45 protein-coding genes (2 of these 45 cut by a window edge) are annotated in these 57,671 nt (G+C 68.1%); 23 read left to right on the top strand and 22 right to left on the bottom strand.

All coding sequences use genetic code 11. The annotated features are described in order from the left end of the window. The 3 genes from cas3 to MF610_RS04510 form a co-directional block, all read left to right on the top strand. A protein-coding gene (cas3, locus tag MF610_RS04520; protein WP_242193121.1) for a CRISPR-associated helicase Cas3' crosses the window boundary here: on the top strand, positions 1-73 show its 3' end. It extends 2,435 nt beyond the left edge of the window; only the last 73 of its 2,508 coding nucleotides appear in the window; the start codon falls outside the window, past its left edge; the stop codon is at positions 71-73. Between the two features lie 293 nt (positions 74-366). Continuing rightward, complete coding sequence (locus tag MF610_RS04515) at positions 367-1,863, top strand: MFS transporter (protein WP_242193118.1); 1,497 nt, start codon at positions 367-369, stop codon at positions 1,861-1,863. Continuing rightward, positions 1,860-2,873: a serine hydrolase domain-containing protein gene (locus MF610_RS04510; protein WP_242193116.1), complete on the top strand. Its 1,014-nt coding sequence runs from the start codon at positions 1,860-1,862 to the stop codon at positions 2,871-2,873. Before MF610_RS04515 ends, MF610_RS04510 begins: the two co-directional genes overlap by 4 nt. Positions 2,874-3,176: 303 nt before the next feature. On the opposite strand, the gene MF610_RS04505 is transcribed toward MF610_RS04510, so the two are convergent. The 6 genes from MF610_RS04505 to MF610_RS04480 form a co-directional block, all read right to left on the bottom strand. Then, positions 3,177-4,061: a LysR family transcriptional regulator gene (locus MF610_RS04505; RefSeq protein WP_242193114.1), complete on the bottom strand. Its 885-nt coding sequence runs from the start codon at positions 4,059-4,061 to the stop codon at positions 3,177-3,179. Continuing rightward, positions 4,058-5,299 carry a dicarboxylate/amino acid:cation symporter gene (locus tag MF610_RS04500; RefSeq protein ID WP_242193112.1) on the bottom strand — a complete coding sequence of 414 codons (1,242 nt, stop codon included), beginning with the start codon at positions 5,297-5,299 and terminating at the stop codon, positions 4,058-4,060. Before MF610_RS04500 ends, MF610_RS04505 begins: the two co-directional genes overlap by 4 nt. Beyond that, on the bottom strand, positions 5,299-6,291 hold the full coding sequence (dgcA, locus tag MF610_RS04495; RefSeq protein ID WP_242193110.1) for an N-acetyl-D-Glu racemase DgcA: 993 nt from the start codon (positions 6,289-6,291) through the stop codon (positions 5,299-5,301). Before dgcA ends, MF610_RS04500 begins: the two co-directional genes overlap by 1 nt. Further along, positions 6,249-7,286, bottom strand: a complete 1,038-nt coding sequence (dgcN, locus tag MF610_RS04490; protein ID WP_242193108.1) for an N-acetyltransferase DgcN — start codon at positions 7,284-7,286, stop codon at positions 6,249-6,251. Before dgcN ends, dgcA begins: the two co-directional genes overlap by 43 nt. Positions 7,287-7,436: 150 nt before the next feature. Next, positions 7,437-9,029 (bottom strand): N-acyl-D-amino-acid deacylase family protein, encoded by a 1,593-nt coding sequence (locus MF610_RS04485; RefSeq protein WP_242193105.1) that lies wholly within the window; start codon positions 9,027-9,029, stop codon positions 7,437-7,439. Then, positions 9,026-11,353 (bottom strand): penicillin acylase family protein, encoded by a 2,328-nt coding sequence (locus MF610_RS04480; RefSeq protein WP_242193104.1) that lies wholly within the window; start codon positions 11,351-11,353, stop codon positions 9,026-9,028. The genes MF610_RS04485 and MF610_RS04480 overlap by 4 nt, the downstream gene beginning before the upstream one ends. A 294-nt stretch (positions 11,354-11,647) precedes the next feature. Here MF610_RS04480 and MF610_RS04475 point away from each other — a divergent pair, with 294 nt between their 5' ends. The 4 genes from MF610_RS04475 to MF610_RS04460 all read left to right on the top strand — a co-directional run bounded on the left by MF610_RS04475 (position 11,648) and on the right by MF610_RS04460 (position 20,381). After that, entirely contained in the window at positions 11,648-14,572 is a 2,925-nt protein-coding gene (locus MF610_RS04475) for a TonB-dependent receptor plug domain-containing protein (protein ID WP_242193102.1), read from the top strand. Positions 14,573-14,751: 179 nt separating this feature from the next. Continuing rightward, the gene (gene dld / locus MF610_RS04470; RefSeq protein WP_242193098.1) at positions 14,752-16,446 is read left to right on the top strand and encodes a D-lactate dehydrogenase; all 1,695 of its coding nucleotides are present in this window, start codon (positions 14,752-14,754) and stop codon (positions 16,444-16,446) included. Further along, positions 16,443-17,312 carry a glucosamine kinase nucleotide-binding domain-containing protein gene (locus MF610_RS04465; protein WP_242193097.1) on the top strand — a complete coding sequence of 290 codons (870 nt, stop codon included), beginning with the start codon at positions 16,443-16,445 and terminating at the stop codon, positions 17,310-17,312. The genes dld and MF610_RS04465 overlap by 4 nt, the downstream gene beginning before the upstream one ends. A gap of 45 nt (positions 17,313-17,357) precedes the next feature. After that, entirely contained in the window at positions 17,358-20,381 is a 3,024-nt protein-coding gene (locus tag MF610_RS04460) for a ligand-binding sensor domain-containing diguanylate cyclase (protein ID WP_242193096.1), read from the top strand. Here MF610_RS04460 and MF610_RS04455 read toward each other — a convergent pair. Then, positions 20,367-21,842 (bottom strand): flavin-containing monooxygenase, encoded by a 1,476-nt coding sequence (locus MF610_RS04455; RefSeq protein WP_242193088.1) that lies wholly within the window; start codon positions 21,840-21,842, stop codon positions 20,367-20,369. The two genes, MF610_RS04460 and MF610_RS04455, sit on opposite strands and share 15 nt — an antisense overlap. 44 nt (positions 21,843-21,886) lie before the next feature. After that, entirely contained in the window at positions 21,887-22,570 is a 684-nt protein-coding gene (locus MF610_RS04450) for a DUF4197 domain-containing protein (RefSeq protein ID WP_242193085.1), read from the bottom strand. Between the two features lie 157 nt (positions 22,571-22,727). Between MF610_RS04450 and MF610_RS04445 the strand changes: the two genes are divergently transcribed. The 6 genes from MF610_RS04445 (at position 22,728) to MF610_RS04420 (ending at position 27,648) form a co-directional block, all read left to right on the top strand. Beyond that, complete coding sequence (locus tag MF610_RS04445; protein WP_242193083.1) at positions 22,728-23,675, top strand: DnaJ C-terminal domain-containing protein; 948 nt, start codon at positions 22,728-22,730, stop codon at positions 23,673-23,675. Between the two features lie 31 nt (positions 23,676-23,706). Continuing rightward, positions 23,707-24,648: a YihY/virulence factor BrkB family protein gene (locus MF610_RS04440; protein WP_242193081.1), complete on the top strand. Its 942-nt coding sequence runs from the start codon at positions 23,707-23,709 to the stop codon at positions 24,646-24,648. Then, the gene (gene fabI / locus MF610_RS04435) at positions 24,645-25,448 is read left to right on the top strand and encodes an enoyl-ACP reductase FabI (RefSeq protein ID WP_339328510.1); all 804 of its coding nucleotides are present in this window, start codon (positions 24,645-24,647) and stop codon (positions 25,446-25,448) included. The genes MF610_RS04440 and fabI overlap by 4 nt, the downstream gene beginning before the upstream one ends. A 4-nt stretch (positions 25,449-25,452) precedes the next feature. Continuing rightward, positions 25,453-25,968 carry a GNAT family N-acetyltransferase gene (locus tag MF610_RS04430; protein WP_242193080.1) on the top strand — a complete coding sequence of 172 codons (516 nt, stop codon included), beginning with the start codon at positions 25,453-25,455 and terminating at the stop codon, positions 25,966-25,968. Continuing rightward, the gene (gene aroC / locus MF610_RS04425; protein ID WP_242193079.1) at positions 25,965-27,032 is read left to right on the top strand and encodes a chorismate synthase; all 1,068 of its coding nucleotides are present in this window, start codon (positions 25,965-25,967) and stop codon (positions 27,030-27,032) included. The genes MF610_RS04430 and aroC overlap by 4 nt, the downstream gene beginning before the upstream one ends. 319 nt (positions 27,033-27,351) lie before the next feature. Continuing rightward, positions 27,352-27,648, top strand: coding sequence for a hypothetical protein (locus MF610_RS04420; protein WP_242193077.1), 297 nt, complete (start codon positions 27,352-27,354; stop codon positions 27,646-27,648). 312 nt (positions 27,649-27,960) lie between these two features. Here MF610_RS04420 and MF610_RS04415 read toward each other — a convergent pair whose 3' ends face one another. Both MF610_RS04415 and MF610_RS04410 read right to left on the bottom strand, forming a co-directional pair. Beyond that, positions 27,961-29,250: an adenylosuccinate synthase gene (locus MF610_RS04415; protein ID WP_242193071.1), complete on the bottom strand. Its 1,290-nt coding sequence runs from the start codon at positions 29,248-29,250 to the stop codon at positions 27,961-27,963. Positions 29,251-29,288: 38 nt separating this feature from the next. Further along, complete coding sequence (locus MF610_RS04410) at positions 29,289-29,726, bottom strand: hemerythrin domain-containing protein (protein ID WP_242193069.1); 438 nt, start codon at positions 29,724-29,726, stop codon at positions 29,289-29,291. Positions 29,727-29,849: 123 nt separating this feature from the next. Between MF610_RS04410 and MF610_RS04405 the strand changes: the two genes are divergently transcribed. Together MF610_RS04405 and treF are read left to right on the top strand one after the other, a co-directional pair. Then, positions 29,850-30,851, top strand: coding sequence for a fumarylacetoacetate hydrolase family protein (locus MF610_RS04405; RefSeq protein ID WP_242193067.1), 1,002 nt, complete (start codon positions 29,850-29,852; stop codon positions 30,849-30,851). A 2-nt stretch (positions 30,852-30,853) separates the two neighbouring features. Next, positions 30,854-32,416, top strand: coding sequence for an alpha,alpha-trehalase TreF (gene treF, locus MF610_RS04400; protein ID WP_339328509.1), 1,563 nt, complete (start codon positions 30,854-30,856; stop codon positions 32,414-32,416). Between the two features lie 332 nt (positions 32,417-32,748). On the opposite strand, the gene MF610_RS04395 is transcribed toward treF, so the two are convergent. Together MF610_RS04395 and MF610_RS04390 are read right to left on the bottom strand one after the other, a co-directional pair. Continuing rightward, entirely contained in the window at positions 32,749-34,020 is a 1,272-nt protein-coding gene (locus MF610_RS04395) for an Hsp70 family protein (RefSeq protein ID WP_242193065.1), read from the bottom strand. A gap of 559 nt (positions 34,021-34,579) precedes the next feature. Continuing rightward, complete coding sequence (locus tag MF610_RS04390) at positions 34,580-35,239, bottom strand: hypothetical protein (RefSeq protein ID WP_242193064.1); 660 nt, start codon at positions 35,237-35,239, stop codon at positions 34,580-34,582. Between the two features lie 110 nt (positions 35,240-35,349). On the opposite strand from MF610_RS04390, the gene MF610_RS04385 reads away from it, so the two are divergent. Both MF610_RS04385 and MF610_RS04380 read left to right on the top strand, forming a co-directional pair. Next, positions 35,350-36,015 (top strand): response regulator transcription factor, encoded by a 666-nt coding sequence (locus tag MF610_RS04385; protein ID WP_242193062.1) that lies wholly within the window; start codon positions 35,350-35,352, stop codon positions 36,013-36,015. Beyond that, complete coding sequence (locus MF610_RS04380) at positions 36,012-37,337, top strand: sensor histidine kinase (RefSeq protein WP_242193060.1); 1,326 nt, start codon at positions 36,012-36,014, stop codon at positions 37,335-37,337. The genes MF610_RS04385 and MF610_RS04380 overlap by 4 nt, the downstream gene beginning before the upstream one ends. On the opposite strand, the gene MF610_RS04375 is transcribed toward MF610_RS04380, so the two are convergent. Further along, entirely contained in the window at positions 37,321-39,261 is a 1,941-nt protein-coding gene (locus MF610_RS04375; protein ID WP_242193059.1) for an energy transducer TonB, read from the bottom strand. The two genes, MF610_RS04380 and MF610_RS04375, sit on opposite strands and share 17 nt — an antisense overlap. A gap of 64 nt (positions 39,262-39,325) precedes the next feature. On the opposite strand from MF610_RS04375, the gene MF610_RS04370 reads away from it, so the two are divergent. Next, positions 39,326-39,757, top strand: coding sequence for a TlpA family protein disulfide reductase (locus tag MF610_RS04370; RefSeq protein ID WP_242193058.1), 432 nt, complete (start codon positions 39,326-39,328; stop codon positions 39,755-39,757). Positions 39,758-39,962: 205 nt separating this feature from the next. On the opposite strand, the gene MF610_RS04365 is transcribed toward MF610_RS04370, so the two are convergent. Both MF610_RS04365 and MF610_RS04360 read right to left on the bottom strand, forming a co-directional pair. After that, complete coding sequence (locus MF610_RS04365) at positions 39,963-40,439, bottom strand: DUF6702 family protein (RefSeq protein ID WP_242193057.1); 477 nt, start codon at positions 40,437-40,439, stop codon at positions 39,963-39,965. Beyond that, positions 40,436-42,826 (bottom strand): M1 family metallopeptidase, encoded by a 2,391-nt coding sequence (locus MF610_RS04360; RefSeq protein WP_242193056.1) that lies wholly within the window; start codon positions 42,824-42,826, stop codon positions 40,436-40,438. Before MF610_RS04360 ends, MF610_RS04365 begins: the two co-directional genes overlap by 4 nt. 148 nt (positions 42,827-42,974) lie before the next feature. Between MF610_RS04360 and gloA the strand changes: the two genes are divergently transcribed. Then, positions 42,975-43,487: a lactoylglutathione lyase gene (gene gloA, locus MF610_RS04355; RefSeq protein WP_242193055.1), complete on the top strand. Its 513-nt coding sequence runs from the start codon at positions 42,975-42,977 to the stop codon at positions 43,485-43,487. A 183-nt stretch (positions 43,488-43,670) separates the two neighbouring features. Here the strand turns inward: gloA and MF610_RS04350 are convergent, their stop codons facing one another. After that, positions 43,671-44,801 carry a Gfo/Idh/MocA family protein gene (locus tag MF610_RS04350; RefSeq protein ID WP_242193054.1) on the bottom strand — a complete coding sequence of 377 codons (1,131 nt, stop codon included), beginning with the start codon at positions 44,799-44,801 and terminating at the stop codon, positions 43,671-43,673. A 103-nt stretch (positions 44,802-44,904) separates the two neighbouring features. Between MF610_RS04350 and MF610_RS04345 the strand changes: the two genes are divergently transcribed. Beyond that, positions 44,905-46,731 (top strand): glycoside hydrolase family 15 protein, encoded by a 1,827-nt coding sequence (locus MF610_RS04345; protein WP_242193053.1) that lies wholly within the window; start codon positions 44,905-44,907, stop codon positions 46,729-46,731. Positions 46,732-46,872: 141 nt separating this feature from the next. On the opposite strand, the gene MF610_RS04340 is transcribed toward MF610_RS04345, so the two are convergent. From MF610_RS04340 to MF610_RS04315, 6 genes are all read right to left on the bottom strand, one after another. After that, the gene (locus MF610_RS04340; protein WP_242193052.1) at positions 46,873-47,508 is read right to left on the bottom strand and encodes a carbonic anhydrase; all 636 of its coding nucleotides are present in this window, start codon (positions 47,506-47,508) and stop codon (positions 46,873-46,875) included. Continuing rightward, positions 47,505-49,094 carry a SulP family inorganic anion transporter gene (locus MF610_RS04335; protein WP_242193051.1) on the bottom strand — a complete coding sequence of 530 codons (1,590 nt, stop codon included), beginning with the start codon at positions 49,092-49,094 and terminating at the stop codon, positions 47,505-47,507. Before MF610_RS04335 ends, MF610_RS04340 begins: the two co-directional genes overlap by 4 nt. A 127-nt stretch (positions 49,095-49,221) precedes the next feature. After that, entirely contained in the window at positions 49,222-49,917 is a 696-nt protein-coding gene (locus MF610_RS04330; RefSeq protein WP_242193042.1) for a carbonic anhydrase, read from the bottom strand. 97 nt (positions 49,918-50,014) lie between these two features. Next, complete coding sequence (locus tag MF610_RS04325) at positions 50,015-51,358, bottom strand: ATP-binding protein (protein ID WP_242193041.1); 1,344 nt, start codon at positions 51,356-51,358, stop codon at positions 50,015-50,017. A 4-nt stretch (positions 51,359-51,362) separates the two neighbouring features. Next, positions 51,363-52,073: a response regulator gene (locus tag MF610_RS04320; protein WP_242193039.1), complete on the bottom strand. Its 711-nt coding sequence runs from the start codon at positions 52,071-52,073 to the stop codon at positions 51,363-51,365. Positions 52,074-52,274: 201 nt separating this feature from the next. Then, complete coding sequence (locus tag MF610_RS04315; protein ID WP_242193037.1) at positions 52,275-54,062, bottom strand: M14 family metallopeptidase; 1,788 nt, start codon at positions 54,060-54,062, stop codon at positions 52,275-52,277. Positions 54,063-54,288: 226 nt separating this feature from the next. Between MF610_RS04315 and MF610_RS04310 the strand changes: the two genes are divergently transcribed. The 3 genes in view from MF610_RS04310 to MF610_RS04300 are tightly spaced (each overlapping or abutting the next) and all read left to right on the top strand, a layout consistent with a single transcriptional unit that may run on beyond the window. After that, on the top strand, positions 54,289-55,953 hold the full coding sequence (locus tag MF610_RS04310) for an MFS transporter (RefSeq protein ID WP_242193032.1): 1,665 nt from the start codon (positions 54,289-54,291) through the stop codon (positions 55,951-55,953). Then, entirely contained in the window at positions 55,950-57,098 is a 1,149-nt protein-coding gene (locus MF610_RS04305) for an HlyD family secretion protein (protein ID WP_242193030.1), read from the top strand. The genes MF610_RS04310 and MF610_RS04305 overlap by 4 nt, the downstream gene beginning before the upstream one ends. Beyond that, positions 57,095-57,671 carry the 5' end (the start) of an efflux transporter outer membrane subunit gene (locus tag MF610_RS04300; protein WP_242193022.1) on the top strand. 788 nt of this gene lie beyond the right edge of the window, so 577 of the gene's 1,365 nt are visible here — the first part of the coding sequence; it begins with the start codon at positions 57,095-57,097; its stop codon lies off the right edge, out of view. The genes MF610_RS04305 and MF610_RS04300 overlap by 4 nt, the downstream gene beginning before the upstream one ends.

Below are 57,671 nucleotides of genomic sequence, written 5' to 3'. Positions count from 1 at the left end.
GGTCGATGCGCAGCGGTTCCGGTTGGGCGACCGGGAGTTTCGGTATGACCAGTGGGGGTTGCAGGTCGTTTAGGATTGATCCGCCGATCCGAAAAAGCCGCCCAGCGGAGGCTGGGGCCTCTATCGGCTCTTGTCGCGTGCTATCAGAGGGAGGTCCCAGCCTGCGCTGGGATGACGGGTGGGGCTAGGTCTGATCGGCCTTGGAGACACCCCGCGGCCCGTACCCCCGCTTGCGCGGGGGTACGGCTTTGGTGGCGACGCTAACTCCTCTCAAAACAACGATGCGCGCCATAACCGGCGGCCATGGCCCGGTTGACTTCCGCCCCCCGATCGCCGGAGGTTCGCGCTTTGCTTGTGGGAGCCGTCATGACCGCATCCGCCGCCGCCGCGGTCCCGTCCGTCGCCGCGCCCCATCCCGGGCGCAACGCGATGCTGGTGTACGGCCTGCTCGGCTTTGCCGCCGGGCTGCCCTTCTACATGTTTTCGACCGTGCTGGTGCTGCGGTTGCAGGCGCATGGGGTGGCGTTGACGGTGCTGGGGTTTTTCGCGTGGGTGCAGCTGCTGCCGACGCTGAAGTTCGTGTGGGCGCCGTTGCTCGACCGGTACGACGTGCCGGGGTTCAGCCGCTTCTGGGGCAAGCGGCGCGGGTGGATCATGCTGGCGCAGCTGGGCATCGTCACCGCGATGGTGGCGATGGCGGCAACGTCGGACGACGCGTCGCTGCCGCTGACCGCGTTGTTCGCGGTGCTGCTCGCCTTCTGGACCACCACGCTGGAGGTCGCCGCCGATGCGTGGCGGATCGAGCTGTTCCCGACGCAGGATCAGCAGGGGCCGATCGTCGCCGCGAACCTGTGGGGCTATCGCACCGCGATGGTCGCGGCGGGGAGCGGGGCACTGTTGCTGGCCGATACCGGAGGATGGGCGATCGCCTATCTGCTGATCGCGGTCGCCGCGTTCCTGCCGTTCCCGATCCTCGTCGCGATGAAGCCGGAAGGCGGTGCCGGTGGCGGGCGGATGGTGGCGCTGGCGACCGGGGTCGCCGGCGGGGTGGTGATCTTGGGGCTGGCCTGCGCGGTGACGGCGGGGGTCGGCTATGCGCTGTTGTCGGTCGCGGCAGGGATCGGGATCGATGCGAAGAGCAACGTGACGCCATGGGTATTGGGGCTGTGCATGGTCCCGTTCCTCGGCATGGCGGCGGCGCTGCCGTGGATCCGCAAGGCACCGCCGACCGCGCCGATCCGCACCTCGACCGCGATCGGGCCCTATGTCGATTTCTTCTGGCGCTATGGCTATGGCGCCATCCTGTTGATGGTGTTCGTGTCGCTGTACCGGATGGGCGACGTGCTGGCGCTGAACCTGTCCAAGCCGATGATCAAGGAACTGGGCTATTCGCTCAGCCAGATCGGGCGGGCGGATGGCGTGGTGGCGCTGGCGGCCAGCATGGTCGGCGTGGGGCTGGGCGGATGGATGGTCACGCGGCGGCCGATGGCATGGGCGCTGGCGGTCGGCGCGGTGGTCGCGGGGATCGGCAATTTCGGCTTCGTCTGGCTGGCGCATCAAGGGGTAAGCGAGGCGATGCTGTACGTCGCCACCGGGCTGGACCAGTTCGGCAACGGGTTCGCGGGCGCGGTGTTCGTCGTCTACCTCTCGCTATTGGTGAACCCGCGCTATCCGGGGGCGCAATATGCGTTCCTGACCGGCTTTGCGTTTCTCTTGCCGCGAATGCTGGCGGGGGCGGGGGGATCGATGGTCGGGGTAATCGGCTATGACGGGTTCTTCCTGCTGTCGGGCGCGGTGAGCCTTGCCGCCATTCCGCTGCTGCCGGCGCTGTCGAAGGTCCGGGCGCGGGAGGATGATGCGTGATCGACCGGGCGTTCAGCGAAGCCGCGCGTTATGTCGCGGCGGGGCGGATACCGGGGGCGACGTTGGGCATCGTCACCGCCGATGGCGCGCGGCAGGTGCGGGTCGCCGGGCTGGCGCAGCGGGTGCCGGTCGAGGTGCCGCTGACGCGCGCGCACTGGTTCGACCTCGCGTCGGTCAGCAAGGTGATCGCGACCACGCGGTTCGTGCTGCAACTGGCGGACGAGGGGCGGATCGACCTCGACCGGCCGCTGACCGATGCGATCCCCGATCTGCGGCAATATGACGTGGCAAACGCGGCGGAGCGGCGGCTGACGTTTCGCGACTGTCTGGTCCACCGTACCTTCCTGCCCGCGGTCGAGCCGATCTATACCTATGGCGACGATCCGGCGCGGTTGCGGGCGTTCGTGCTGCAGCGGGAGTGGAAGCAGGGGCCGGCGGTCTATTCGGACATCAACTTCCTCCTGCTGGGGATCGCGGTCGAGCGGATCGTCGGTGCCGGGCTGGACGCGTTGCCACTGGGGCCGGGGCTGAGCTGGGGGCCGCCGCCGGGTCCGGCGGTCGCGACCGAGCATTGTCAGTGGCGCGGGCGCGTGCTGGTCGGTGAGGTGCATGACGAGAATTGCTTCGCGATGGGCGGGCGGACCGGCCATGCCGGGTTGTTCGGGACGGTCGACGGGGTGCTGGATTTCGCGGCTGGCCTGCTGGACGGCAGCGGGGCGTCGGCGGCGATGCTGGCGGCGATCCGGACGCCGGTCGAGGGGCATCGGACGGCGGGGTGGGAAATCCGCTTTCCCGGATGGTCGGGGGGGCAGGCCTGCTCAGCTGCGACGATCGGGCATACCGGCTTTACCGGGACCGGGCTGTGGGTGGATTTCGAGCGGGGGGTGGCGTGGACGCTGCTGACCAACCGGGTGCATCCGACGCGGCATTTCGATAGCGGGATTTTCGAGCTGCGGCCGGCGACCGGGGACGCGGTGGTGGCGGGGTTTGATGCTGGATCAATGGGTTAGCGGATAGGGCGTAGGCCAAAGTTCACTAAGTTCACACTCACCGCGTTCTTGTGTGGCGTCTGGTGCCGGCCGCGTGGCGGCGGTGGGAAAGAGCCTGCGCAGAGTAGCGGGGTGGCGGTTTGTAGGAAAGTGCGCGTCGCCCCGGCGCAGGCTGGGGCCTCCTGCGGCGAGGCGCGCGGTTTATTACCGGGAGACCCCAGCCTTCGCTGGGGTGACGTTTGTGGTGGTGCGCGCAGGTGCAGAAGAAGCGGGACCCCGGCCTTCGCCGGGGTACGGGCTTGTTGGGGGAGGGCGATCCGGCCCTCAGGCCGCTTCGATGACCTCGCGCAGTACGCCCAAAAATTCGCTCGCCAAGGCGCTGGGCGGGCGGTCGAGCAGGTGCATCGCGTGGACGTCGAAGGTCAGCGACGGCTTTAACGCCCGCATGGCGAGGCCTTCGGCGAGCGAGGCTTCGGCGGTGAAATTGTCGACGACGCTCAACCCTACGCCGGCGCGGACCAGCGCGGCGGCGATGTAGAAGGTGCGGGCCGACGCCACCTCCTGCAATTCGATGCCGAGCCGTTCCAGTTCCTGCACGAACAGCTGGCCGATGGGGCCGCTGGCGGCCAGCGTGATAAAGGGGTGGCCGACCAGTTGCGGCAGCTCGATGCGCTGCGCCGCGCCGGGCAGGTCGGCGTCGCGGTAGAGGACGACCAGTTCGCCTTCGCCGAGCCATATTTTGCCCAAGGGCGCGCCGCGCGGGACTTCGGCGGCGATCGCGATGTCGGTCTCGCGCTCGTACAGCTTGCGCAGCAGGTCGTCGTGATGGACGGTCTGCAGGTCGAAGCGGACGTCGGGACGCTTGGCCATGAAGCGCGCGACCGCCGTCGGCAGGGCACCGAGTGCGAGGCTGGGGAGGGCCGAGATGCGCAGCGTCGCACCACCGCCGCTCCGCAGGTTGCGGCCGGCTTCGCGGAGCGCGCGGACGCGCTCCTGAATGTCGGCGACGTCGCCGAACAGCGCGTGGGCGTCTTCGGTGGGGACGAGGCGGCTGTTGGTGCGCTGGAACAGCTCGAACCCCAGCAGCGTCTCGGCATGGCGCAGCGTCTTGGAGACGGAGGGCTGCGAGATGTTGAGCGCGCGCGCCGCCGCGCTGACCGATCCGTTGACGTAGACGGCATGGAAGATTTCGATGTGGCGCAGGTTCATGTCGTCGTGTGACCGCGATAGCGCGCCTCGTCCAGCCCGTCTTCGGCCCGCGCCACCAAGGTCGCCACGGTCAGGTTGGCGCTGGCCGAGGGGACGGTGCGGGTCATGTCGAGCAGGCGGTCGAACGGCAGGACGAGGCCGACGACCAGCGCGGTCTGCTCCGCGCCGACCCCGACCGCACCCAGCATGGCGGCGAGCATGAACAGCGAGGCGGACGGCACCGGCGCGGTGCCGAATGCGGCGAGCGCACCGGTCAGCAGCATGACACCCAGCATCCACGCGTCGGGGACGATGCCCAGCGCCTGCAGTGCGAACTGGCCGAGCAGGCCGACATACATCGCCGTCCCGTCCTTGCCGATGCTGGCGCCCAGCGGCAGCACGGTCGAGGCGATCGGGCGGGCGATGCCGAGATTGTCTTGGGCGACGCGCAGCGCGACGGGCAGCGTGGCGGAGGACGATGCGGTCGAGAAGGCGACGATCAGCGCGTCGACGATCCCGCGAAAGAAGCGCACTACGGGCAACCGCGCGACGAAGCGCAGCAGCGCGGCGTGGACCACCAGCATCTGCGTGCATGAGGCGAGGATGACGCACAGCGCCAGCCAACCGACATTGACGAACACCGCCAGTCCGTTGCCGGCGACGGCGTTGGCGATGAGGGCGAGGACGCCGAACGGGGTCACTTCCATCACGATGCGGACAAGGTGGAGCAGGACGGCGGCAAGGCCCTGTAGCAGCGCCACGACCGGCTTGCCCGCTTCGCCCGACACGACGCTGGCGATGCCGAGCAGGACCGCGACGAAGATGATCGCGAGCATGTCGCCCTTCGCCAGCGCGTCGATGATGTTGACCGGCACGATGCCGAGCAGCTGGTCGGCGGGGGTGACGGCCGGCCCCAGCACATGCGGCGCGACGCCGGCCAGCACGATGCCGTCGCCCGGCTGTAGCAACAGTCCGAAGCCCATGCCGATCGACACCGCGACCAGGGTGGTGAAGGCGAACAGCGCCACCGTCCGCCCGCCGATCCCGCCGAGGCGCCGCGGATCGCCGAGCGACGCGATGCCGGCGGCGATGGTGATGAGGACCACCGGTACGACCAGCATCTTGATGAGGCGGACGAACAGGTCGCCGATGATCTTGATCGCCGCCGCGCCCTGTGGCCACAACAGCCCGATCGCGATGCCGAGCAGGAGCGCGCCGACGACGCGCTTCCAGAGCGGTATCGCGAACCACGCGCGCATCAGGCGGGCGACCCCCAGAAGCCGGGCGCGGGGGGCGACAACATGCCGTCGCGGTCGATCACGCCGTCGGGGCGATCTTCGCTGAGCCACAGCGGGCCATCGAGGTCGACGAACGCCGCCTGCGCCCCCAACAGCATCGCCGGTGCGATCCCCAGCGACGAACAGACCATGCACCCGACCATCAACCCGAATCCCCTTTGCCGTGCCCGGCCCGCGAGGATCAGTGCTTCGGTCAGGCCGCCGGTCTTGTCGAGCTTGATGTTCACCACGTCGTAGCGCCCGGCGAGGCGGTGGAGGTCGGCGGCGGTGTGGAGTGCTTCGTCGGCGGCGATGGGGACCGGGCTGTCGAAGCTGGCCAGCGCGCCGTCTGCGCCCGCGGGCAGCGGTTGTTCGAGCAGGTCGACGCGCCATTCGGTCAGGTGGGGCTTCAGTGCCCGCAGCGTGTCGATCGTCCAGCTTTCATTGGGGTCGACGATCAGCCGGGGTGCGGGGGCGGCGGCGCGGACGGCGGCGATCTGCGCGGCGGGGTCGTGGTTGTCGACCTTGATCTTCAGCAGCGGGACCTGGGCGACCTTCGCCGCCGCACGCGCCATGGCGTCGGGGGTGTCGAGGCCGATGGTGATGGCGGAGGGCAGGGGTGCGGGCTTGGCGATCCCGGCCAGCGCAGCGACGCTGGTGCCGGCGAGGCGGGCTTCGAGGTCCCACAATGCGCAATCGACCGCGTTGCGGGCGGCACCGGCGGGCAACAGCGCGGCAAGGTCGGCGCGGGTCGCGCCGGCGGCGATCTGCGGTGCGATCGCGCGGATCGCGGCGAGCGTGGTGTCGACGCCCTCGCCATAGCGGGCATAGGGCACCGCCTCGCCGCGTCCGATCGCGTCACCTTGGCCGATCGTCACCGTGACGACGTCGGCCGCCGTCTTGACCCCGCGCGAGATGCGGAAGGGGGTGCTCAGGCCGAAACGGTCATGGCGGGCGTCGAGATGTCGAAGCATGTCTGCATCCAGTCGATGATCGGGTCGGCGCCGAAGCGATAGGGGTCGGTGCAGGGCAGGCCGAGCGCCGCGCCGGTTTCGGCACACAGCGCGCGTGCCGCATCCTCGTCGAGCCTGGCGGTGTTGAGTGCGATGCCGACCGCCTGCACGTCGGGGCTGGTCAGCCGCGCGACCGACAGGTTGGCGGCGAGGCAGGTGGCGAGATCGGGCAGGGCGTAATGCGGCAGGCCGCGCATATGGCCGCGCGACGGATCGTGACACAGCACCAGCGCGCGGGGCTGGGCACCGTGGAGCAGCCCGGTCGACACCCCCGCGAAGGACGGGTGGAACAGCGAACCCTGTCCCTCGATCAAATCCCAGCCATCGTCGTCGCGCGCCGGGGTGATGGTTTCGATCGCGCCCGAGATGAAGTCGGCGACCACCGCGTCGACCGGCACGCCCGAGCCGGCGATCAGGATGCCGGTCTGTCCGGTGGCGCGGAAATCAGCCTTGATCCCGCGCGCGACCATCGCCGCATGCAGGGCGAGCGTGGTATACATCTTGCCGACCGAGCAATCGGTGCCGACGGTCAGCAACCGGTTGCCGGCGCGGGGCTTGCCATTGCCGACGGGCAGGTCGGCGGGGGGATCGCGCACGTCGAACAGCTGGACACCGGCGTCGGCCGCCGCCTTCGCGATGCGGGGTTCGTCGCGCAGCCGCTGGTGCAGGCCGGAGGCGACGTGCATGCCGGCGGCGATCGCGGCCAGCGCATCCTCCACCAGCGCATCGCCCATCTTGCCGCCGGCATTGGCGATGCCGAGGACGAGCGTGTTGGCACCGGCCGCGCGCCCTTCGGCTGCGTTCATGCGAGGCAGGCCGAGCGTCAGCGGGCAGTCGTCGTGGCGCCATTCGCCGACGCAGTCGTCGGGGCGGAAGGCGGCGAGCCCGCGCGAGGTCTTGATGCCGACCGCGTCGTCGGAATGGCCGAGATAGAGGAGGAAGGGACCGGGGATCATCGCGCACCCTGCTGGCTGTCGGGACACCGGGATAGGGCGCGTCGCGCGCCCACGCCCAATCATGCTGTCGTCGCGACCTATAACGCCGGGCTATGGGGACGTTTTACCTGTCCCACGTCAGCCCGGATCAAGTTCGGGGTGACGTGAGGTTCAGGCCGTGGGCGGACACTGTTTCGGCGTCGGTCGCAGCAGCACCCGGCCCGCCGCCGCGCCGGTCGTCGCGCTGTCCTTGAGTGCCAGTTTGCCATTCACGAAGAGGGCCTTCACCCCGACGCTCGGCACGCGCGGGTTCACATAGTCGGCGCGCGGGGCGTAGCCTACGGGGTCGAACACCACGACGTCGGCATAGTATCCGGGCTTCAGATATCCGCGCCGATCCATCCGGTACATGTCGGCGGTGAGACCGGTCGAACGGCGGATGAAGTCCTTGAGCGCGATCACTTTCCGCTCGCGGACATAGGTCTGGTACTTGCGCGGGAAGGTCGCGTACTGGCGCGGGTGGCCGTTCGATCCGTCGGAGCTGGTGACGACCCAAGGCTGCTGCATGATCCGGTCGACATCCGCGTCGATCATGTTGAAGCTGGCGACCGAGACGCCCGCCGGTTCCTTGCCCGTCGCATCGGCCACGCGCAGGATCCTGATCGCGGCGTCAATGGGGTCGATGCCCCAAGTCGTCGCCATCTGGCCCAGCGTCTTGCCGGTCCATGGCATGCCCGCACTGGTCAACAGGATCGATTCCTTGCCACCGCGGCGGCGCAGGTTTTCGGCCATTTCGACCTTGATGTTCGTCAGCGTCGCCGGGTCGTCGAACCGGGCGATCAGTTTGGGATAGCCGCCGTCGTTCGCCCAGCGGGGGACGAGCGACGCATCGACGCTGGAGCCCGAGGCGAGCCAGGGATATTGGTCGGCGGTGACGTTCTGCCCGGCTTTGCGCGCCGCTTCGATTGCGGCGATCAGTTCGGGCGCCTTGCCCTGCACGTCGACGCCCAAGGCTTTCAGATGCGCTATGTGGACCGGCATCTTCGCTTGCCGTCCGATCTCGATCACTTCCTTCGTCGAGTTGATCAGGCCGATGCTGTAGTTGGATTCATCGCGTTGATGCGTGTCGTACATGCCGCCGCGAATGGCGGCTTCGCGGGCGATGGCGACGACTTCATCGGTCTTGGCGAAGCTCTGCGGGGCGTAGAACAGGCCGGTCGAAAAACCATAGGCGCCCTCGCACATCGCCTTGGCCACCAGCGCCTTTTCCTCGGTCAGCTCGGCGGGCGTCGGGGCGCGGTCGTCCTGTCCCAGCACCCGCCCGCGCACCGCGCCGAAGCCGACGAAGGGTGCGACGTTGGTGCCGATGCCGGCGGTGGTCAGCTTGCGCGCATCGTCGGCGACGTCGGGCGTGCCGTAGCCGTCGACGCCGATGACGATGGTCGACACGCCCTGCGCCAGCCATGGCAGGTTCAACCGCTCCCTGGCATCGTCCGAGCGGATATAGCTGTCGGGATGGGTATGCGCGTCGATGAAGCCGGGCGCCACGATCTGCCCACGCGCGTCGATGACCTGTGCGGCCTTCGTTCCGCGGGTCGGCCCGACATAGACGATGCGGTCGCCCGCGATCTCGACGTCGCCGGTCATCGGACCGGTATCGGCACCGGTGTAGACCGTGCCGCCGCGGATCACGACATCGACCTTTGGCGCAGGGGCGGCGCCAGCCAGCGCGGCGAACAGGGCGATCAGCGGCAGGCGGGTCATCGGCGAGTTCCTTGCAACGTGATGCGGCGGGCGACCTTAGCGTCGATCGCCGTCCGGCTGAACAGCAGCGGCAGGGTCCGTCCGTCGATCCACGGCGCGAACTGGTCCCGGTAATGCGGCGAGCGGGAGTCGTTCGACTGGCCGGGCAGGTTCAGGAACACCGAATTATCCCATGCGCCGACATCGATCACCTGCAGGTAGCTCGCCCCGCCGCCGACGCGCCAGCCGGGGCCGTCGCCCAGCCAACGGGCCATGACGGTGTAGGAGTCGCCGCCCGATGCCCCGCCCTCGATTGGCGGAAAGGCGGCGGCAATGGCGGGGATGCGCGACAGCGGATGGGCGATGCGCACCTGATGCAGCCTGCCCCAGCGCCATTTGGCGGGGTCTGCGCCCAGCAGCGACTGTGCGCTGGCCCATGCCGCCGCCAATGCGTCGCGCAGCATCGCGTCGCGTGCCGCGACCGGCAGGCGGGCGTCGGGACGGGCAAGCAGCCCCAGCAGCACCGATGGATCGATCTCGGTCACCAGCGCCTTCGCCCGCGTCGGCACGATCGCGGCGAGCATGCGTTTGCTCAGGTCGCGCCACAGGATTTCGAACAGTGCGGCCGGGCCGCTGTCGGCGGTCAGCCGCCCGTCCCAACGGCGCAGCATGTCGCCGGCGGGCGAGGGGGTGGCGGGGAGCAGCGCCACCAGTTGTCGTGCGGGGGTGGAGAGCGTGTCGAACTGCAACGCCACGCTGTCGGCGACGCTGTGCTTCGGCTGGACGGCGAGGACGTCGGCGATCCGTTCGTAGCGATAGGGCGCGCGGAACGAGAAGGCGGGGATGCGGTCGCGCGGCCAGTCGGCGGGCAGGTTGTTCTGGTTGGCCGAGGCGAACCAGCCTTTCTTCGGGTTGTATTCGTTGGGCAGCGAGGCGAAGTCGCGCATCCCCGTCCAGTCGTAGCGTCCGTCGCCCGGCACCGGCAGCAACCCGTCGCCGCGTTTGCGCACCGGTGCGAAGCCGATCACCTGCCACCCGGTATTGCCGTCGATATCGGCATAGTGGAAATTGGTGGGCGAGGGGTGGAGGCGGAACGCTTTCCTGAGCGAAGCCCAGTCGCGCGCGAGGTTGATCGCGATCATCGCGAACGCCCCGCCGCCGCCCGGCTGCATCGCGATCGACCCCAGCACCGTCGCGCGGCGCTTGGCGGGATCGTAGGACACGACCGGCCCCTGCACCGCGTAGCGCAGCGTCGCGACATAGGGGGCGCTGTCCTTCACGGGAATCGCGATGTCGACCTTGGTGAAGCGTTTCCACCCGCCATTGTGGCGGTAACGTTCGGGATCGGCGGGATCGAGATCGAGGACGAACAGGTCCTGCTGGTCGATATGGAAGTTGGTCCGCCCGAACGCGAAGCGGTCGGTATGGCCCTGCATGATGCCCGGCAGTCCCGGCGCGCCGCCGCCGATCACGTCGAGGCCGGGGGCGGTCAGATGCGCGACATGGCGCGGCCCGAACCCGCCGATGCCGAGATGCGGGTCGTTGGCCAGGATCGGGCGGCCGGTCGCGGTGCGGTTCGCCGCGACGGTCCAGGCGTTGCTGCCGGCATTGGCGCGCTCCATCGGCCCCTCCGCCGGATCGCGCGTCGGGGTGTCGGGACCGAAAGGCAGGCCGCCCTGTCGCAGTACGCCCAAATCGGCGGGCGACACCGCCGCCGGGTCGAGGCCATCGGGCACGGTCATCGTCCAGTTGGGCCGGAGCGGCGCGACGATCGCGTCCAGCTCCAGCATGCCGATCGCCGCCAGCTGCGCGCGGCGGATTTCGTCATCGGCATTGCCGATCGCGCCGCCGCGGGCGAGGACAAATTCCTCAAGTCGCCATTTCATCGGCTGTACGCCGAGGATCGCATATTCCTGCGGCAAGAGCGTCGGGTCGGCGATCACCTCGTCGATGCGTGCGTTGATTCCGGCGATATAGGCCTTGGCGCAGGCGAGCACGTCGGCGGGTATCTTGCGCAGTTCGGCGTTCAGGTCGCCGCGATAGTGGAACAGGCGTGCCGCCGCGTCGTGCTTGGCGAAGTCGACGCCGAACGCCTCCGCCAGCCGTCCCAGTTCGCGACGATGGCCGAGGTCGATCTGGAACAGCCGGTCGCGGGCAACGACATAGCCCTGCCCGTAGAACGCGTCGGGGATCGAGGCGGCGCGGACATGCGGGACGCCGTACACATCGTCGACGATGTCGATCGGGGCGGACAGGCCCTCGGGTGCCGGCGTGGCGCTCGCGACCATCGGCGCCAGCGCGAACGCGGCGGCCGATCCCTGCAAAAACGCGCGGCGGTTCATCATGGGCGACATTCCTCGGGCTCCGGACCGGTGCAGGCTAGGCCCGGCCGTCCGATCACCGGGTATGACAACCACGCCCCGGACCATAGGGCGCGTTTATGGCGCCCGCCCGGTATAGTCTGCGGCTATGGCCCGGCGAAGCGATAGAAGCGCGGCCCGCTTGACGCGCATCCCCGCCACCGCGCAGCTTTGCCGTTCCGACACGAAACGGCGACGGGGCAGACCCGCGACCGGAACGGCGGTGCCGCAGGACCTAACGTCGAACATCCGCCCAACTGCGGGCAAGGGGAGCTTTCCATGACGACATCCATGCCTTTCCGGCGGTATCTCCCGGCCCTGGCCCGCGCCACCAGCCTTGCCGCGCTGTGCATCGCCACGCCCGTGTTCGCGCAGGACACTGCCCCGGCAGCACCGGTGAGCGAGCAGCCCACCGACGCGGCGACGCAGGCCGAAGGCGAAATCCTCGTCACCGGTTCACGCGTCGTGCGCGACGGGTTCCAGTCGCCGACGCCGCTGACCGTGCTGACCGCGCAGGATATCCAGAACAGTTCGCCGACCAACAACCTCGCCGATTTCGTCAACCAGATTCCGGCGGTCGCGGGCAGCCTGCGCCCGGCCAACTCGCGCCTTGCGATCAGTTCGGGCCTTGCCGGAATCAACGCGCTGAACCTGCGCGCGCTGGGCGAGATTCGCACACTGGTGCTGCTCGACGGGCGCCGTTCGGTCGGGTCGAGCGTCACCGGCCTCGTCGACATCAACACCTTTCCGCAGGCACTGGTGAAGAGCGTCGAGATCGTCACCGGCGGCGCATCGGCAGCCTATGGGTCGGACGCTGTCGCGGGCGTGGTCAACTTCGCGCTCGACAAGACCTATGAGGGGCTGAAGGTCACCGCCGACAGCGGCATCACCGAATATGGCGACGGCTTCAACTATTCGTTCAGCGTCGCGGGCGGCACCAGCTTTGCCGATGGGCGCGGCCATGTACTGCTGAGTGGCGAGGTCGCGCATCGCGACGGCATCTTCCAGGTCGATCGCGAATGGAACGCGCGCGGGCGGGTCGTCGTGACCAACCCGGCCTATACCAATACCAACGGGGTGCCGCAGTTCCTGACGCTCGACCGGATCGGGGTCGCCAATGCGACGCCGGGCGGCATCATCCTCAATTCGGCGGGCGGCACCGCCAATCGGCTGCGCGGGCTGTATTTCGGGCCCGGCGGGTCGGTGAACCAGTTCAACTATGGCAGCTTCAATTCGCCGGCACTGGGCGGCAGCACCGCACCGACGCGGACGCAGGGCGGCGACTGGCAGCTGAACGACCAAGGCCGCAATATCGGGCTCGACGCCGATGACGATCGGCATGGCGTGTTCGGGCGGGTCAGCTATCAGCTGGCCGACTGGATCACGGTGTTCGGCGAGGCGTCGTACAACTGGCAGAAGACGCTGTTCAACGCGGGCCCGCAGCTGTCGACCACCACGACGCTGCGCAGCGACAACGCCTATCTCATCAACACGCTGGGCGCGGCACGGCTGGCCGGGATCACGTCGGTCACGCTCGGCACCACCGCGGTCGATCTGCCGTACCGCAAGAACAACAGCTCACGCGACGTGCAGCGCTATGCGATCGGCGCGGAGGGCGATTTCCAGCTGTTCGGCAACAAAGCGGTGTGGAGCGCGTACGGCCAATATGGCGAGACGAACGCGCGCGAGCAGTTGCGCGACATCATGAACGTGACGCGCATGGCCAATGCGACCGATGCGGTGTTCGCGCCCGCGGGCAATGCGCTGGGCGTGGCGGCGGGGACGATCGTGTGCCGGTCGACACTGACCGCGCCGACCAATGGCTGCGTGCCGATGAATCGCCTTGGTATCGGCGTCACGAGCCAGGGGTCGATCGACTATGCGCTGGGCGATCCCTATCGCGACCAGACGCTGAAGCAGACGGTCGCCGGCATCAACCTGTCGGTCGTCCCCTTCGCCACCTGGGCCGGCGACGTCAGCGTCGCGGTGGGCGGCGAATATCGCAAGGAAGAGGTGTCGGGCAACGTTCCGACCGAGTTCCAGACGGGATGGTCGGTCGGCAACTTCCTGCCGACCTTCGGCAGCTATAACGTCAAGGAAGCCTATCTCGAAACCGTTGTACCGCTGGGGTCGGGCGTCGAGTTCAACGGCGCGGTCCGTGCGACCGATTACTCGACCTCGGGCTATGTCACGACGTGGAAGATCGGCACGACGTGGCAGCCGATCGACGACATCCGCTTCCGCGTCACCCGCTCGCGCGATATCCGCGCGCCGAACCTGAGCGAACTGTTTCAGGCCGGCACGTCGCGCACCAACACGCTGACCGATCCGTTCACCGGGCGTAACGGCGTGACGTTCCGTGAAACGACCACCGGCAATATCAACCTCGATCCCGAGGTCGCCGATTCGACCAGTGTCGGCGTGGTGCTGCAACCGCGCTTCCTGCCCGGCTTCTCCTTCTCGGCCGACGGTTTTCTGATCCAGCTGAAAGATGCGATCGGCCAGTATTTCGCGCAGGACATCATCAATCGCTGCGCCGAAGGGCGACAGGAATTCTGCGCGGCCTATGGACCCGATCCCACGGGTGATCGCGAGCTGTTCTTCCGCGCGAGCCCGTTCAACTTCGCGCGGCAGACGGTGCGCGGCATCGATTTCGACACTACCTATCGCGTCGCGCTGGACGAGGTGTTCGGCAACGCGCCGGGCAATGTGACGCTGAAGGCGTTGGCGACGCGCTATATCGACAACATCACCGATGCCGGTGTGCCGAACGTGGTGCCGATCGATATCGTCGGACAACTGGGCGGAGCCAGCCTGCCCAAATGGATCTACCGCTTCAACGCGACCTACGATACCGACAGTTTCGCGATTACCGGCACCGCGCGCGGGGTCGGTGGCGGGACCTATTCGAACAACTATATCGTCTGTGCGAACGACTGTCCGACCGGGCGTCCGGCCAGCACCGTGCTGCAATTCCCGACGATCGACAGCAACCGTATCGACGGCGCGACCTATTTCGACCTCAACCTGACCAGCAAGATCGACATGGGCGGCGGGGCGAAGGGCGAGCTGTTCTTCAACGTCACCAATGTGTTCAACGGCGAACCGATCCTGCTGCCCGAAACCGGACTGGCGGCGAACAGCACCTATTCGGACTTGCTGGGTCGGTCGTTCCGCATCGGTATCCGGATGCAGACGCGCTGATCGGTCGTTCGGTTCGTTACAAGCTAGAGCATTTCGCGTTCCGGTGAGATCGCCCTCACCCTTCCGGCGCTTCGCGCCTCCCTCCCTCTCCCACTGGGAGAGGGAAGGGGCCCGCCCGGCGCAGCCGGGTGGGAAGGGTGAGGGTGCCGGGGGAGGGGCGAAGTGGTAGGCATGATCGTATGACGGACGAACCGGCAACCGAGCAACTGATCGGCCAACTCCGCACGGCGGTCGGAGCGCGCCATGTCCTGACCGGCGCGCGGCGTACCGCGCGCTTTCGACGTGGCTATCGCACCGGCGAAGGCGCGGCGTTGGTGGTGGTGCGGCCGGCGACGCTGGTCGAGTTGTGGCGGGTGGTGCAGGCGTGCGTCGCCGCCGACGTGTCGATCCTGATGCAGGCGTCGAACACCGGGCTGACCGGTGGGTCGACGCCCAACGGCGACGATTATCCCGGCGGGCTGGTGATCGTCAGCACGACGCGGCTCGACCGGCTGCACCTGCTCAGCGGGGGCGAGCAGGTCGTCTGTCTGCCGGGTACCACCCTCTACAAGCTGGAGGCGGCGCTGCGGCCGCTGGGGCGCGAGCCGCATTCGGTGATCGGGTCGTCCTGCCTCGGCGCGTCGGTGGTCGGCGGGGTCTGCAACAATTCGGGCGGGTCGCTGATCCGGCGGGGGCCGGCCTATACCGAACTGGCGCTGTTCGGGCGGGTGGAGGACGACGGCACGCTGCGACTGGTCAACCATCTCGGCATCGATCTGGGTGACGATCCGGAGGCGATCCTGTCCCGGCTCGACCGGGGCGACTTCACCGCTGCCGAGGTCGATCCGGCGGCGGACAAGCCGGCGCACGACCACCGCTATGTTACCCATGTCCGCGACATCGACAGCGACGTGCCGGCGCGCTTCAACGCCGATCCACGCTGCCTGTTCGAAGCGGCGGGGAGTGCGGGCAAGCTGATCGTCTTCGCGGTCCGGCTCGACACGTTCGCGCGCGAGGACGATAGCGTCACCTTCTATATCGGCACCGACGATCCCGACCGGCTGACCGAACTGAGGCGCACCATGCTGCGCGACTTCGCGGCGCTGCCGATCGCGGGCGAATATATGCACCGCGGCGCGTTCGACATCGCCGATCGCTATGGCCGCGACACGTTCCGCGCGATCGAGCGGCTCGGGACCGACCGGTTGCCGGCGCTGTTCGCGGCAAAGGCATGGGTCGATGGCGTCGCCGAACCGATCGTCGCCAATCTCAGCGACCGTGTGTTGCAGCGCCTGTCGCCGCTGATGGGCGATCACCTGCCGCCGCGGATGCGGGCGTGGCGCGATCGGTTCGAGCATCATCTGCTGCTGAAGATGCCGCTAGCCGACGCGCCCGCGACCGCCGCGGTGCTCGACGACCTGCTGCCTAGCGGGTGGTTCGAATGTTCGGCCACGGAAGCGAGCAAGGCGTTCCTGCACCGCTTCGTCGCCGCCGGGGCGGCGGTCCGCTACCGCGCGGTGCATGGGGACATGGTCGAGGATATCGTCGCGCTCGACGTCGCGCTGCCGCGCAATGCGCGCGACTGGGCCGAGCAGCTGCCGCCCGAGCTGCAGGGGCAGGTGGTCGATACGCTCTATTACGGGCATTTCTTCTGCCATGTGTTCCACCGCGACTATATCGTGCGCAAGGGTGTCGACCCGGTGGCGTTCGAACATGCGCTGTGGCGGCGGCTGGATGCGGCGGGCGCGCAATATCCGGCCGAGCATAATGTCGGGCATCTCTATCGCGCGAAACCCGCATTGGCCGACTTTTACCGCACGCTCGATCCGCGCAACCAGTTGAACCCGGGCATCGGCCAGACGCCGCGCGAACGGGGCTGGGGGCAGGGGGCATGACCCATTTTCTGGGCATCGATGCCGGGGGCAGTCATTGCCGCGCACGGCTGGTCGATGCGGCGGGCACGGTGCTGGGTAGTGGCGAGGGTGGTCCGGCCAATGCCGCGATCGGCATCGACGCACTGCGCGTGGTGCTGGCGGACACGATGGCACAGGCGGTAGCGCACGCCGGGCTCACCGCGAAGCAGCGGTCGGACGTGCGGGTCGGCATGGGAATCGCGGGTATCCGCCGGCCGGGCATCCGCGACGGCCTTGCCGCGACCGACTTCGGCCTGGGGCCGGTCGCCTTCGCCAGCGATGCCGAGATCGCGCATCTGGGCGCGCATGGCGGCGGCGATGGCGCGATCCTGATCCTCGGCACCGGTAGCGTCGCACTGCTGCGGAGCGGTGGCGAGACGGCGATGATCGGCGGCTATGGCTTTCCGATCTCCGACGAGGGCAGCGGTGCCGCGCTGGGGCTGAGCGCGATGCGCCATGCGCTCCGCGCGCTCGACGGGCGGACGCAGCGTACCGCACTCAGCGACGCGGTGCTGGCGCGGTTCGGTCATGATACCGCGCGGGCGGTGGCGTGGATGGCGCAGGCTTCCCCGCGCGATTACGGCGCGCTGGCGCCGTTGGTGATGGACCATGCCGATGCCGACGATCCGATCGCGCGATCGATCGTCGAGGATGCGGCGGGGCATGTCGAACGCTTCGTCGACACCATCGCCCTGCGGGGCGTGGCGCGCTGTACGCTGGTCGGCGGGCTGGCCCCGCGGATGGTGCCGTGGCTGCGGATGCGGACGGTGGCGCGGCTGACCCCGCCGATCGGCGACGCGCTGGACGGCGCGATCCGTCTTGCCGGGTTTGTCGGGGCGGCGCGTTAAGGCGGTTTCAACCATCCTGCCGCACAATGTCGCACGGAACCAGACATGCGGCATATCCTCCTTCTCTTCCTGCTGCTCGTGGGCATGATTCCCGGCGGAGCGATCGCTGCATCGTCGGCGATCGACGAATGGTCCGACTGGCGCACGCCGCGGTTCCATACGCTGGACGGCAGCGCGGGCCTGCCGCACGCCACGACGACCGCGATCGTACAGGGCAGCGACGGGCTGATGTGGATCGGCACGCGCGGCGGTTTGGCGCGTTATGACGGGCAACGGCTGAAGATTTTCCGCCAATCCGCCGTCGATATCGGCAACCTGCCCGACAATTATATCCGCGCGCTGCTGCCCCTGTCGCATGGCGGCATCCTGGTCGGTACCAATGTCGGCGGCATGGTGCGCTACGACCCGGTGTCGAACAGCTTCGTGCCCACACCGGGGGCCAGCGGGGTGGGGCCGGGCAGCCGCATCCTCGCGCTGGCCAGCGACCATCGCGGCGGGGCGATGATCGCGTCGGACCGTGGCGTGTTCCACTACGATGCCGCGCGCAACCGCGTGCAGCCGGTGACGCGGCCGGGCAGCCCGCTGTCCGACGGGGCGTTCGCGGTTCATGTCGATACCGACGGGACCGTCTATGCCGGTGGCGATGCCGGGCTGTTCGTCTGGCGGAAAAGCGCACGCGATTTCGTGCAGGTGGCGACGCCCGATATCGGCGACGTCTGGGCGATCGCGCGCGACGCGGACCGGCGGCTGTGGGTCGGCACCGGATCGCACGGCATCTATGTGCAACTTCGAAACGGCCGGTTCGTCCAGCCCGCGGCACTGGCAGGCGATGCGCCGCAGATCCGCCACCGCACCATCCGCGCCTTTGCGATCGGGGCCGATGGCGTGATGTGGGCCGGGACCGATGGCGTCGGCGTGTTGCGCATCGCGACGCGCGGCAGCTTTGCGGTCCGGGCAATGCGCAACGGGCCGGCCAATCGCGGGTCGCTGGCCGGCGATACGGTGCGCGCGGTGATGATCGACCGCACCGGGCGGCTATGGGCCGCGACCGAGGTCGGCGCGTCGCAGGCCGATCCGGATATGGACGCGATCTTCACCATCGCCAACGCGATGCCCGATCCGCGCCAGTCGCTGGCCGATCGCAACGTGCGCGGGGTGATGGTCGATCGGCGCGACCGCATCTGGGTCGGGATGGGCAACGGGCTGATCGACCGGGTGGATCGGGTCGCCGGCGTCGTCCGCCACTTGCGCCTGGATGGCAATCATGCGGGGCAGGACGTCAAGGCGTTCGCCGAACGGTCCGACGGGACGATCCTGGCCGGCGGGCGCGGGATCGTGGCGATCGATCCCGATACGCTGGCCGAACGGACGCTGCCGCTGCCCGACCTGGGTGACCTGCCGGTGATATCGCTGGCTTGGGCGGAGCAGCGGCTGCTGATCGGGACGTATAAGGGCCTGTTCGTATGGGACGAGCGCGCGCAGCGGATGCAGCGTTATCGCCATGTCGATGGCGACGACGGCACGCTGGCCAATAACGAAGTGATCAACATCGTCCCTGCCCCCGGCGGCGGGGTGTGGATCGCGACGCCGGGCGGGGTCAACCGGTTCGATCCGGCCACCGGACGCTTTGCAACCTATCGCCACCAGCCCGGCGATCCCGCCAGCCTGCCGCAGAATTACACCGGATCGATCGTGCCGCTGGCCAACACGCTGTGGATCGGCACCTATGGCGGAGTCGCGCAGGGCGTGCGTGCCGGGGACCGCTGGCGGTTCCATGCGATCAACGAGACACGGGGCCTCGCCAACGACAATGTCGCGGCGTTGCAGGCCGATCGCGCCGGGCGCATCTGGTCGACCGGCGCCAGCGGCATTTCGGTGATCGATCCGCGGCGCGAAAACGTGCTGGTGGTCAGCCGGCGCGACGGGCTGACGTCGGATGCGTTCAACCAGCGGGTGGCGGCGATCACGCGCGGCGGCGACCTGTTGTTCGGCGGGACGGGCGGGTTGCTGGTGCTGCGGCCCGACCGGATGCTGGCGGCGCGCCCCGCGGTCGCCACGACGCTGGCCCCGACCGAGATCGAGGAGAATGGGCGCGCGATCCCGATCGATCCGTTTGCCGGGCGGCACAGCATCCTGACCGACGGACGCGCCATCCGTATCGGCTTCGCACTGACCGACTATGCCGCGCCGGAGGAGATCCGCTACCGCTACCGCCTGCGCGGGTTCGACGAGAATTGGGTGGCGGTGCCCCCTGCCACGCCCGCGGCGGCGATCTATACCAACCTGCCCGGCGGCGATTACGTGCTGGAACTGCAGGCGCAGATACCCGGCGTGCATCCCCGCGTGGTGACGACGAGCGTCGACCTGCTGGTGTCGCGGGCATGGCATGAATGGTGGTCGGTTCGCGTAGCGCTGGTGATGCTGGCGGGATTGGTGATCTTCGGCATCGTCCAGTTGCGGACGGTGGTCCTCCGGCGGCGGACCCGCGCGCTGGAGACGGTGATCGGACAGCGGACGCAGGAGCTGCGCGCGGCCAATGTCACGCTGGAGCGGCTGGCGAGTACCGATCCGCTCACCGGCCTTGCCAACCGGCGCACGATGATGAGGATGCTGGAAGCGGCACGCGAGAATGCGATGCGCGCCGGGCGGCCCTATGTGGTGGCGATGATCGACATCGATCATTTCAAGCGGATCAACGACGCGCATGGGCACCAGATCGGCGACCTGGTCATCGAAGCGGTCGCGGCACGGATCGCCGGATCGGTTCGCACGGTCGATTGCGTCGCGCGCTATGGCGGCGAGGAGATCGCGATCCTGTTCGCCGATGCGAGCCCGGCGGAGGCCTATGCGGTCACCGAACGGCTGCGCAAGGCGATCGCGCAGATGTCGATCGAAGCGCGCGGCATAGCGGTTTCGGTGACGGTCAGCGGCGGGATCGCCGCGGCCGGGGCGGACACCCCGCCTGCCGCGATGCTGCACCAAGCCGATCTGGCGCTGTACCGGGCGAAGCGCAGCGGGCGGAACCGGGTCGAACTGGCCGATGCGACGACGGTGTCAGCCGACACCTGATCGCCGGAACGTCAGCACGCCGTCGGCCAGCCGGCCGAAGCGCAGCGCAAGATAGTCGAGGAAGTAATTCTGCCGCAGCCGCCACGGCGTGCGCGACCCCTGCGCCGGGGTCATGTCCGCCGCGCGCTGGACGTATCCCGAGCTGAAGTCGAGCAGTGGGCGCCGTTCGATATCCGGCCCCGGTGCGGCGGGAGTGCACACGTCATAGCCATGCGCGCGCATATGGTTGAGCATCCGGCACATCCGCCGGGAGATGAGGTCGATTTTCAGCGTCCACGACGCGTTGGTATAGCCGACCGCCAGCACCAGATTAGGCACGCCCGACACCATCATTCCGCGATAGACCAGCCGGTCGGCGGGCACGAGCGGTACCCCATCGATGCGGAGCGTAATGCCGCCCAGCAGGTGCAGCTTCAGCCCCGTCGCGGTGACGATGATATCGGCGTCGACCTGGTCGCCCGATCCGAGTTCGATGCCGCCCGTCGTGAAGCGGCGGATCGTATCGGTGACGATGGTCGCCGAACCGTCGCGCAACGCAGCGAACAGGTCGGCATCGGGGACGAGGCACAGCCGCTGGTCCCACGGATCGTAGCGCGGGGTAAAGTGGCGGTCGATATCGGGCAGGTCGGACAGTTCGGCGCGCACCCCGCGCAGGATGAACGCGCGCATCCGTTTCGGCCAGGCGCGTGCGAACTGGAAGGCGGCGAGGCCCAGCGCGGCGCTTTTCCACCGCGCGAGCCGTCCGGCGACGGGTTCGGGAAGCCAGCGGTACAGCTGTCGGGCGACGGCGTCGCGTGAGGGCTGCGACACGATGTAGCTGGGCGAACGCTGGATCATCGTCACCTGCGCACCGCGCGCGGCGAGTGCCGGGACCAAGGTGACCGCGGTCGCGCCGCTGCCGATCACCGCGACCCGCCGGCCCGCGACGTCGAGTTCGTCCGGCCAATGCTGCGGATGGACGATCCGGCCGGCAAAGTCCCGCTGCCCGGCGAAGTCGGGGGCGTGGCCGGCGGCATAGTCGTAATAGCCCGACCCCATGAACAGGAAACGGCAGGCGATCGTGCGCGTGGCGCCTTCGACTTCGTAGGTCAGCGTCCAGCGCGCGGCGTCCGACGACCAGTCGGCGGCGATCACCCGGTGGCGGAAGCGGATGTGGCGGTCGATGCCGAAGACGCGCGCCGTATCCTCGATATAGTCGCGAATGTCGCCGCCGTCCGCGATCGATTTGTCGCCACGCCACGGCCGGAACGGGAAGCCGAGCGTATGCATGTCCGAATCCGAGCGGATGCCGGGATAGCGGAACAGGTCCCAGGTGCCGCCGACCGCACTCCGCCCTTCAAAGATCGCGTAGCTATGATCGGGGCAGCTGTGCTGCAGGTGCCAGGCGGCGTCGATACCCGACAGTCCGGCACCGATGATGATGACGTCGAGATCGCGGTCGGCGGGGAGTGGCGTCGGCATGGGAGAAACTATCCGCCCTGCCGACGCGCTTGCCAAGCCTGCCGTTACCGCGGCGATCCGAGCAGCAGCGCGGTCAGCACCGGATCGCCGGTCCGGCGCGGGTCGGCGCGGATTGCGGCTTCCTCGCGCCCGATCGCCCGGAAGATCGCGTTCCCGGCCTGATCGGCGGCGCTGCGGGCGATCGCGGTATAGTCGATGCCGGTTTGCGCGGTGACGATCGCCGACAGGATCTCGGTCGTGTCGGAGCGCAGGCCGTTCGAAAATTCGGGGAACATCGCGTCGATCACCGCGCCGCGCGTCGACCGGGCGAGCAGGTCGGTGGCCGCGGTCGGGCCGCCGCGCAGCACCGCCAGCGCATCGGCGAACGTCAGCCCGCGGATCGAATCGAGCACCACCGGCGTGGCGCGATCGGCCGCATCGACCGCGATATCGTTCAATGCCATCGCGATCCGTCCGCGCACCGCATTGGTGCGGAGTACCGCGGCCAGCACGTTGTTCTGCCCGCCGGTGTCGGGCAGCGTCAGCCGGGTCAGCTGGTCGTCGTAGAATCCGCCCGGACGGATCAGCCGTTCGAACGCGCGCTGGCTGGACAGGGTCAGCAGCCGGCGGACGCCTTCGTCGACGCCGTAGCTGCCGAGCGGCGTCGCGCATCCGCCGAGCAGGGCGACCGGAACGAACAGGACGGTGGCGCCGAGGATGCGGCGGCGGGTCAGCGGGGCTTCGATCATGACGGGCTTCTCCGGATAGCGATTGCGCAGCCAACGCAGGCGATGGCCTCCGGTGCCGCCGCGCGCGTGAACCGACGTTGAACCGGGGATCGTTTAGGGGGCGTTTCGTAGGGACAAGGCATTGCCGAGTCGCACTGCGCGCCTTAGCTACCGGACCATGGCTGATCCCTATGCAACCCTGGGCGTCGCGCGCGGCGCCACCGAAGCGGATATCAAGAAGGCGTATCGCAAGCTCGCCAAGGAGCTGCACCCCGATCGCAACAAGGACAACAAGGCGGCATCGGACCGGTTTTCGAAGGTTACGCAGGCGTACGACCTGCTGACCGACAAGGACAAGCGCGCGCGGTTCGACCGGGGCGAGATCGATGGCGACGGCAATCCGGCGTCGCCGTTCGGCTTCGGCAACGGCGGCGGGGGCGGCGGCTTTCGCCCCGGTCCGGGCGGACGCGGCGGGTTCGACATGGGTGCCGAAGGGCAGGGTGGCGATTTCTCCGATATCTTCGAAGGGCTGTTCGGCGGTCGCGGTGCGCCGGGCGCGGGCGGGGGCGGTTTCGCCAGCGGGTTCGGGCGGCGTGCGCAGCCCAAGGGCGGCAACGTCGCCTATCGGCTGAAGGTGCCGTTCGAGGATGCGGCGATGCTCAGCCCGCAGCGGATCACGCTGGCCGATGGCAAGACGATCGACCTGAAGCTGCCCGCCGGCGTCGATACCGGCACGCAGATGCGACTGTCGGGCAAGGGCGACCCGGGACCCGGCGGCGCGGGCGACGCGATCGTGACGGTCGAGGTGCAGCCGCATCGCTTCTATACCCGCGACGGCGACGATGTGCGCGTCGACCTGCCGATCAATCTCGCCGAGGCGGTGCTGGGCGGAAAAGTTCGCGTGCCGACGGTCGAGGGCGCGGTGATGCTGAGCGTGCCCAAAGGCGCGACATCGGGCAAGACGTTGCGGCTTAAAGGTCGAGGATTCCATCGGAAAGACGGCACGCGCGGCGATCAGTTGGTGACGTTGATGGTCGACATTCCCGCCGACGATGCAGAACTGGCGACCTTCGTCGAAGGGTGGAGCGGCGCGAACACGGACCCGCGGGCGAAGCTGGGCGTTTGAGCCGGTTGCGTAACCAGCCGAGCCGAACTGCATGACCCAGCCGTCCCCTGAAAGTCCCGAGGTGCGGCACCGGCAGGGGCGCCCGGCCTTGTCGCGTCTGCGCCCGTCCGCGCGGGCGATCGAGGTGGTGAAGCGCGTCGCCATCGGGACGTTCAACGACGGCTTCACCCATGCCGGCAACCTTGCCTATCTTTCGCTGCTGACGCTGTTCCCGTTCTTCATCGTCGCCGCCGCGATCGCGCGGGCGGTCGGGCGGAGCCAGGACAGCATCCATGCCGTCACCGCGTTCCTCGAAACCGTGCCGAGCGAGGTTGCGACGGTGTTGCAGCAGCCGATCCTCGACGTGTTGCAGGCGCGGTCGGGGTCACTGCTGTGGCTGGGCGGGCTGGTCGGACTATGGACCACGACCGGGTTCATCGAAACCGTGCGGTCGATCCTGCGGCAGGCGTATGGCATCCCGTTCTCGCGGCCATTCTGGGAATATCGGCTGGGGTCGATCGGGCTGATCGTCGGATCGGTGCTGATGCTGATGATCGCGTTCAGCCTGCAGGTCGTGCTGGTCGGCGTAGAACAGCTGATCTACCGCGCGCTGCCGTTCCTGCAGCCCTATGCCGCCTATCTGTCGATCGCGAAGCTGTTCCCGGCGCTGGCGTTGTTCGTCGCGCTCTACACGCTGTTCTATTCGCTGGCGCCGAAGAAGTATCGCTATTCCAAATGCCCGAAATGGCCGGGCGCGGTGGCGACGGCCAGCGTGTGGATCGGCACGACGCAGCTCCTGCCGCTGGCGATCGATGCGCTGGGGGGATATGACCGGACCTATGGCAGCCTGGCCGGCGTGATGATCGCGTTGTTCTTTTTCTATATCGTGGGCTTGGGCGTGGTGATCGGCGGCGAATTGAACGCGGCGCTGGCGGAAACGCCCGACCCTGCGCTAGAGGGGGTGCCAACAGACGAAAAAGGGACGGTCGCGTGAACGGTTTGATGCAGGGCAAGCGGGGGGTCATCATGGGCCTCGCCAACGATCGGTCGCTGGCCTGGGGCATTGCCAAGCAGCTGGCGGCGCAGGGCGCGGAGCTGGCCTTCACCTATCAGGGCGAGGCGCTGGAACGGCGCGTGCGCCCGCTGGCGACCGAACTGGGCGCCGACTTCCTGATCGAATGCGACGTGGCCGACATGGGCGCATTGGATGCTGCGTTCGACACCATCGCCGCGCGCTGGCCAACGATCGACTTCGTCGTTCACGCGATCGGCTTTTCGGACAAGAACGAGCTGCGCGGTCATTATTACGACACCAGCCTCGACAATTTCCTGATGACGATGAACATCAGCGTCTATTCGTTCACCGCCGTCGCCAAGCGCGCGCGGGCGTTGATGCCGAACGGTGGATCGCTGCTGACGCTGACCTATTACGGGTCGGAAAAGGTCGTGCCGCATTACAACGTCATGGGCGTGGCCAAGGCAGCGCTCGACATGTCGATCAAGTATCTGGCGATGGACATGGGGCCGGAAAACATCCGGGTGAACGCCATTTCCGCCGGTCCGATCAAAACCCTGGCCGCCAGCGGCATCGGCGATTTCCGCTATATCCTGAAGTGGAACGAGCTGAACTCGCCGCTGCGCCGCAACGTCACGATCGACGATGTCGGTGGGGCGGGGCTGTACCTGCTGAGCGATCTGGCGAGCGGTGTCACCGGTGAAATCCATCACGTCGACGCCGGCTATAACGTCATCGGCATGAAGGCCGAGGACGCGCCCGACATCGCGCTGTCGTAAGCGCATGAGCGTCATCCGTGCGGCGACCGGTGCGGATGCGCCGGCGGTCGATGCGTTGCTGCGCGCCTGCTTCCCGCGCGATGCCGAGGCGCGACTGCTCCAGCAATTGGCGATCGACGGCGATCTGGTGCTGGTGCTGGTCGCCGAGGATGACGGCGCGGTGGTGGGGATGATCGCCGCCAGCCGGATGCAGGTCGCCGCCGATACGCGGGAGATCGCCGCAGTCGCTATCGCGCCGCTGGCGGTCGATCGAACGGCGCGGGGGCAGGGCGTGGGCGAGGCGCTGGTCGCCGCTGCCATTGCCCATCTGCGTAGCGCGGGGGTCGAACTGGGCTTCGTGCTGGGCGATCCGGCCTATTATGGTCGCTTCGGGTTCGAGGCGACGACGGCGCGCGGGTTCGACAGCCCCTATGCCGGGGAGTATCTGCTGGGCATCCGGCTGAACGACGGGCCGTGCGTCCACACGCCCGGCATGGCGGCGCATGCGCAGGCCTTTGCGGCATTGGGGGAAGACGCATGAGCCACAACAGCTTCGGACATCTGTTCCGCTTCACGACCTGGGGTGAGAGCCATGGGCCGGCGCTGGGCGCGGTCGTCGACGGGTGCCCGCCGGGGCTGGCGCTGAGTGAGGCCGATATCCAGCCGTTCCTCGACGCGCGGCGGCCGGGGACCAGCCGGTTCACGACGCAGCGGCGCGAGCCCGATGCGGTGCGCATCCTGTCGGGTGTGTTCGATGGGCGTACGACCGGCACGCCGATCAGCCTGATGATCGAGAATGTCGACCAGCGGTCGAAGGATTATTCGGACGTCGCCAAGGCCTATCGCCCCGGCCATGCCGATTATGCCTATGACGCGAAATATGGCTTTCGCGATTATCGCGGCGGCGGGCGGTCGTCGGCGCGCGAGACGGCGGCACGGGTCGCGGCGGGGGCGGTGGCGCGGCTGGTGATACCGGAAGTGACGATTACCGCCTGGGTCGAATCGATCGGTGGCGATGCGATCGATCCCGCCGCATTCGATGTGGCGGAGATCGGGCGCAATCCGTTCTTCTGTCCCGATGCTGCCGCTGCCCAGCGCTGGGAGGCGCTGGTCGATGGCGCGCGCAAGGCCGGGTCGTCGATGGGCGCGGTTGTTGCGTGCCGGGCGGAAGGCGTGCCGGCCGGTTGGGGAGCGCCGCTCTATGCCAAGCTGGATGCCGAACTGGCGAGTGCGGCCATGTCGATCAATGCGGTTAAGGGCGTCGAAATCGGCGACGGCTTTGCGGCGGCGGCGCTGTCGGGTGAGCAGAATGCCGACCCGATGCGGCCGGGTGCTTCGGGCGTCGAGTTCTTGGCCAACCATGCGGGCGGGATTGCCGGTGGCATCTCGACCGGGCAGCCGGTGACGCTCAGGGTCGCGTTCAAGCCGACCAGCTCGATCCTGACGCCGGTCGAGACGATCGGTCCCGACGGGCAGGCGACGACGATCGCGACCAAGGGGCGGCACGATCCGTGTGTCGGCATTCGTGGCGTGCCGGTGGTCGAGGCGATGGTCGCGCTGGTGTTGGCGGACCAGAAACTGCGCCATCGTGGGCAGGTGGGGTAGGTTCCTCGTCGGCTTGGGTGTCACCCTCGCCCTTCCGCGACTGCGTCGCTCCCTCCCTCTCCCGCCGGGAGAGGGAAGGGGCCCGCCCGGTGCAGACGGGTGGGAAGGGTGAGGGTGGTTTTGCTGGGACGCTTCTGACGTCACGCCGCGAAACATGCCTGGCACGCTGCCCGGATGTGGCATTTTCGGGGCAATCGGTCGCCAAAGTGCCACGGTCTGTCCCCGTTCTGATCCCGGCGCGCGGTGGGGCGAGCGGAGCGCATGGACCTATCGACGCGACAAGGCATTGAAACTCCCGACTGACGCAAGGAGATTTTCAATGCGCAAGACCATTTTCGCGAGCCTGCTGATCCTGGGTAGCACGACTGCCGCCATGGCACAGACCCAGACGCAGCCGACCCAGCCCACCACGACGCCGGGCACGCCGGACCCGATGCGTCCGACCCAGCCATCGCCGCAGACGACCGGGCCGACGAATCCCACGACGACGCAGCCGAGTGACACGACCCGTCCGGGCGCGCCGACGACCGACGATACGACCACGGACGACACGACCACGCCGACCACCGGCGATCCGTCCACGACTACGCCGCCAGCGCCCGGTACGCCGCGCTGATCCGGCAAGGATAAAAGGCCCGCCCGGAGCAATCCGGGCGGGCCTTTTCCTTGTCTGAAGCCTAACTCGCCAATCCCAGTCCCAAGCCGTTTGCTTTGAGCGCAGCTTCGACCCGGTCGAGAACCGAAGTCGAGAAGGGTTTGCCGCAAACTAAGGCGTTCTCGACGAGGGTCGGGTCGGATTGTCCCCCGGACAATCCTGATACCCAAGCGGGGCATGGTTCACCCGACCCTCTTCTCGACAAGCTCGAAGCTGCTCGAACCGAACGGGGATGGTCGAAGCAAACGGGGAAGCAGGAAGTTAAGTAGCCGATCAGTCCGCGAAGGGATCGCGTACGAGGATCGTGTCGTCGCGTTCCGGGCTGGTCGATACCAGCGTCACCGGGCACTGGATCAGTTCCTCGATGCGGCGGATATACTTGATCGCCTGCGCCGGCAGTTCGGCCCAGCTGCGCGCGCCGGCGGTCGATTCCGACCAGCCGGGCATGGTTTCGTAGATCGGCTCCACCTTCGCCTGATCGGCGGCATGGGCGGGGTAATAGTCGAGGACCTGGTCGCCAAGGCGATAGCCAGTGCAGATCGCCACTTCCTCGAACCCGTCGAGCACGTCGATCTTGGTCAGCGCGATGCCGGTGATGCCGCCGACCGCCGCCGCCTGTCGCACCAGCACGCTGTCGAACCAGCCGCAGCGGCGCTTGCGGCCGGTTACCGTGCCGAATTCATGCCCGCGCACGCCGAGGCGCTCGCCGGTTTCGTTCTCCAGTTCGGTCGGGAACGGGCCGGAACCGACGCGGGTGGTGTACGCCTTGGCGATGCCCAGCACGAAGCCGACCGCGCCCGGCCCCATGCCCGAACCGCCCGCCGCGGTGCCGGCGATGGTGTTGGACGAGGTGACGAACGGATAGGTGCCATGGTCGATGTCGAGCAGCACGCCCTGCGCGCCTTCGAACAGGATGCGCTTGCCGGTCGCCTTGGCCTGCGCCAGCATGCGCCATACCGGCTGGGCATAGGGCAGGACGAAATCGGCGATCTCGCGCAGCTCGGCGATCAGCTTGTCGCGGTCGATGGCCGGTTCGTTGAAACCGGCGCGCAGCGCGTCGTGATGCGCGGTGAGGCGATCGAGCTGCGCCTCCAGATCGTCGAGATGGGCGAGGTCGCAGACGCGGATCGCGCGGCGGCCGACCTTGTCCTCGTACGCCGGGCCGATGCCGCGGCGGGTGGTGCCGATCTTGCCGGCGCCACTCGCATCCTCGCGCAGACCATCGAGGTCGCGGTGGAACGGCAGGATCAGCGTGCAGGTCTCGGCTATCATCAGCGTGTCGGGGGTGACCGAAACGCCCTGTTCGCGCAGTCGTTCGGTTTCCGCCTTCAGCGCCCAGGGGTCGAGGACGACGCCGTTGCCGACGATCGAGGGGGTGCCGCGGACGATACCCGAGGGGAGCAGCGACAGCTTGTAGACGGTGCCGCCGACGACCAGCGTATGGCCGGCATTATGCCCGCCCTGGAACCGCACGACCATGTCGGCGCGCTCCGCCAGCCAGTCGACGATCTTTCCCTTGCCCTCGTCACCCCATTGGGCGCCGATCACCGCTACGTTCGCCACGTCGTGTTACCCTCATGCATGCCGGTATCGGCGCTGCACTAGGCCTGTCGCACGCCCGCGTCCACCTTGGCCGTGGGAATGTGACGATAGAGTTGCGTTTCCTCGCGGTGGATGCGGTCGGCCAATGCCGCCGCCAATCCCCGCGTCGCGGTTTCGAAGGCGTCGGGCTGGGCTTCGATCCGCGGCGCGTCCCAGTCCTGCATATAGGCTTTTAAGCCGTCGGACAGGCCGCCCATCTCCCCCTCGAACCGGCGCGACAGCGCGGCGGCGACCGGGTCGGCGCCCCGTTGCAGCATCGGGTGGAGCAGCCTGTCCTCCTTCGCCAGATGCGCCAGCAGCAACCGGCTCAGCCGCCAGCGCAGTTGCGCAAGATCGGCGATGGGGAGCGGGCGCAGGGCGGCGCGGCGCAGCAGGTCGCCGATCACCGTGCCCAGTTCGGCATGTTCCTCGACCAGCGTCTCGCGTTTCAGCGCCATCGCCATTCCCTCCGACGCCCGACCCTGCGGCGGCACGTCCTAACAAAGCATGTATACGGCGGCTCGACATTGTGCGCGACGACGCGCAAACGGGGGGCAGGACATAGAAGGAGAGAGTGCCGCATGAAACTTGCCAGCCTCAAAGACGGTCGTGACGGACGCCTGGTCGTCGTGTCGAGCGACCTTGCCTGGTATGCGGATGCGAGTGCGATCGTGCCGACGCTGCAGGCCGCGCTGGACGATTGGGACCGGGTCGAAGGCGACCTGCGCAACCTTGCCACCGATCTCGACCATGACGTGATCCCGAAGGACCGGTTCCACGAGCGCGACGCGGCGTCGCCGCTGCCGCGGGCGTATCAGTGGGCCGACGGATCGGCCTATGTGAACCATGTCGCGCTGGTGCGGCAGGCGCGCGGGGCGGAGATGCCCGAAACCTTCTGGCACGATCCCCTGATGTATCAGGGCGGGTCGGACGGGTTCCTGAGCCCCCGCGATCCGATCCCGCTGGCCGATCCGGCATGGGGCTGTGATTTCGAGGCCGAGGTGGTGGTGGTGACCGGCGACGTTCCGCTGGGCGCGTCGCGTGGGGACGCGCTGGCGGCGGTGCGGCTGGTCGGGCTGACCAACGACGTGTCGCTGCGCGGGCTGATCCCGGGCGAACTGGCCAAGGGGTTCGGGTTCTTCCAGTCGAAGCCGGCATCGGCCTTTTCCCCCGTCTTCGTCACGCCCGATGCGCTGGGCGAGTGGTGGCGCGACGGCAAGCTGCACCGGCGGATGTGCGTCGACCTGAACGGACAGCCGTTCGGCCGGGCGGAAGCAGGCGAGGACATGACGTTCGATTTCGGCACGCTGATCGCCCATGCCGCCAAGACGCGGGCGCTGGGTGCCGGCACGATCATCGGGTCGGGCACGGTGTCGAACCGCGATGGCGACGGTGGGCCGGGCAAGCCGGTCGCCGATGGCGGCGTAGGCTATTCGTGCCTGGCGGAAATCCGCACGGTCGAGACGATCCGCGGCGGCAAGGCGGAGACGCCGTTCCTGAAAAGCGGCGACACCGTCCGCATCTGGGCCGAGGACGACCGGCATCACCCGATCTTCGGCGTGATCGAACAGACGGTGGCGTAAGCGTGTTGCGCCGCTATCGCCTGCTGACCCCGTTCCTGCTGGCCGGATGCACGCCGTCCGGCCAGACGCCACCGGTCGCCATCGTGGCGCCGGCGGCGATGGTAGCGACCCCCGCCGACCGGTTCGGGGCGCTGTTCGACGCGGTGCAGATGCGGCGCATCTTTCCCGATGGAAAGACCTTCGTCGATGCGGTGCCCAAGCGGGCGGATGTGGCGATCATGGCCGATTTCCGGGGGCGGCGCTTTGCCGACGATGCGGCGTTGAAGGCGTTCGTGCTGGCCAATTTCGACGTGCCGGGGCTGGCGCCGGTGCCCGAATCGGTCACCGGCCCGCAGCTGCCGATCGCGCGGCACATCGCCGAGCTGTGGCCGCATCTGACCCGCGATCCGGTGACGCCGCCTGGCGGTTCGAGCGCGCTGGCGGTGGCCGATCGCTATGTCGTGCCGGGCGGACGATTCCGCGAGCTATATTACTGGGACAGCTATTTCACGATGCTGGGGCTGGTCGCCGACCGGCGGCAGGACCTGGTCGAATCGATGGTCGATGGCTTCACCGATCTGGTCGAGCGGTATGGCCATGTGCCCAACGGGACGCGGAGCTATTATCTCAGCCGGTCGCAGCCGCCGTTCCTGTATCTGATGATGGGGCTGTCGCAGAACCGCGATCCCGTTGTGCTCCAGCGGCGGCTGGCGGCGCTCAAGCGCGAACATGCCTATTTCACCAGCCCCGAACGGTCGGTGACGCTGCCCGACGGGGCGGTGCTGCAACATTATTGGGATGCGCGGACCAGCCCACGCGACGAATCGTGGCGTGAGGATGTCGAGACCGCGAAGGCGAGCGGCCGGCCGGCAGCGGAGGTCTATCGCGACCTGCGTGCCGGGGCGGAGAGCGGCTGGGATTTCTCGTCGCGCTGGCTGGTCGATGGCAAGACGCTGGCGACGATCGACACGACGAACGTCCTGCCCGCCGATCTCAACAGCTTGCTGTGGGGGATGGAGCGGGCGATCGCCGACAGTGCCACGAAGCTGGGCGACCGCGCGACCGCCAGCGACTTTGCCGGACGTGCCGCGAAGCGGGGCGCGGCGATCGAGCGCTGGCTGTGGAGCGAGGGCGAGGGGCGCTATGGCGATTACGACGTCCGGCGCGCGCGGCTGCGCGGCGGGACGACCGCCGCCACCGCCTATCCGCTGTTCGTCGGGCTGACCACCGGGCCGCGTGCCGGCCGGGTCGCGGCGACGATCGAGGCGCAACTGCTGGCACCGGGCGGATTGCGGTCGACGACGGTCGATACCGGGCAGCAATGGGACCGGCCCAACGGCTGGGCGCCGCTGCAATGGATCGCAGTTGCCGGGCTGGACCGGACGGGGCACAAGGCGCTGGCGGACAGGATCGCCACGCGGTTCCTGGCCAGCGTCGAGCGCGAATATGCCGCGTCGGGCAAGCTGGTCGAGAAATACGACGTCGAGGAAGTGAAGCCGGGCGGCGGCGGCGAGTATCCGTTGCAGGACGGGTTCGGGTGGACCAACGGCGTCACGCGGGCGCTGATGGTGCGGGGCGGGCGGTAGGCGCGCGGCCAAAGTTCACGAAGTTCGCACTCGTGCGCAGTTTGTCGCTGGCGGTGGAAGTTGGCGAAGGTTGCGGCACGTCGTGTTCGCAGCAGGTCCAGGTGCGGTCGAAGCCGGTTTAATTTCAATCGCTTAACCGGGTTGAGTGTGACGTTTGGTGCGCGGAAGTTGGCGTTGATGGGCGCGGAGCAGGCGTGGCGTGCTGCCACCGGGAGATCCCAGCCTTCGCCGGGATGACGAACGGGGTTGGCGTCCGATGCATCGGGACGCTGGAGTGGACCTGTCAAAGAACGTCGCGAGCATGGCAGTCCGCCCGCGTGTAGGAAAGCGGTTCACGCGGCCCATGCCGCCAGATCATCCTGCTGCCCGATCAGCGCGAGGCCGTGGGCGACCGAGGTGAGTTCGTTGCCCGACGCCAGCCGATCCTGTCCGAACCGTGTCGCAAAGGCGCGGCGGATGGCGGGGGTGAGCGAGGTGCCGCCGGTCAGGAACACGCGGTCGATGCCGCCTGCGTCCAGCCCGGCCGCGTCCAGCGCGCGGTCGACCGTCGCCATGATGCGGGCGAGGTCGTCGGCGATCCATGCCTCGAACTGGTCGCGGGTTACCTGGGCATGGATCGAGATGCCGCCGCCTTCGAACGCGAAGGTCGCTTCGTCGCCGTTGGACAGCGCGCGCTTCACCTGCCCGACGGCGTCGTAGAGCGGATAGCCCTGTTCGCCTTCGATCACCGCGATCATCCGGTCGATCGCCGCCGGATCGGTGGCGGAACGGCGCAATTTGTCGAGTTCGGCCATGGTCTTGCGGTTGCGCATCAGGGCCAAGCGCGACCAGTCGGTGAAGTCGGTGAAATGGCCCGCCGGTATCTCCAGTACCTTGTCGAACGAGCGATAGGTGCCGCCCTTGCCGAGCAGCGGCAGGACCAGCTTGTCGAGGATGCGGCGGTCGAACTGGTCGCCGGCGATGCCGATACCGGCGTGACCGAGCGGATGGGCGCGGCGTTCGCTGCCGGGTGCTTCGAGGCGGACGACCGAGAAGTCGCTGGTGCCGCCGCCGAAATCGGCGACGAGGATGGTGGCGGCTTGCGTCAGGGTCGCGGCATGGCTGAACGCGGCGCCGAGCGGTTCATAGACATAGGCGATCTCCGCGCCGAGCCTTGCGAACATCGCGTCGTAGCGCTGGCGGGCGAGCGCTTCGTCGGGGCGGTGGCCGGCATAGGTGATCGGGCGGCCGACGACGATCCGCTTCGCGCCGTTCAGCGCACCGTGCGCGCGGGCGGCAAGGCGGTCGAGGAACGCGCGACCGAGGTCTTCGAACCGGTAGCGTTTGGTGAAGATCGGCGCGGTGTCGAAGCTGGGGCTGGCGGCGACCGACTTGAACGACTGCAGGAAGCGGCAGCCTTCGGGGTATTGGAGGTACTCGTCGATCGCCCACGGCCCCGCTTCTACCGCGATGCCGCCGGGCACGTCGTCCTGCCAGAAGCACAGCGCCGACCGGAACACCGGATCGCTGCCGTCCGGGCCGTCGAGCGGCACGAGCGCCGCGCCATCGCCATCGGCGCGGGCGAGGACGGAATTGGTGGTGCCGAAATCTAGGCCGAGGGACATGGGGGAGGGCTCCGGGCAGCGGCGGGACGCCCTACACGGGTTGGGTGAGTTTGTCTTGGGGGTGTGTGGGGAAGAAGGTTGGTTCACGCGAAGGCGCGAAGGCGCGGAGAGAAGAAGTTTAGATTTCGTGCAGAGGCGCAGAGGCGCGGAGAGGTTGTGCGTCGGGTGGTCGTCGTTCTTCCGGCGAAGCCGTTGCGTTTTGGGCAACAGGTATGAAGGCTGCTGGCGCAGCGCGGAGGTAGCCGCGCGCCCTCTGCGTCTCCGCGTCTCTGCGCGAAATCTACTGTATCTTTGCGCCTTCGCGCCTTCGCGTGAACCGAACTTCTTCGTGTTCGCCAGCCTGGCCGATTGAGTGCGGCGTGGGGTGAAGGCTCGGGCGTTGCGTTCGTGGCTCTGGACCCCCGCCTGCGCGGGGGTACGGCGGTTGGTTGGCGGAGGCGCTTCTTCCATCGACCGTCCCCGGCGAAGGCCGGGGTCCAGTCGGGCGACGCTGGTGGGTTGTCACCATCGTCCCGTTGCTGGACCCCGGCCTCCGCCGGGGTATGGTGTTGGTTTGGGGTTAGCGGGTTGCGCGGGCGGGTGCCGGGGCTGGCGCAGCCGCTACCGGTGGTGCTCCGGCCGGTGCGGTACCTGCCGGCGGGGGCGGGGGAACAGTGCCGTTGGCCGGGGGCGGTGGCAGGGCTGCGCCATCGGCGGGCGGCGGCGGGGGCATTGCGCCGGGTGCGCAACCCGGACCGCCGGGGCCACCGGGACCACCCGGACCGTGCGCTTCGGGGCCACCCGGGCCACCCGGACCATGCGGGCCGGGACCGCGGCCTTCGGGGCCGTGGCCGCGGCGGGGCGGCGGGCCGACCGGGGTCACCTTGCCATCGGCATCGACAACGTAGGACGCGCGCAGCTGTCCGTCGTCATAGCGGCCCTGCACCTGCACGGCTGCGCCCTTCGTCACCGAGGCGTCGCGGCCACCATCGACCATCGCCCGGCCCGAGGCGTCCTGCACCACGAAGCGGTCGCCATAGACCTCGGCCACGCGGCCCTTGACCGTCACCACGCCGCTGCCGTCCGCCAGCTTCGCGACCGGCGTCGCCACGGTCGGCGCCATCTCGACCGCCGGCCGGGTCAGCGACACCGCGCTCGCCCCGCCCGCCGCGCCGATGGCGAGGCCGATCGCGACGCCGAGGCCCAGCCTGGCCGGGCTGCCGAGGGAAAATTTCGCCATGTGCTTCACTCCTTGGTTGTTCGATGAAGCCGTTCTACCGATTCGCCCCCACGCCACGCTGAACCCCGCGGTTCAGTTTCGGTTTAAGCGCGGAGCATAGCGGAGGACCCATGCGTATCCTGCTTGTCGAGGACGATCCCGATCTGGGCCCTGCCATCGCGCGCGCGCTCCGGGCGGAGCAATGTGCGGTCGACCTGGTGCCGAGCGGGATCGATGCGCAGCATCTGGGCGATACCGAACGCTATGACGTGGCGGTGCTCGACCTGGGCCTGCCCGATCGCGAGGGGACGGCGGTGCTGAAGGGCTGGCGCGAGGGCGGGCGCGACCTGCCGGTGCTGGTGCTGACCGCGCGCGACGGGTGGTCGGACAAGGTCGCCGGCTTCAAGGCCGGGGCCGACGATTTCCTGACCAAGCCGTTCCGGATCGAGGAGCTGATGATGCGGCTGCGCGCGCTGGTGCGGCGCGCCGCCGGGCATGGCGCGACGCGGATCGCGTGCGGGCCGCTGGCGTACGAGACGCAGACCGGGGTGTTCGAGCTGGACGGGCTGCCGATCAAGCTGACCGCGCTGGAACACCGGGTGCTGGCGGCGCTGATGCTGGCGAAGGAGGCGGTGATCGAGCGGCTGGACCTGATGGAACGGGTCTATGAGGGCGATGCCGATGTCGATTCCAACAGCCTCGAGGTCATCATCGGGCGGCTGCGCAAGAAGATCGGCGCGTCGTTGATCGAGACGGTGCGCGGGCGGGGATATCGGCTGACGGCAGGCGGCGCGTGAGGGAGCCGCGCTCGATCCATGGCCGGATGCTGGCGCTGTCGGTGGCGACGACGCTGGTGGCGCTGCCGGTGGCGGGGTTCGCGATCGGCGGGGTGCTGGAGCGGTTCGTGACGCATGGCGTTGACGAACGGCTGTCCGACCGGCTGCAGCTGCTGGGGGCGGTGGTGCGCGGCGACGGGACGGTCGATCGCACGCTGCTGGCGCGGGCCGAGGTGACGGCGGCGTTCGAACGCGGCGGGGTGTGGACGATCGACGCGCCGGACGGGGCGTTCGGCAGTGCGATGCTGCCAATCGCGATCGCGCCGCCCGGCGACCCCCGGCTTGGTCCGGGGCCGCGCCGCGAACGCGATGCGGGGATGCCGTTCGATACCGAACTGGCCGACGGCACGGCGATGCACGGGTTGATGACGGTACGGCAGAGTAGCGCGGGGCCGGTACGGCTGGGCGTGGCGGTGCCGCGGGCGACGATCGAGCGGCCGCTGCGCGGGGCGTTGCTGCCGCTGCTGGCGACGCTGGCGATCGTCGCGCTGCTGCTCGCGGTGGCGACGCTGGTGCAGTTGCGCCTGGGGCTGCGGCCGCTCCGTGTATTGCGCGATCGGGTGGCGGCGGTGCGGTCGGGCGCGGCGGGCGATGTGCCGGAGGACCAGCCCGAGGAATTGCGGCCGCTGGCGGTCGAGCTGAACGCGCTGGTGCGCGAACAGGGCGCGGCGCTGGCGACGGCGCGCGGGGCGGCGGCGAACCTCGCGCATGCGCTGAAGACGCCGGTGGCGACGCTGGCGCTCGACCTGGCGGGCGATCCGCGTGGCGGTCAGGTCGCGCGGATCGATGCGACGATCCGCCACCATTTGTCGCGGGCACGCGGCGGCGTGGTCGACCGGCGGGCGGCGACGGCGTTGCAACCCGCGGTCGAGGCGCTGGTGGGCGTCGTGGCGGCGCTGCACCGGGGGCGGGGAGTGACGGTCGCGGCCGAGGTGCCGGACGCTACGGTAGCGATCGATGCCGCGGACCTCGACGAGCTGGTCGGCAATCTGATCGACAATGCCGCGCGCCATGCACGGTCGTCGGTGATGGTCGCGGCCGAGCGCGTCGGCGGTTTCATAGAGCTGCGCGTGACCGACGACGGCCCCGGCATTCCCGCCGCTGACCGGGCGCGGGCGACCGATCCCGGCGTGCGGCTGGACGAGCGGGGCGACGGGCATGGCTTCGGCCTGACCATCGTTCGTGATCTGGCGGCGCTCTATGGCGGGCGGCTGACGCTGAACGAAGCGGACGGCGGCGGGCTGGTCGCCGCCGTCACGCTGCCGGTCAGCGCGGCAGGTTGAACACGATCCGCGTGGCGTTGCCGGTGCAGGCGGTGTCGCTTTCCGGGCGGAAGCTGCTGCGATAGCGGGTGGCGCCGATGATCTTCTGCGCCGCATCGCCAAAGACGAACGGGGGATAGGCGGCGATGGTGCGCGGGGTCATGGTATGGCCGTCGGCGGCGATGTCATATTCGACCTTGGCCCACCCTTCGAAGCCCATCGCCTGCGCTTCCTGCGGGAAGCTGTCGCTGCTCCAGCCCGCGCGCTGGACCGCCGGCATCGGGGCGATCAGTGCGCATTGGTCGCTGCTGAGCCCGGTTTTCGTGAACGCTGCCTGCGCCGCCGCGACGTCGCCGCGCTGCGCCGACAGGTCGGCGCGCGTCAGCAGCGCCGCGACCTTCAGCGGATGCCGGTCGGGCAGCGGCGAGGCGAGAACGGCGTCGACCATCTCGCTGCGCTCGGCTGGCTTCACGACGAAAACGTCGCCTGCCAATATCATGCGGATCGTTCCCGCGGACAGCGGGTCGGCGGCAATGTCCGCACGCTGGAGCAACGCGCGATAGCTGCGCAGAACGCCGGGATAATCCTTTGCCTCGACCCGGGCGGCGTGCACTTGCAGCCTGGCGAGGACCGGCAGGGGCGCGCGCATTGCCTGTGCCTGCGCCAGCGCTTCGGCGACGATCGGTCGCGAATCCTGGTCATCGACCAGTTCCGAGCCGAGCAGCCATATATTCGCACGCAACCGGTCGATGGGTTTGGTGGCGGTCCGCGCCGCTTGTGCCTGCGGCAGCGCGCGGGCGGACGGCAACTCGCTCCACGACGGTTCGGGGGAGCCTTGCGACGTCAGCCATGCGGCGACCGCCTCGTCGAGCGGAGCAGTCGGCCGCGGGCGTTCGGCAGCGTTCGAGCAGCGCAATTCGACGCGGGCCGACTGGCGCCAGAAGGCGGGGATCGCCACCGCATCGACCGGTGCCCAAGACCAGTCGGCGACGGTGCGGGCAAAGGCGAGCGCGGCGGCGCGGTTGCCGGTGGTATAGATCGGCGCGACGTTGCGGACGATGCCGTCGTCGCCCAGCGAAAATTCGATCACCGCCACGTCGTTGGGCTTGATGCCGGCCACGCCGCCGCAGGGCGTCGTCGCCATTTCGCGCGCGCCGGCAAAGGGCGCCTTCTCCATCCGCCCGGCACCGGTATAGGCGAGATAGGTTCGCGCCTTTTCCCGGTCGCCGTTCAGCAGTGCCGCCTGCGCCAGATCGGCGCGGGTCGCGATTTCGGACAGGTTGACCCGGACGTCGAGGCCGCCCTGCTTGCGCAGCGAGTCCTTCAGCACGGTATACGCATCGGCGGCGCGGCCTTCGTTGAACAGCACGCGGGCATAGCGGGTCTGCACCGCCGCGACGGTCTGCTTGTCGATCGCAGTATCCGCCATGACGAGGCGGCGGGCCTCTTCGGCATAGCCAAGCGCCTTGCCGTCATGGTCGAAGCTATGGGAGCGGGCGAGCGCGAGGAGGGGAATGACCCGCTCGGTCCCCCTGGCGATAGCGAGCGCGTCGCGATAGGCGGCGGCGGCGCCGTCATAGTCGAAGGCGTCGAACGCGGCGTCGCCCATGGCGAGGTGCGCGTTGGTCAGGTCCGGGGCGAACTCTTGCGGGTTCGCGGCGAGAACGGGCAACCCGGCGCGGATCGACGCGATGCCCGCCGGGCCTTCGCCGGTGCGGACGAGGCAGATGCCCCGGCGCACCGCGATCGCGCCGCGGAATACGGCGTTCTTGCTGCCGGCGGTACGGCGGTCGAGTGCATCGTAGAGCTTCAGCGCGTCGGGGCAGCGCTTTTGGACATAGGCGGCGTTGGCGGCGTCGAACTGCGCCTGCAGCGTCTGCGGCGCGGGTGCGGGCGCGGCGGCCTGCACCATGGCCAGCAGGCCGTGCAGAATTGGATCAGGCATCTGGTTCCCCCTTGTTTCGGCAAAGGAAAGCACGGCAATGGTACGGCGTCGATGGGGGACAAACATGGGGCCGCGTGAAAACTGGGGCGGATGGGCGGCGCTGGCGCTGCTGGCATGGGGCGCGGGACCGGCGGTCGCGGCGCCGATGCCCTATCCGCCGCGCACCATCCTGCTGTTCGTCGCGTCATGGTGTGCGCCGTGCCATGGCGAGATCGCGCAACTGCCGCGATTGACCGAAGCGGCGCGGCCCTATGCGGTGACGGTGGTACCGATCGATCGCGGGCGGGCGACCGCGGCGATGCTGGTGGGGGTGCCGGCGACGCAGCGCTGGGTGCCCGATGCGGCGGCGTTGGCGACGATCCGCGACGGGCTGTTCGGGGGGACGGCCGGGTTGCCGTTCAGTGTCGCGATCGGTGGTGACGGGCGGGTGTGCGGCGAGCATCGCGGGGTGTTGTCGCCGGGGAAGGTCGAGGCGATGCGGCGGGGGTGCGGGTAGGGGATGCGGGTCGATCGGGGCACAGAAATGTCACCCCCGTGACGACCGGGATCACCCTCACCCTTCCCACCCGGCTGTGCCGGGCGGGCCCCTTCCCTCTCCCGGTGGGAGAGGGAGGGAGCGGCGAAGCCGCGGAAGGGTGAGGGTGTCTTGCGATCATCGAGGGTCGGAGTGACGGTGATGGACAGGGGGCTGCCCGCTCCGGCTACAGCGTGACGCTACCCCCCGTGCCGCCGCGCAGGGTCAGCGACTTCACGACATTGCCCTGCCGCACGTTCACCTGATTGACCTGTGCCCGGTACACGTCGGTCAGCACGGTCGAGCGGACCGCGACGGTTTTTGGCTTGCGCGGCGCCTTGCCGGCATATTCGATGCGGACCTGCGAATGCGACAGGTCGGTCGAGACATGGGTGAGCGCGACCGGCTTGCCGTCGATCGTCAGCACGAAGCGGCGCTGGACATAGGATACCAGCACGGCGACGGCGGCCGGATCGTCGAGGCTGACCTGTGCGGCGGGCGCGATCTTCGCCAGGGCGGGTTCGATGTCGTGCGCTTCGAAGCGGTGCGACACGGTGACCTTGCCATCGATCAGCGTGACCAGCGCCAGCGAGTCATGCCCGCGATGCGCCTGTGCCGGCGCGATCAGCGCGACCGCGGCGAGGAGGGCGAGCGGGCCCCTCACTTCGCCACCGGCGCGGCATAGGTCTGTAGCGAGCCGGGCTTCACCTGCACGTCGAAGTCCTTCATGCGGTTTTCGAGGTCCTCGACATCCTCGATCTCCAGCACCACCGGGCGGATGGCGCCGCGATAGACGTTGTTCGAGCGGTCGGCATCGGCGATTTCGAGCTGCGGGTCGACTTCGGCGCCGGTGATCGTCTTCGCCGTCACATATTGCCACGTCACCGCCTTGGGATCGTAGCGCCACACTTCGGCGGGGATGCGCACGATCTCGCTGGTGCCGTCGCTGTAGGTCAGCTTCAGCGGGATCGGCATGACGAGGCCGCCGACATTGCGGAACGAGAAGCGGTAGAATTTGTCCTTCACCTGGAACGCGGCGCGTTCCTCCGGCGTCAGCTTGGCAAGCTTTTCCGCCAGGTCACGGCGCTGCTGCGGGCTGACGGCGAAGCGGTCCTGCCGGTCGTAGAAGTCGCGGGTGGCGGGATCGCGTTCGGTCACCGTCTTCTGCCCGGCATTGTTGCGCACGGTCAGCGAGGTGTTCTCCGCATCGCTCAGCGCGCGGCGTTCGCGGGCATTGGCGTCGAGGTCGCCGCCGGCGATGCGGCCCTCGACCACCTTGTCCAGCGCGATGTCGACATGGTCGGTCGAATAGAACCAGCCGCGCCAGAACCAGTCGAGATCGACGCCCGAGCTTTCCTCCATCGTGCGGAAGAAGTCGTAGGGCGTCGGCCGCTTGAAGCGCCAGCGGGTGGCATATTCGCGGAACGCGCGGTCGAACAGTTCGCGGCCCAGCACGGTTTCACGCAGGATGGTGAGCGCCGTCGCCGGCTTGCCATAGCCGTTGGCGCCGAACTGCAGCACCGAGTCCGACTGGGTCATCAGGGGCACCTGATTGTCGGAGAGCATGTATTCGGCAATGTCCTTCGGCTCGCCGCGGCGCGAGGGAAAGTCCTTGTCCCACAACTTTTCGGCCTGGAATTGGAGGAAGGTGTTCAGCCCTTCGTCCATCCACGTCCATTGGCGTTCGTCGCTGTTGACGATCATCGGGAACCAGTCGTGGCCGACCTCGTGGATCACCACGCCGATCAACCCGGTCTTGGCGCGTTCGGTATAGGTCAACTGGCCGGTCTTGGCGTCCTTCACCGGGCGCGGCCCGTTGAAGGTGATCATGGGATATTCCATGCCGCCGACCGGGCCGTTGACCGACTGCGCCACCGGATAGGGGTAGGGGAAGGCGAACTTGCCATAGACGTCGATGGTGTGGGCGATCGCCTTGGTCGAGTACGCATCCCAGAGCGGGCGCGCTTCCTTCGGGTAGAAGGACATCGCCATGACGTGCGGATTGGCGGCATAGTCCTGTCGCACGCCCATCGCGTCCCATGCGAACTTGCGCGAGGAGGCCCAGCCGAAGTCGCGGACATTCTGCGCGGCGAAGGTCCAGGTCCTGGTTCCCGAGGCGCGGCCGCGTTCGGCGGCGACTGCTTCGTCGGGGGTGACGATGTACATCGGCGCGGTGGCGGTCTTTGCCTGCTCCAGCCGCTGGCGCTGGGTCGCGGTCAGCACCTGATCGGCGTTCTGGAGGACGCCGGTCGCCGAAACGATGTGGTCTGCGGGCACGGTCAGCGCGACCTTATAGTCGCCAAATTCGAGGGTGAATTCGCCCGCGTCGAGGAACGCCTTGTTATGCCAGCCCTCGTAGTCGGAATAGACGGCGAGGCGGGGAAACCACTGTGCCCCTTCGAAGATGCAGTTACCGTCCTCGCCTTTCTGCGTGAAGCATTCGTACCCGGAGCGGCCGTCGACGACCTTTTGTTCGGCCATCGGGAACGACCAGTCGATCGACAGCGTCACCTCGCCGCCATTGCCCGCGACCGGTTGTGGCAGTTCGATACGCAGCAGCGTGTCGGTGACGCGGTGGCTAAGCGGCTGGCCATCGGGGCCGCGGACGGCAGCGATGGTGAAGCCGCCTTCCCATTTCTGCATCGCTTCCGCCCGGCGGATTTCGCCGATGCTGATCGACGTGGCGTCGGGCACGGTCGCGCTCATTTGCGCGATCGAGGCGCGCTTATACTGATTCTGGTCGAGCAGCAGCCAGAGATAGGGCAGCGCATCGGGCGAGTTGTTGCGGTAGCGGATGGTTTCGGTGCCGCGCACGACCTTGGTCGCTTCGTCGAGCGATACCTTGACGTCGTAGTCGACCTTTTGCTGCCAATAGCGATAGCCCGGCGCACCCGATGCGTTGCGATAGTCGGTCGGGGTCGGCCAATCCTCTCCCTCCAGCTGGCGGAACTTGTCCTGCCAGTCGCCCTTGGTCTGGCGGATCGGATCGGCGAACGCGGGGGTGGTGCCGAGCAACAGTGCGAGCAGCGCGAGACGGGGGGCAGCGGACAAGGAGACGGCCTTTCGATGAATGGCGCGATCGTTGCCCGCGATATGAAGCGCGTCAACCATAAGCGTGTGCGAATAGGTAATATTGTCTCATGATGCCACCGATCGCGGCGCGGGACGTTGCCTCTGGTGACAACCAAGGAACCTACCCATGACCCGACCCGACGGCACCGAAGGCTTCACCCTCAACCAGACGATGCTGCGCGTCCGCGATCCCAGCGCCAGCCTCGCCTTCTATCAGGACGTGTTGGGGATGACGCTGCTGCAGAAGCTGGATTTCGAGGAGGCGGCGTTCTCACTCTATTTCCTCGGGTATCTGCGCGATGGGGAGGTGGTGCCGGGCGATCCGAAGGAGCGGGCGCGGTTCGTATTCACGCGCGAGACGACGCTGGAACTGACGCATAACTGGGGGACCGAGGATGATCCCGACTTTGCCGGCTATCACAGCGGCAATGACGATCCGCGCGGCTTCGGCCATATCGGGATCAGCGTGCCGGACGTGCCCGCGGCGTGTGTGCGGTTCGAGGAACTGGGCGTGACGTTCCGCAAGCGGCCGGACGAGGGGCGGATGAAGGACATTGCGTTCATCACCGACCCCGACGGCTATTGGATCGAGATTTTGTCGCCGAATGGGATGACGGCGGCGGTGAGCGAGGCGGGGTAGCACCGCTCGCCATTGGTCACCCCGGATCAAGGCCGGGGTGACTGTGTGGTAGTCGCCGCCCCTTTCGTCATTCCCGCGAAGGCGGGAATCCATTGCCGCTGACGCTCGTAATAGCGCACGGAGCGTTGCGTGTATGGATCCCCGCCTGCGCGGGGATGACGATGGGGCGCACTTCCTTCCGCCTCAATTCCCGCTGGGCGACTTCGCCTTGACCGTTTCCGGCGGGGTGATCGGTGACAACGTCTGCTTCTGCGTCGCGGTGTTGATGCGACGGCGGCGTTCGAACGGGGGCAGATCGACCCGGCGGCCGGTCTTCAGCGCCTCGACGATCCCCTCGATCACGCGCAGGTCGGCGATGCCTTCCTCCGCATCGGGTTCGGGATCGTCGCCGTTCAGGATGCAGTCGGAGAAATACTTCATCTCACCGCCGAACTGGTCGGTCGGCTTGAACTTTTCTTCGCGTTTGTCGGTGCCGATCGTGATCGTCTGATGCTGGGTGTCGCCATAGCCGAAGGCGGGGTCGATATGGATGCTGCCCTTGGTGCCGGCGATGGTCAGGTGGTCGACATTGCCGGCGTAATAGCTGACGGTGAAGCTCGCCAGCCGGTCGCCGGGCATGCGCAGCACGACCGCGAAGGTGTCGTCGAGATCGCCGAAGCCCGCCGCCGCCTGCCGCGTCGCGACCGCCGATTCCACCGCGACCGGCTCCGCCCCGAACAGATAGCGGATGGCGTTGATCGGATAGGGCCCCATGTCGAACAGCGGACCGGCGACGATGCCGTGCTTGGCGCGGTGGTTGTCGGGGTCGAGCGACTGGCTGAACGTTGCTGTGAAAGTGACGAGGTCGCCGAGCTTGCCGTCGCGGACCGTGTCGATCGCCGACAGCGTGCCGGGTTCGAAGTGCAGGCGATAGGCGGTCATCAACTTGGCCGACGATGCCGCCTGCGCCGCGGCGATGGCGCGGCCCTGTTCGACCGAAATTTCCAGCGGTTTTTCGCACAGGACATGGATGCCGGCGGCGAGCGCAGGGATGGCGAATTCGGCATGGCGCCAGTTGGGCGTGCCGAGATAGATCGCGTCGATCGTGCCCGACGCGAGCAGTTCGTGGAACTGGTCGTAATCATAGGTCGCCTCGACGTCGTACATGTCGGCCAGCGCCTTGGCCTTGTCCGCGTCGCCCGTGACGATCGCGACCAGTTTCGAATTGCCGGTGTGCTTGATGCCCGGCAGCATCGAACGCTGGGTGATGTCGCCCGCGCCGACGACGGCGTAGCGGACCTTCTTGCCTAGCCCGAAGGCGGAAGCGATGCTCATGAGGCGGTTCTCCGTGGGGGATGGAATGGTGCGCCAACGCACGCCGTCCCGAGTATCTCCCGCCGGTTCGGACATTTGCACTCTATCATAAGTTATCGGCAGCATGTTGTTTCACCCGCGCGCCGCCGATCCCGCCACCCTCCGCGATGCCGACGGCTATCTGCCGCTCGCCCGCTATGGCGCGCTGGGCGACGGGCGCGCGGTGGTGCTGTCGGGGGCGGACGGGTCAATCGACTGGTGGTGCGTGCCGAACATGGATTCGCCCGGCCTGTTCGACCGGATGCTCGACGGGAAACTGGGCGGCTATTTCGCGATTACCCCGGTCGAGCCGTTCACCAGCGAGCAGCGCTATCGCGGCGACAGTAACGTGCTGGAGACGGTGTTCACGACTGCGAGCGGTCGGGCGAAGCTGACCGAAAGCCTGAATAGCGGGACGGCGGGGCGGCTGCCCTGGGCCGAACTGGCGCGGCGGGTCGAGGGGCTGGATGGGCATATGAGCTTCGCGCTGACGCTGCGGTTCGGGCGGCGGGCGGATACGGTCAGCCCCTATTTCGCGCGCGCCGGCGGACATGACGTGTTCCATGTCGGCGCGGTGCTGGGGCTGGTCCGGTGCAGCGATGCTGTCCATATCGATCGGCAGGAGGATGACGGGATCGATGGGCGGATTGCGGTGGCGCAGGGGGAGCGCGCGACGGTGGCGATCGTGGCCGGCGCCGACGAGCCGCTGGTGGTGCCGTCGATCGAGGCGATCGATGCGCGGATCGACCTGGCCGACCGCGAATGGCGCGACTGGACGCAGGCGCTCGACTGGTCGGGGCAGCTCAACTGCGATGGCGCGCGGCGGGCGCTGGCGATCCGCAGCGCGCTGGCGCTGAAGCTGCTGCTGTATTCGCCGACCGGGGCGATCGTCGCCGCCGCCACGACCTCGCTGCCCGAAAAGATCGGCGGTCCGAAGAACTGGGACTATCGCTATGCGTGGATTCGCGACGCGGGCTACACGATCAAGGCGTTCCTGCGGATCGGCGCCCATGCCGAGGCGAAGGCGGGGTTCACCTGGCTGCTGAAACGGCTGGGGCAGGGGGTGCCGAAAGTCTGCTACACGCTGGGCGGCGATCCGGTGCCGGCGGTGCGGGAAATCGACATTCCGGGCTATCGCGGATCGAAGCCGGTGGTGACCGGCAACCTTGCCACCGATCAGCATCAGCACGGCATCTATGGCGACATCTTCGAGACGGCCGAGCGGTTCGTGGCGTGCGGCAATATCCTCGACGCGACCAGTGCCGCGACGCTGTCGCATCTGGCCGATCTGTGCGCCGATCGCTGGCGGCAGAAGGATGCCGGCATCTGGGAACTGCCCGAGGTGCAGCATTACACCATGTCGAAGATCAGCTGCTGGCAGGCGCTGCAACGCGCGGTCGAACTGGCCGATGCCGGGCAGATCCCGACGACCTGCCGCGACCGCTGGGCACGCGAACGCGACCGGATCATGGAGTGGATCGGCGAGCATTGCTGGGACGAGGAACGTGGGGCGTATCTCTGTTATCCGGGGGCCGAAGGGCTCGACGCGTCGCTGGCGCTGGCGGTGCGGTTCCGCTTCGACGGGCAGGACCGGCTGGCGCGCACGCTGGACGCGATCGACCGCGAGCTGGGGGCGGGCGCGTTCCATTATCGCTATGCGGGGATGGAACGCGAGGAAGGATGTTTCCTCGCCTGCACCTTCTGGATGGTCGAGGCGCGGGCGATTCTGGGGCAGCACGACCGGGCGGAGGCTGCGCTGGCCGCGGCAATGGACGGGCTGGCGCATGGCGTCGGGATTTTGCCCGAGATGATCGATCCGGCGACCGGCGACTATCTCGGCAACCTGCCGCAGGGGTTGAGCCACCTCGCGCTGATCCAGGCGATCGCGACGCTGGGGGGCGCGGAGTTATAAGACGGGCGACCGTATCCCCGCGGAGGCGGGGATCCAGAGTCACGGGCGGTAACCTTCGTGGCTCTGGACCCCCGCCTGCGCGGGGGTACGGTGGAACGTTGCCTTATGTCGCCCATGTACCCCGGCGAAGGATCCGATGGGTCAGACCAGCACCTTGTCCGGCTTCTGCACCTCGCCCAGCGGGGTCGTCGCGTCGATTTCCATCAGCGGTTTGAGCAACCCGTCGCGCAGGTCGTAGACCCAGCCGTGCAGTTCCAGCGGCTGGCCGGCGGCAAACGCCTTTTGCACCACGTCGGTCCGCGCCAGCTGGACCAGCTGATCGTGGACGTTCAGTTCGACGAGGCGGTTGGCACGCTGGTCTTCGGGCAGCGCGTCCAGTTCGGCGCGGTGGTTTTCGACCACGTCGCGCGCGATCGCCAGCCAGTCATGGACATGGCCGTCGACACCGCCCTGCAACGCGGCCTGGATGCCGCCACAGGCATAATGGCCGCAGACGATGATGTGCCCGACCTTCAGCACCTCTACCGCGAACTGCACCACCGACATCAGATTCTGGTCGCCGGGATGGATCAGGTTGGCGATGTTGCGGTGGATGAACATCCCGCCCGGTTCGGTATTGGTCAGCTGGTCGGGCGCCACGCGGCTGTCGGAACAGCCGATCCACAGGAATTCCGGCTGCTGCCCGGCGATCTGCCGCGCGAAATAGTCGGGATTGTCCTCCAGCCGCTCGGCGGCCCATGCCTTGTTGGCGAGGAGCAGGTGCTTGTATTCCCTCATGCGTAGGCGACCTCCTTGCGCGGTGCCTTGATCAGCGGCGCTGTCTTGTCACCGATATCGCCGCGCACGAGCACGTTGATGTTGCGATATTGCGCGTTCTTGATGAAGCCGTTGATGATGTCGATATTGTCGAGGTCGACATAGCTGGTCGCCGACAGATCGATCACCACCGTGCAGTTGTCGGGCACCCGTTCCAGCTCCTTGGTCAGTTCGACCTTGTGGATGAAATACAGGTTGCGCTTGGCGCGGACCATGCAGCTGGCACCCGGACCTTCGCCGTCCTGCACGAACGTCACCGCCGGGCGGAAATTGCGGGCGATGACGAACACGAACCCGACGACCAGCCCGATGACGATGCCCTTCAGCAGATCGGTGAACAGGATGGCGAGGATCGTGACGACGAACGGCACGAACTGGGTCATGCCCTGCTTCCACCGCTTGGTGAACAGTTCGGGCTTGGTCAACTTGTAGCCGGTCTGGATCAGTACCGCGGCCAGCGCCGACAGCGGGATCAGGTTGAGCAGCGTCGGGACCAGCAGGACGCTGAGCAACAGCCAGGTGCCGTGCAGGATCGTCGACATCTTCGACGCGGCATTGGCGTCGACGTTCGCCGACGACCGCACGATGACCGAGGTGACCGGCAGGCCGCCGATCAGCCCCGAGATGATGTTGCCGCTGCCCTGCGCCAGCAGTTCGTGGTTCTTGTTGGTCACGCGACGCTTGGGATCGAGTTCGTCGACCGCCTTCACCGACAGCAGCGATTCGAGGCTGGCGACGATCGCGAGCGTGACCGCGACGGTCCACACGGTCGCGTTGCCGATCTGACCGAAGTCGGGCAGGCTGAACAGCTTCACGAACCCGCCAAGGCCATCGGCGATCGGCACGCTGACCAGATGGGTCGGCTTCACCTGGATCGCAGGGGCAATCACGCCAAGCAGCGCATTGATCGCGATCGATCCGACCACCACGACCAACGGGCCGGGGACGAAGCGCAGGGGGCCTTCCTTGGGCTTGTTCTTGTCCCACCAGAACAGGAACGCGATGCTGATCGCTGCGACGATCGTCGCACCCCACACCACCTGTTCGCGCAGCACGAACAGGATGGTGTTGAAGGTGTTGAGCCCGTCCCCCTGGTTGAACGCGAAATCGCCGCCCGGATCGCCGTCATAGCCGATCGCGTGCGGGACCTGCTTCAGGATCAGGATCAGGCCGATCGCCGCCAGCATGCCGGTAATCACCGACGAGGGGACGAATTCGCCCAGCACGCCCGAGCGCGAGAAGGACAGCAGGATCTGCATGCAGCCGGCAAGGAACACGGCGAGCAGGAACGCTTCGAAGCTTGGCAGCCTGGTGATCGCGTCGAGCACGATCACGGTCAGGCCGGCGGCGGGGCCGCTGACCGACAGCGGCGATTTGCTGAGCGACCCGACGACGATGCCGCCGACGATCCCGGCGATCAGACCGGAGAAGAGCGGTGCGCCCGAGGCGAGCGCCACACCGAGGCATAGCGGGAGCGCGACCAGCGCGACCACGATCGAGGCGGGCATGTCTTGCCGCAGATTGGCGATCAGAGAGGGTTGCGACATGGTCGTCGGTAGCCTTCGTTAAAACAGGATGCGCCGGACGCGCTTGGGGGAAGCACGCCCGGCGCGGAACCCGCGGCCGACGGAACGGGGGAGGGAAGATTCGCCCCGCCGAACACGCAGGAACTGGTTATTCGGCGGCCTCGGCCGTCACGAAATCCGCAGCGAGCCGCTTGGCGGCCGGCAATGCCACCGGCAGCGCGCGATCCGACTTGATCGGTGCGAACCGGCCGGTGTCGCCGTCCAGCGCCAGGATGGTCCCGGCGTGGATGTCGACGAACCAGCCGTGCAGCGTCAGCTCGCCCTTGGCGATGCGCGACGCGACGGCGGGATGGGTGCGCAGGTGCGAAATCTGGACCACGACGTTTTCCAGGCTGGCGGCACGGACCGCAGCGGCATCGTCGAGATCGGGATAGCTGTTTTCGACCACCGAATGGGCGGCATGGCTGTGGCGCAGCCATGCAGCGACGCTGGGCAGGCCTTCAAGCGTATCCGGCTTCATCAGCGCGCCCATCGCGCCGCATCCCGAATGGCCCGACACGATGATGTCGGTGACGCCGAGCACCGCGACCGCATATTCGACGGTCGACGTGGTGCCGCCATTCTGTTGGGTGAAGGGGGGCACGATGTTGCCGGCGTTGCGGATGACGAACACGTCGCCAGGCTTCGCCTGCAGGATATGTTCGGGGACGACGCGCGAATCCGAGCAGGAGATCATCAGTACCTTGGGGCTCTGCCCATCGGTCGCCAGCTTCGAATAGAGGTCGGCATCGGTGCCGAACACATCCTTTTCGAAACCGAACACCCGTCCGATCACGTCGTTCATCGTCTCTCCCTCCGACTATCCGGCGGCGCTGGGGCCATCGGCTCGACATCGGATATAGAACAACCAATCTTGCTGGGTTCGACGGACGTGTAACGAATTATTGCCGGGTATCGAGCGGTGCGGGCAGCACGATCGCGGCGCACAGCCCGCCGCCGTCGCGGTTGTGCAGCTCCAGCCGGCCGCCTTCCGCCTCCACCGCGCGCAGCACGATCGACAGGCCGAGGCCGAAGCCGACCGTGTCGCGCTTGCGCGCGGTGTCGAGCCGGACGAACGGTTCGAGCACGTCGGCCAGCGATTCGTCGGGAATGCCCGGACCGTCATCCTCGACCCGGATCACGGTCGCGCCCTCCTCGATCGCCAGCGTCAGTGTGGCGCAGCCGCCATAATGCAGCGCGTTCTCGACAAGGTTGACGACGGCGCGGCGGAAGTTCGACCGGCGCACCGCGCGTTCGAAATGGTCGGGGCCGACATAGGTCGCGTCGTGGCCATGGTCGGCGGCATCGTCGACGATGCTGGCGCACAACACGGCGATATCGACCAGCACCGGCCGTTCGGGTTCGCTCTCACCGCCCAGGAACGCCATCAGCGACGTCACCATCGCCTCCATCTCGGCAAGGTCGTTCTGCACCGTATCGCGCACATCGCGCTCTTGGATCGCGTCGGTGCGCAGCCTGAGGCGCGCGAGCGGGGTGCGCAGGTCGTGGCCGACGGCGGCCAGCGCGCGGGTGCGTTCGTCGATCAGCCGGTGGATGCGCGCCTGCAACCCGTTGAACGCGACGACGAGGCGGCGGACCTCGCTCGGCCCAGCCTCCTCGACGATCGGCAGCGTCGATCCACCACCGGGGCCGAAACTGTCGACCGCATCGGCCAACTGGCGCATCGGACGGAGCGTTCGACGGATCAGCAACCCGCCGACGACCATCAGCGCGATGGCGGGGATCAGCGCCAGCAGGATGCGCCCGATCGCGAGGTCGAACGCGCGCAGCGGTTCCAGCGTGCGGAAATAGAGCCAGCTGTCGTCCTCCAGCTGCAACGCGCCGCTGACCACTGATCGTCGCCCTTGCCCGATCAGTGTCAGGTGCAGCCCTGTCGGCGCCAGCGTCGGCTCCCACGCGAGGATCTGCTGCTCCATCTCGCGCAGTTCGGTGCCGCTGGCCGGCAGTTCGGGGGCGGTTGCGCGCCACTGTACCGCGTAGCGTTCGGTGGTCAGTTCGGTCGCCATGCCGGCGCGCTGTTCGACCGGGCGTTCCTCGACGATCCGCCGGGCGATCACCAGATGTTCGGCCAGCCGCCGTGCTTCGTCGTCGCGCACCGAAAACTGGCTGGCGCGTTCGTACAGCAGCACCGACACGCCGAATTCGATGACGATCGTCAGCAGGAGGATCGCGACGATCCGTCCGATCAGCCCCACCGGCAATGCAGGAAAGCGCCGCGCCAGCACCGGTTCAGCGCCGTTCGACCGGCACGTTCAGCATATAGCCGACGCCGCGCACGGTGACGATCGGCGGGGTGCCGCCCGCGGTCGACAGCTTGCGCCGCAGCCGGCTAATCAGCACGTCGATGCTGCGGTCGGACGAATCGCCCAGCCGGGTGCGCGACAATTCGATCAGCCGTTCGCGCGCGATCACCCGCTGCGCATGGTCGAGCAGCACGACCAGCAGGTCGAATTCGGCCCCGGTCAGGTCGACCTGCGCGCCCGTCGGCGAGGTCAGTTCGCGGCGCGGCAGGTTCGCGGTCCAGCCTTCGAAGCTGTACACGCCTTCCTCGCGCTGCGCGGCCTGGGCGTTCAGTTCGCCCCGGCGCAGCACGGCGCGGACGCGGGCGATCAGCTCGCGCGTGCCGAACGGTTTGGGCAGATAGTCGTCGGCACCGAGTTCGAGGCCGATCACGCGATCGACCTCGCTCCCCTTGGCCGACACGAAGATGATCGGCACCGCGCTGTTCTGGCGAATCTGGCGGCACAGGTCGATGCCGCTGGTGCCCGGCAGCATGATGTCGAGCAGGATCAGGTCGACCGGCCCCTGTTCGAGCGCCAGCCACATTTCGGGCGCGGCGGAACAGGTGCGGACGTGATAGCCGTTTTCCTGCAACGCGCGGGCGGTCAGGGTGCGCAGCGCGGGATCGTCCTCGACGACGATGATCGAAGGGGCGGTCATGGGGTCAGGCTCTCCATCGCGTTCTTCCGGGTCCGTCGACCCACTCCGTCATTCCCGCGGAGGCGGGAATCCATACAGGCTACGGCTTCGGATCGATCCGCTTTCGTGGCGTCTATGGATCCCCGCATGCGCGGGGATGACCTTGGTTGGTGGACCGGTTCGTCGAATTCGGGGCGAATGTCCACTAGCCTGCTTGCTTGGTCAATTCACCTCGCGCCCGATCGGATACAGCTGGTAGCGCGCGTCGTAATAGGGCGTGCGGGCATAGAACCATTGCAGCCGCGCGGTCGGATCGCCGGCGAAGGCGGGATCGGCGGCGACTTTCGCGTCGAACTCCGCCTTCAACTTCGGATCGCTCACCAGCATCCGGTCGGCCAGCGGGGCGATCGCATAACCTTCGATATATTCGGTGCGCTGGAGCATGCCCGGCGCCATGTTCCACGCCAGCGCCCCTTCCTCGCTCTCGGGTTCGAGCAGGAAGGCGGCGAGCAGGCCCAGCGGCTGGTCGGCAGGGACGCGGATCGATCCCGCCGGCATCGTCTCGCGCCGGCGTTCGTGGACGATCGTCGCTTCCAGCGGAACATGGCCCTCGCTCGCCGCCTTCAGCTTCGGATCGGTCGCGCGCGCCATGTCGAGGTCGAGGGTGCGGGGGGCGGCGATCTGCTCGACGGTGACGCCGTGGAGCTTCAGCAGGTCGATGACGTGCGGCAGCGTGGCGGGCACCCACCATGCGCGGGGCAGCGTCACCTGCTTGTCGGGCGTGCTGCCGAACACCGGCATCTTGAACGTGACCGGCTTTGCCAGCCAGCGCAGTTCGTCGCGGCCTGAGGCGGGCGAGCGGTACGTGTCGTGTGCCAGTCCGAGGAAGTCGACCGAATAGATCGGTTCGGTCGTCGGCTTCCACGTCATCGTCGCGGTGGTCGGGCGGGTAGCGCGGTCGGCATCGATCGCCTGGCGCAATTCGGCGGCGCGTTCGCCGGCCAGCCGCAGCGATTCCTCCACGAAGACATAGGTGCCCAGCACGCGCTGGCGATAGGGTTTGAGCGAATGCGTTTCGACCAGAACCGTCGGAATATGGGCGATATCGCCGTAACCGGTCGAGAAACGCGGCGTGTCGACGTCCTGCGTCATGCCTTTCTCGGGTTCGCGGTTGTCGATCGTGCTGACATAATAGCCCGGAATATGGCCGTTGCGCTTCAATGCCGCGTCCATCGCCGGTCGCAGCCGCGTGTCGAGGAACCGCCCGATCGCCGCCGAGCGCGCGTAGAAGCCGCGCCAGCCGGAAAAGGCGTAGGTCACGTCGTAGCGATGGTCGATTCCGTCAGTGACGTGCAGGTCGAGATAGAGGATCGGATCGGTCCGGCGGATCAGGCCGATCATCCCCTGCGTCTCGGGCGCGTCGGCCTTCAGGTAATCGCGATTGAGGTTCAGGTTCTGCGCGGTGGTGCGCCAGCCCATGTCCTTCGGCCCACGTTGATTGGGGCGGTTGTACGGGCCAGAGCGTTCATGGCCATCGACATTGTAGATCGGCACGAACACCAGATCGACCTTGTCGAGCAACCGGTCCTTGCCGCGCAGCGCAATGTCGCGCAGCAGCATCAGCCCGGCGTCCTTGCCCTCGATCTCGCCCGAATGGATGCCGGCCTGGACCAGCACGACCGGTTTCGGCGTCGTGCCCCCCTGCGGCGAAGGCTTGTGCGCGCGCACCGCGTAGAGGTCGCGGCCCTCGGGGCTTTTGCCGAACGTCTCGATGGTCAGCAGCGGCGAGGCGGCGACCAGCTTGTCGATCCACGCACGGGTCGCGGCATAATCGGGGGTGGTGACGAACCCGCTCGCCTCCGCCGGGGTGATCCACGGATCACCGGACTTCACCACCAGCTTTTCGCTGGCGCCGTGCCAGGCGCGGACCGGGGGGAGGGGCGCTTCGAGCGAAGTCTGGGCGGCGAGGGGGGCGGCGAGCAGCCCGGCGGCGAGGATCAGCGAACGCATGGGGCGGACCGTAGCGGAAGTTATCGGTGATGCCAGTTATACTACGTCGCCCCAGCGTAGGCTGGGGGCTCCCGCGGCGAGGAGGGTGCGCAATTACCGGGAGACCCCAGCCTGCGCTGGGGTAACGATCGTGGCAATGGAGCAACTACGCGTCGTATCCATTGTGGACCCGGAACGATATGTTCCGTAACAAGTTATTGCTCGATCGATATTCCCATATGGAGCCATGGCGATCGCCCCGGCGTATGAATTCAAGCCGCACGAGCGGCCGTTCCTGCCCGGTTCCCCCGCGACGCCCGAGCATCCGTTCGGGCGGCGCATCGGCTATTTCGCGATCGGCATCCTACTGGGCGTGACCGGCGGGTTCAACAACGGGCTGCTGATTGCCAACCTGCCGCAGATACAGGGATCGCTCGGGCTGACCCCGGTCGAGGGCGGGTGGCTGACCGCGATCTATTCGATGACCAGCGTGTGCATGTCGATGCTGCTCATCAAGTTCCGCCAGCAATTCGGGCTGCAGCGCTTCACCCGCATCTTCCTGCTCGCGTTCCTGATCCTGAACGTGTTGCAGCTGTTCGTGCACAGCTATGGCGTGCAGCTGATCGTGCGTGGTGCGGCGGGGGTCGCAGGCAGCGCGCTCACCACGTTGTGCTTCCTGTACATCATGCAGTCACTGCCCGCCGCCGCGCGGTTGTCAGGGATGATCATCGGCTTCGGCGCGTCGCAGGTCGCGTTGCCGCTGGCGCGCACGCTGTCGCCGCTCCTGCTGGCCGATGGGCGGATCGAGGCGCTGTTCCTGTTCGAGCTGGGGCTGACGCTGATGTGCCTCGGTTCGGTCGCGCTGCTGCGCTTGCCGCCGTCGGAACGGACCGCGGCGTTCGAGCGGATCGACTTCCTGACCTTCGCACTGTTTGCGCCGGGGATCGCGCTGCTGTGCGCGGTGCTGGTGCAGGGGCGCATCCAGTGGTGGTCGACGCCATGGCTGGGCTATGCCACCGCCGCCGCGATTCCGCTGATCGGCGGGGCACTGCTGATCGAGCATAACCGCGCCAATCCGCTGCTGAACACCCGCTGGATGCTGGGGCGCAACATCATACGCTTCGCGATCGTCGCCGCGTCGCTGCGCATCCTGTTGTCAGAACAGACGTTCGGCACGGTCGGGCTGCTGACCGTCGTCGGCATGGGCAACGACCAGCTGGTGACGCTGAGCCTCGTCATGACGCTGGCGTCGATCGCGGGGATCGTCGTCAGCCTCAAGACGCTGAACATGCAGGATTTGTACAAACCGGTGGTGATCGCGGTCGCGCTGATGGGCATCGGCGCGTGGATGGATTCGGATTCGACCAACCTGACGCGACCCTCCAGCCTGTATCTCAGCCAGGCGATCATCGCCTTTGCCGCGCTTTATTTCCTGGGGCCGATGGTGATGATCGGCATTTTCCGCGCGCTCGCGCGGGGGCCCAGCCATATCGTCAGCTTTTCCGCCATCTTCAGCATCACCCAGACGCTGGGCGGGCTTGCCGGGACTGCGCTGCTGGGCTCGTTCCAGATCGTGCGCGAGAAATATCACGCGTTCGAACTGACCCAGAGCCTGACCGCGACCGACCCGCTGGTGGTGCAGCGTATCCAGCAGCTGGGCGGGGCCTATGCCCGCGTGCTGGGCGACCCGGCGTTGCGGCAGGCGTCGGGCGCGGGGCTGTTGGGTCAGCAAGTGACGCGCGAGGCCAATATCCTTGCCTATAACGATGTGTTCCTCGCCGTCGCGATCCTTGCCGGCGGGGTGGTGCTGTGGCTGGGGGCGCTGTGGCTGCGCTTTCGCGTGAGCGGCCAGAACCCGCTCGCCGCCGATCTGGCGGCGGTCCAGCGGATGCGACAGAAGCAGATGTCATGACCGATACCCAACTTTCCGAAGACGAAAAGCAGCGCCTGACCGATCCGGTCGAGGTGCCGCCCGAACCGGCGAAGGCGCGCGGCTGGGCGCCGCCGCGCGGGTCGCTGAAATCGACGATCGGCTTCGTCGCGCTGCTGCTCGGCGGCATCGCGCTGGCGCTCTATGCGTGGGGGCTGTGGCCGTTCGGCAGTGCGATCCAGGCGACCGACAATGCCTATGTCCGCGGACAGACGACGATCATCGCGCCGCAGGTCAATGGGTATGTGACGGAGGTGCTGGTCCGCGATTTCGAAAGCGTGAAGGCGGGGCAGGTCCTCGCGCGGATCGACGATCGCATCTATCGCCAGCGCGTCGATCAGGCGCAGGCCGGACTGGCGGCGCAGCAGGCGAACCTCGCTAATTCGCAGCAGAGCGAGCGGTCGAGCGAGGCGAGTTTGGGCGGGCAGGCGGCGGCGGTGCAGAATGCGCGCGCACAACTGGCGCGCGCACAGGCGGACATGGCGCGCGTCAACGATCTGGTCCGCGAAGGATCGGTGTCGCTGCGCGAACGCGATCAGACGCTGGCGGCACTCCGCGCGGCAGAGGCGGGGGTGGCGCAGGCACAGGCGCAGCGCAGCGTCGCGCAGGAACAGGTGCGCACCGTCACGGTCGGGCGCGGCGGGCTGACCGCGGCGGTCGCGAACGCTGAGGCTGCGGTGCGGCTGGCGCAGATCGACCTTGCCAACACCGTCATCCGTGCGCCGCAGGACGGGCGGCTGGGCGAGGTCGGGGTGCGGCTGGGCCAATATGTCACGGCAGGCACGCAGATGATGTTCCTCGTGCCGCCGACCGTGTGGGTCACCGCCAATTTCAAGGAAGCGCAGACCGCGCGGATGGCGGCGGGCCAGCCGGCGACGATCCGGGTCGACGCGCTCGATCAGGCGGAGTTGCATGGGCGCGTGGAGCGGATCGCCCCCGCCGCCGCCAACGAGTTCGCCGTGATCCGCGCCGACAACGCCACTGGCAATTTCGTGAAGGTCGCACAGCGCATTCCGGTGCGGATCGCTGTCGACCGTGCCGATCCGCTGTTCCAGCGGCTGCGGCCGGGCATGTCGGTCGAGGCACGGGTTGATACGCGCAGCGGCGTATCGCCGGCGGCACGATGAAGCGGGCGGCCCTGATCGCGCTGGTTGCACTGGCGGGCTGTGCGCCGGCCGAGCGCCCGCGTCCGCAGGCGGCGGCGGTGACGCCCCCGGCCGGCTGGCGCACGGCTTTGCCCGGAAGCGCGCCGATCGCCGCCGAGTGGTGGCAGGGCTTCGGCGATCCCGAACTGACCCGGCTGGTACAGGCGGCGCTGGCCAACAACCCCGATATCGCGATCGCGGTCGGGCGGGTCGCCGAGGCGCGGGCGGCCGAGCGGGTGGCACGGGCGGCGCGCTTCCCGACACTCGACGCCGGGGTCGGGTTGATCGAGCAGCGGGCGCTGAACGCGTTCGGAACGGCCAGTACCGGTACCTCGCTGCAACCGGTGTTCCAGTCGGCCTATGAAGTCGACCTGTTCGGACGGGTCGGGGCGACGATCGATGCCGCGCGGCTGACCGGCGATGCCGCTGCCGCTGCCGCCGACACCGCGCGGCTGTCGGTTGCGGCGGCCACCGCCAGCGGCTATGTGACGCTGCGCGGGCTCGACGCGCGGATCGAGACGGTGCGCGCGACGATCGCATCGCGCGGCGAGGCGC

The sequence above is a fragment of the Sphingomonas hankookensis genome, assembly GCF_022664465.1.
In the GTDB taxonomy this organism is placed as follows: Bacteria; Pseudomonadota; Alphaproteobacteria; order Sphingomonadales; family Sphingomonadaceae; genus Sphingomonas; species Sphingomonas hankookensis.
The sequence above is the reverse complement of the archived record's forward strand: the minus strand, read 5'-3'. Positions and strand labels throughout refer to the sequence as shown.

Bases quoted from the DNA above. Each gene is read 5' to 3' on its own strand.
- MF610_RS04515 (WP_242193118.1), top strand. From the start codon at position 367: ATGACCGCATCCGCCGCCGCCGCGGTCCCGTCCGTCGCCGCGCCCCAT.
- MF610_RS04505 (WP_242193114.1), bottom strand. From the start codon at position 4,061: ATGAACCTGCGCCACATCGAAATCTTCCATGCCGTCTACGTCAACGGA.
- MF610_RS04500 (WP_242193112.1), bottom strand. From the start codon at position 5,299: ATGCGCGCGTGGTTCGCGATACCGCTCTGGAAGCGCGTCGTCGGCGCG.
- dgcA (WP_242193110.1), bottom strand. From the start codon at position 6,291: ATGCTTCGACATCTCGACGCCCGCCATGACCGTTTCGGCCTGAGCACC.
- dgcN (WP_242193108.1), bottom strand. From the start codon at position 7,286: ATGATCCCCGGTCCCTTCCTCCTCTATCTCGGCCATTCCGACGACGCG.
- MF610_RS04485 (WP_242193105.1), bottom strand. From the start codon at position 9,029: ATGACCCGCCTGCCGCTGATCGCCCTGTTCGCCGCGCTGGCTGGCGCC.
- MF610_RS04480 (WP_242193104.1), bottom strand. From the start codon at position 11,353: ATGATGAACCGCCGCGCGTTTTTGCAGGGATCGGCCGCCGCGTTCGCG.
- MF610_RS04475 (WP_242193102.1), top strand. From the start codon at position 11,648: ATGACGACATCCATGCCTTTCCGGCGGTATCTCCCGGCCCTGGCCCGC.
- dld (WP_242193098.1), top strand. From the start codon at position 14,752: ATGACGGACGAACCGGCAACCGAGCAACTGATCGGCCAACTCCGCACG.
- MF610_RS04465 (WP_242193097.1), top strand. From the start codon at position 16,443: ATGACCCATTTTCTGGGCATCGATGCCGGGGGCAGTCATTGCCGCGCA.
- MF610_RS04460 (WP_242193096.1), top strand. From the start codon at position 17,358: ATGCGGCATATCCTCCTTCTCTTCCTGCTGCTCGTGGGCATGATTCCC.
- MF610_RS04455 (WP_242193088.1), bottom strand. From the start codon at position 21,842: ATGCCGACGCCACTCCCCGCCGACCGCGATCTCGACGTCATCATCATC.
- MF610_RS04450 (WP_242193085.1), bottom strand. From the start codon at position 22,570: ATGATCGAAGCCCCGCTGACCCGCCGCCGCATCCTCGGCGCCACCGTC.
- MF610_RS04445 (WP_242193083.1), top strand. From the start codon at position 22,728: ATGGCTGATCCCTATGCAACCCTGGGCGTCGCGCGCGGCGCCACCGAA.
- MF610_RS04440 (WP_242193081.1), top strand. From the start codon at position 23,707: ATGACCCAGCCGTCCCCTGAAAGTCCCGAGGTGCGGCACCGGCAGGGG.
- MF610_RS04430 (WP_242193080.1), top strand. From the start codon at position 25,453: ATGAGCGTCATCCGTGCGGCGACCGGTGCGGATGCGCCGGCGGTCGAT.
- aroC (WP_242193079.1), top strand. From the start codon at position 25,965: ATGAGCCACAACAGCTTCGGACATCTGTTCCGCTTCACGACCTGGGGT.
- MF610_RS04420 (WP_242193077.1), top strand. From the start codon at position 27,352: ATGCGCAAGACCATTTTCGCGAGCCTGCTGATCCTGGGTAGCACGACT.
- MF610_RS04410 (WP_242193069.1), bottom strand. From the start codon at position 29,726: ATGGCGCTGAAACGCGAGACGCTGGTCGAGGAACATGCCGAACTGGGC.
- MF610_RS04405 (WP_242193067.1), top strand. From the start codon at position 29,850: ATGAAACTTGCCAGCCTCAAAGACGGTCGTGACGGACGCCTGGTCGTC.
- MF610_RS04395 (WP_242193065.1), bottom strand. From the start codon at position 34,020: ATGTCCCTCGGCCTAGATTTCGGCACCACCAATTCCGTCCTCGCCCGC.
- MF610_RS04390 (WP_242193064.1), bottom strand. From the start codon at position 35,239: ATGGCGAAATTTTCCCTCGGCAGCCCGGCCAGGCTGGGCCTCGGCGTC.
- MF610_RS04385 (WP_242193062.1), top strand. From the start codon at position 35,350: ATGCGTATCCTGCTTGTCGAGGACGATCCCGATCTGGGCCCTGCCATC.
- MF610_RS04375 (WP_242193059.1), bottom strand. From the start codon at position 39,261: ATGCCTGATCCAATTCTGCACGGCCTGCTGGCCATGGTGCAGGCCGCC.
- MF610_RS04370 (WP_242193058.1), top strand. From the start codon at position 39,326: ATGGGGCCGCGTGAAAACTGGGGCGGATGGGCGGCGCTGGCGCTGCTG.
- gloA (WP_242193055.1), top strand. From the start codon at position 42,975: ATGACCCGACCCGACGGCACCGAAGGCTTCACCCTCAACCAGACGATG.
- MF610_RS04350 (WP_242193054.1), bottom strand. From the start codon at position 44,801: ATGAGCATCGCTTCCGCCTTCGGGCTAGGCAAGAAGGTCCGCTACGCC.
- MF610_RS04345 (WP_242193053.1), top strand. From the start codon at position 44,905: ATGTTGTTTCACCCGCGCGCCGCCGATCCCGCCACCCTCCGCGATGCC.
- MF610_RS04340 (WP_242193052.1), bottom strand. From the start codon at position 47,508: ATGAGGGAATACAAGCACCTGCTCCTCGCCAACAAGGCATGGGCCGCC.
- MF610_RS04335 (WP_242193051.1), bottom strand. From the start codon at position 49,094: ATGTCGCAACCCTCTCTGATCGCCAATCTGCGGCAAGACATGCCCGCC.
- MF610_RS04330 (WP_242193042.1), bottom strand. From the start codon at position 49,917: ATGAACGACGTGATCGGACGGGTGTTCGGTTTCGAAAAGGATGTGTTC.
- MF610_RS04320 (WP_242193039.1), bottom strand. From the start codon at position 52,073: ATGACCGCCCCTTCGATCATCGTCGTCGAGGACGATCCCGCGCTGCGC.
- MF610_RS04315 (WP_242193037.1), bottom strand. From the start codon at position 54,062: ATGCGTTCGCTGATCCTCGCCGCCGGGCTGCTCGCCGCCCCCCTCGCC.
- MF610_RS04310 (WP_242193032.1), top strand. From the start codon at position 54,289: ATGGCGATCGCCCCGGCGTATGAATTCAAGCCGCACGAGCGGCCGTTC.
- MF610_RS04305 (WP_242193030.1), top strand. From the start codon at position 55,950: ATGACCGATACCCAACTTTCCGAAGACGAAAAGCAGCGCCTGACCGAT.